Raw genomic sequence first — 57,671 nt, forward strand, 5'->3', positions numbered from 1 at the left:
TCAATGAAACGTTTCGTTGTGTCACTCGTTCAAATCAGCATATATAAATATACCGAACTTTCATCCATTCGTCAAGTATAAAAACAAAATGAATCGCAAAAAAGTTGAACTGGTCTATCTGATCAAAGTATTGCAAGATAATCAAGCTGTCTGAGACCAAATTGCAACAAAAAAAGCAATCCAAAAATTGGATTGCTTTAAGTAAAATACTAGTTATTTGTATTGTCTTCGGGACGCATAGTTGGGAACAAGATGACATCACGAATGGAAGGTGCATCTGTTAGAAGCATAACCAATCGATCCATTCCGATACCTAACCCACCTGTTGGTGGCATACCATATTCAAGAGCTTCAATGTAATCTTCATCAATTCCTTCAGCTTCTTGGTTACCTTCCTTACGTTCGGCAACTTGAGCTTCAAATCGTTGACGTTGATCAATTGGATCATTTAATTCTGAAAAGGCATTAGCAAATTCACTCTGGACAATATAGAGTTCGAAACGATCCGTAAATCTTGGATCATCGGCATTCTTTTTTGCCAATGGAGAAATTTCAACTGGATGACCATAAATGAATGTTGGGTCTACAAGCTTAGGTTGAACTAATTCTTCAAAGAAAGCGTTGATAATATGACCGGTCTTCCACCATGATTCATAGTGAATATGATGTTCGTCAGCCAATTTCTTAGCGTCGTCATCTGACATTGGTTTCCAGAAATCAATTCCAGTGTATTCCTTAATTGCATCAACCATGTGTTGGCGTTTAAATGGCTTATTCAAATCAACCTTGGTTCCTTGGTAGGTCACAATGTTGTCATCCGTAACAGCAGCAGCTGCGGCCTTAAAGATACCTTCAGTTTCATCCATGACATCATGGAAATCATAATAGGCAACATATGATTCAAGCATTGTAAATTCAGGATTATGGCGAGTATCCATTCCTTCATTTCTAAATACTCGGCCGATTTCATAAACTCGTTCCAATCCACCAACAATCAAACGCTTCAAATGTAATTCCAATGCAATTCTCAAATAAAGATCAATATCCAAAGCATTGTGATGGGTGATAAATGGACGCGCATTGGCACCACCAGCTGAATTATGCAAAACAGGGGTTTCAACTTCTTGGTAGTCGTTGGAATCCAGGTATTTACGTACAGCAGTGATAATCTTAGTCCGCTTTAAGAAGCGGTCAAAACTATCTTGGTTGGAAATCAGATCAAGATAACGTTGACGATAACGTTGCTCTTTATCCTTTAAACCATGGAACTTATCGGGAAGTGGTCGTAAAGCTTTTGATAAGAAAGTAACTGATTCTGCTCGAACAGTTAACTCACCCATGTCAGTTTTAATAATCTGACCGGAAATACCTAAATGGTCACCAATATCAGAACGTTTGAAAATATGGTAAACATCATCACCGACAATATCCTTACGAACATAAATTTGAATCTTTCCAGTTCGGTCTTTAAGATCGGCAAAGCCAACCTTACCTTTACCACGCTTAGCAATCATTCTGCCGGCAATGGTGACCTTTTTGTCCTTTTTAATCAATTCATCTTTATCTTCATCATCAAAATCTTTGTGAAGTTGTTCAGCAAGATATGTACGTACAAACCGATGTCCAAATGGATCGATTCCTTCCTTGCGTAATTCTTCCATCTTTTGACGACGGACGATCATCTGATCATTCATTTCTTTTTCTTTGGCCACTGTGAAACCTCCTAAATGAAAATTTACTATTTAATCATAACACAAAAAACACCGAATTTATTGTGCTATCCGGTGCTGACGTGCTTTTCTCTGTTCATTTTTTTCAAGGAACTCATCAAAGATATCGTCCATCGCAGCTTCACCTGATGCATTTGTCAGTGCAACCTTGGTCCGGGCAGAATGAGAAATTCCCTTTAAATAGTATGATGCTTGACCACGGAATTCATGTGAGCCGATATAATCACCCTTCAACTCAACAAGGCGATGCAAATGCTCTTTGGCAGTTGCAACTTTTTGTTCTGGGGTTGGGGTTGGTAATAATTCACCAGTCTCCAAATAATGGGTGGTCTGCTTCAAAATCCAGGGATTTCCTTCGACTGCTCGACCCATCATAACGGCATCGGCACCAACTTCGGTCAACATCTTCTTAGCATCTTGCGGTGTGCGGACATCACCATTCCCCATAAATGGAATATGGATTTCATCTGCAACCTGCTTCAAAATGTCCCAATTAGCATGGCCCTCATACATTTGCTTTCTGGTTCTGCCATGCATTGCCAAAGCAGAAGCTCCAGCTTTTTCAGCTGCCAGCGCGTTTTCCACAGCAAAAATATGATCCTTATCCCAACCAGTACGCATCTTGACGGTAACCGGCTTTTTAACGGCATCGGTCACGTAAGAAACCATTTCGTAAACTTTCTTGGGATCCAGCAGCCAGCGAGCACCGGCATCGGTTTTGACAACCTTGTTAACCGGGCAGCCCATATTGATATCGATGATATCGGCAGCCGTATTCTGGTCGACAAATTTGGCAGCTTGAACCAATGTTTCTTTAGTCCCACCAAAAATCTGGATACTCATTGGGTGTTCCTTGGGATCCACAAACATCATATCCAACGTTTTTTTGTTTTTGTACATAATGCCACGGTCTGAGATCATTTCACAAACGACAAGACCTGCACCGTACTCCTTACAGATAATTCTAAAAGCAGAGTTGGTGACACCGGCCATCGGCGCTACTACGACTTGATTTGGGATCGTAACATTACCAATATTCCATTCCATTCTTTCACCTCAAAATTCAATTACTAATTGTGAAATTCCGTAAGTTATCCTATCACATTTTCATAGAAATAAATAGCCAACTTTATTTATGACCTTTTGCCTTGGCAACTTTAATGATCTTAGTCAATTCATCCTCACCAAAATGGTACTTGTTCCCACAGAAGTTGCAAGTGACATCGATCCCCTTATCTTCTTTGAGCATTGTTTCCAATTGAGGTACCGGCATCCCTTCGAGATCTCTGCCAAATTTATATTTGGAACAATTGCAATAGAATTCAACCGGAACAGTCTGCAGAAAATGAAGCTTACCCTTGCCAAATATCAATTCCAAAATATCCTCAGGGGTTTGGTTGTCCAATAGCAACTCCGAAATCATCGGAATTTCTTTAATCCGTTCAATCACTTTATTAATCGCATCGTCAGTTGCATCAGGCAAAACTTGAATCAGGTATCCACCGGCGGCACCGATCGAATTATCATTATTTACAAACACTGAAACGCCAACCGCAGATGGAATCTGCTCTGACTGAGCCAAATAGTAAGTAAAGTCGTCACCAATCTCACCGGAAGCAAGCGGAACGGTTCCTGTATAAGGATCTTCACCTTCGGCAGCCCGGCTGACTTCAATAAAGCCATTGACTCCGACTGCTTTGCCAACATCAATTTTATGGTTGGCATTCAACGGCAAGTGAACGTGAGGATTCTGAATATACCCCTTCACGTGACCATTTGAGTCGCTGTCAGCGACAATTTGGCCAACGGGACCTTTCCCATCAATCTTGACAGTAACGGCTTCCCCGTTCTTTTCAACCGACTCTGCGAGCATCACTGTTCCAACCAGAGTCCGACCCAAAGCAGCTGATGATGCGCTCCAGGTATCATGATCTTTTTGTGCAGTGGCAACCAACTTTTTGGCGTTCACAGCATACGCTCTGAACATGCCATCACTGGTTGTGGCTTTGACTAAATAATCATCCATAAATTTACACCTCATCCTAAAAATAAAAACGAGCTTAGAGATAATTCTACCCTAAACTCATTTTTGAAATATTCAACTAAATGTTATCATCATTGTCATGATTTTGATCTTTTGGTTGATTCATTGTTGGAAACATCATCTGGTTTTTCAGAGTCATCAGATCCATTTTCAGTTGAATCAGTGGACTGATTATCAGAACCGTGATCTTTTTCCAATTCTGCCTGACGTTCAGCTTCCTTACGTTCCAATTCACGCTTTGCTTCTTCAAAAGTAGCAGCACGTTCACTTGGGAACTCACTCTTGTCGGAACTGTCTGGCATCTTGCCATCATTCCACAGAGACAGGATTTGCTTCTGGTCAAGGGTCTCGTACTTAAGCAATGCTTCCGCAATCAGCTTATGCTTATCGCGATGTTCTTCAATAATCTTCTTAGCAGTATCATGAGCTTCATTGGTTAAACGACGAACTTCTTCGTCAACCGCAGCACCAGTCTCTTGAGAATATCTTGGGCCATAAGTATCCTGGGCAGGATTCTCAAGTTGAACTGGGCCGAGTCGCTTACTCATACCATATTGAGTAACCATTGCCCGAGCAATATTGGTTGCCTGTTCAAAGTCATTGGAAGCACCTGAAGACTGTGAGTTAAACACAATTTCTTCGGCAGCACGACCACCCATTAAACCGGCAATTTGTTCCATTGCATCTTTCTTAGACATCAATTGTTGGTCTTCACGAGGCAACATAATTGCGTATCCACCGGCACGACCACGAGGCACAATTGTTACCTTGTGAACGACTCGAGCGTCATTCAAAACCAATCCAACAACCGTATGGCCGGCTTCATGGTAGGCAACAGTTTCCCGTTCCTCTTTGGAAATGACTCGGTTACGCTTGGCAGGTCCGGCAATAACCCGATCTTCAGCTTCATCCAAGTCACTGGCATCAATTTGCGTCTTGTTACGACGGGCAGCAAGTAATGCAGCTTCGTTCAACAAGTTGGCCAAATCGGCACCAACAAATCCAGGAGTTTGCTTAGCGATTTCATGAAGATCAACATCACTTGCTAATGGCTTGTTCTTTGAGTGAACTTTCAGGATTGCTTCACGACCATTGATATCAGGACGGCCAACCAAGATCTTCCGGTCAAATCGACCTGGACGAGTCAAGGCTGGATCCAAAACATCGGCACGGTTGGTAGCAGCAATGACAATGACACCTTCATTACCACTAAATCCATCCATTTCAACCAGTAATTGGTTAAGGGTTTGTTCACGTTCATCGTGACCGCCACCCATTCCAGCACCACGACGGCGACCAACGGCATCAATTTCATCAATGAAGATGATGGCAGGAGCGGCTTTCTTGGCTTGATCAAACAAGTCACGAACACGGCTGGCACCAACACCAACAAACATTTCAACGAAATCAGAACCGGAGATTGAATAGAAAGGTACACCGGCTTCACCGGCAACCGCTTTGGCAAGCAAAGTTTTACCAGTACCAGGAGGCCCCTCTAGTAAGACACCATGTGGAATGGTGGCACCTAGAGTTGTAAATTTCCTTGGATCTTTAAGAAATTCAACAACTTCTACAAGTTCCTGCTTTTCTTCTTCTTCACCAGCAACATCTGAGAATCGAACCTTATTTTGCTTACTGTCGGCTGGTTTAGCTTTGGATTTGCCAAAGCTCATCACTTTGCCATTTCCGCCGCCTTGACCGCCAGCTCGGCCCATCATCATATAGAAGAACCAAACAAACAACAATAGTGGTAATACGTAAACCAGCAGATTTACCCAAAAGCCACTTGATTCTTCAGGTTTGGCATTCATCTTAACATTGTTAGATTGAGCTGCCTTGGTGATTTCAGCAATTGAGGAGTTGTTCTCGAGGACAGTGGTGGTGAATTTGGTAACATTCTTTGACTGAGTTTGGTTACCACCAATCAGCCCAGATTGTACCTGTACCTTTTGACCCTGTCTATAAGTACCACTTACCTTATAAACACCGCCGTTTGGCTGTACTGAAAAGCTTTTTACCTTGTCATCCTTCAAATTCTTAACGAACTGACTTGATTGAATTTCCTGTGATGTGGTTTGGTTAGTATTTCCATTAAAGAAATAAATAACTCCCATTATCAGCAGAAATATGACAATGTAAAATAGACTATTTTTAAAAAGCCCATTTTTATTCGAGTTCATCAACGTCCTCCTCAAAACTATATATTTTCATGTTGATAGTCAAAATACTAACACACTTGACCTTTTTTGACCATTATTTGTTTGCATAAATTTCTGGCTTTAAGACACCAATGTATGGCAAGTTACGGTACTTTTCATCATAGTCAAGACCATAACCAACCACAAATTCATTAGGAACTTTAAAACCGGTAAAGTCCGATTTGACATCAACCTTTCGGCCAGCGGGCTTATCCAGCAACGTACAAACCTTAATTGATTTGGCGCCGCGATCAGCAAACGTATCAAGCAGGAACTTCAGTGTTCTGCCGGTATCAACGATGTCTTCAACAATTAAGACATCGCGGCCGGTAATGTTGGTATTAATATCCTGCAGCAGCTCGACAGTTCCTGATGATTCAGTCGCACCGTGGTAACTGGAAACATCAATAAAATCAATCTGCATATATGAATCAACTGCCCGGACAATATCGGTCATAAAGAAGATTGCACCCTTCAACACGCCAACTACAACGGGTGTCTTTCCCGCATACGTTTTAGAGATTTCATTACCCAAACTCTTGCAGGCGTTGTCAATCTCTTCCTTGCTGTAAAGTACCTTTAAGATGTCGTTATTCATTACCTATTCCTTTTCTTTCAAATATTATTTCCTTGGAACTTGAGTTAATAAATAGGGTTTTGCCCCTTCGCTACCAGGAAGCGTGACGGAGTTCTTAACCCCCAAAACTGATAGAACGGTATTCCTGTTTGTGACCAGGACCCGAATGTGTTTTCTTTGGTCGTTTGAAATCTTGGCATTAATCAGCACCCTGGTAACTTTCTGGTGCCTGCCCTGAGGCAGGAGCACTCTGTCGCCCGGCTCAACTGAACGGACCTGTAAAGGCAGGTCGGCATCGTCTAAATAAAACGTTGACGTCCGACTTGCGGATAATGTCTGCTGCTTGGAAAAGACACCAAATTTTTGGGAAGAATTCAGTGAATACCATCTGTCTAATATTACCATAAAATGCGCACTTTTTTCAGACTTCAATGGGAAAATTTGTGGTTCTTTGGAAATTATCAATGTTTGATATTCCCGTTGAACCCGCCAATGATTAGCCAAATTTAATTTTGCCTGTGGTTTTTGATCCTGATCGATCAGATGGATAATGGCAGCTAACTGCGCCATCGAAACATCCGGCACGTGAAGCCGATGATCCAACAACTGTTGCATCACTTGTTTACCCACACTTTTCGGGTACTGTTTTAACTGTTGAAGATCAACTTTGACTGTTTGTGGATTGTCGAAATTTGCCACCCGCGTCAATATCGGTTCAACAAGTGTCGCCAACGCCTCCATGCTATCCGATAACTGAATCGAATAATCATGGACATGTGCCAGTAGCTGCGGGTTCTCCTGCTTCAACAGCGGAACCACCTTGTGACGAATCCGATTACGTTCAAATGATAATTCTTGATTTGTCGCGTCTTCGTACCACTTAATTTGTTTGGAAGCTGCAAACTCCCGTATCTGCTGCTTGCTAAACCCAAGTAACGGTCTGATGAGCGTTTTGCCGGCAAAGCCACGCGCTTCATGGATGCCAACCAGCGATGGCAGCTGACCGCCACGGGTAAGCTTCATTAAGACCGTCTCAATCAAATCATCCCCATGATGGGCAGTTAACAGATATTGGGCATCGTCTTTATCAAGCACCTGCTGAAAAAAGTGATAGCGGAAACGACGGGCAGCTGACTCGATCCCTGACTCGGGATGTAAGTCTGTCCGCCAAACAGCTTGCTCCAGCTTGATGCTGTGAGATTGACAATAATCATTTATATAACGGGTTTCAACGTGGCTTTGGGCCCGCAGCTGATGATCCACGTAAGCCACGATAATTGTTGGTCGAATATCTACTGGCAAATGCATTAACAGAAACAAGAGCGTCATCGAGTCGACCCCGGTTGAAACGGCAACGACAACCTTGTCACCGGCGTGCCACCAATTTGCACTTCTAACATATGAATTAAATCGACTCTGCAAATTCATGAGCTGCCTCCACTAATCATCCCTGATAAAACAAAGATGGCCGGCAGCAATATTCTTGCCTCCAGCCACTAAACAATTATTTAATCATCAAATTCATTTTAACTTCGACGACCGCCTCGGCCGCCTCGCTTACCTTCAGTATTTTTACGAAGAGTTGAAAGCCGATCTTCACTTTCTTTTAAGAAGCCGGACATCATATCATCAAAACTTTCTTCATGGTTGTTTGAATGATTGTTATGTCCATAGTTACCACCGCGAGAACGAGATCCGTGACCTTCATGGTTACCATGATTGCCGTGATTCTCATGTCCTTCATGATTGTTTTCATGGAAGTTTCTGTGGGAATGATTCTCGTGTCTGGATTCCTCGTGTTCGTGATTATCCTGCGCTTTACGGATTGAAAGGCTGATCTTATTATTGCCTTCAATCTTGAGGACCTTAACGGTAACCTCGTCGCCGACTTTCAAGACGTCGTGAATATCCTTAACAAATCCGTCAGAAACTTCGCTGATATGAACCAACCCGGTTCGATGATCACCTAAGTCAATAAATGCACCAAAATTTGTGATTCCGGAAACTTTACCGTTAACTTTTTCTCCAACTTCAATTGCCATCTAAAAAAATGTTCCTCCCATGTTGTAATGTTACCAGTATATCATATTTTAAATTATGTCGGCCAGCCATTGTCAAAATAAAACCAGTGATGAAAAACATCACTGGTTTTATTTTACATCATAATCATTAACATCTTTCGGTGCTTTGTTGGGAAAACTGTAAACTGTTTCCCCGGGTTTTGTGTAATAATATCGATCGCGAATAATCTGTTCCACGTAACTCTTATCATTAAGCTGAGAAACCTGTGACTTCAGCTTTTTATTATTGGCCTTTTGGTTGGCCAAATTCTTTTGCTCACGAGCAATTTGGACGTGAACATCAGCATAGTTGACTTTTGCACGAACAATTTGAACCAAGAAGATTGAGGCAAAGAACACAAAAATGGCAATAATAATCAACGCCCGTTTTTTTCGTCGATTTGACAAAACGGCCGTAACCTTAGAATTATTCAATTCAATCTCTCGACGCCGAGTAAAATCATTGTCGAGCTTCTTTACTTTCCCATTTTGTTGCTGCATGCCAAATCCCCCGATCATTCGCACGTTCTAGATAAATTATACCAACAAATCAGCATTTGTCTAGGTGAACCAGACATATTCCGGTCATTTTGTGAAGGATTATCTATTCTTTTCGAAAATCTCGTTCGTAATCCTCTGATGTAATTTCATACATTCTTTCGGCATCATCTTTCTTGGTTGTGTCCAACAATTCCTTAACCAAGATGGTCAGGGTCTTGTTACCAAACTTAATCACAACTTCATCGTTTGGCTTGACCTCGGTTGATGATTTGGCAGTGCGGCCATTGATAAAGATCCGCCCCTTATCAGCAATTTCCTTGGCAACCGACCGACGTTTAATAATCCGCGACACTTTTAGAAACTTATCTATTCTCATGAGTTGTTACTCCTTTAATTTTTAAAAACTTACCGACCATTGGAATCGCCAGCCATTCACGAACAGTAAAGGCTTTGAGTAAAACGCAGCCGGCAAAAAACACAACGATACCTGCCGGAATGGCAATACAAGAAATCACCAAGGCTTCAATTCTTAAATTGGTCATCGGAATTCCAGCCGCCAATCCCCAAGCAATCAGCTTCACTGTACCAGCCATCGCAATTAATATGATCGCAAGTTTTCCGATCTGCTTAAAAGAAATCAGCTTGGCAAGTTCATCCCTGCTCAACACATTCATTAATCCAATCATTATCACTAAGCTTAACAGGGTTGCCAAGCTTGCACCAACAATTCCGATTTTGCCGATGAAAAATTGGTTAACGACAATCTTGGTTAAAAAGCCGGCAATGATTGACACCATCGTCTTTAAGTAACTGTTTTTACTCTGCAAAATCACATTGTACGTCATTAAAACAGCTGTAAAAATAATGCTGACGCAGTACAGACTGATAGTTAGGTTAAGTTCGGAAGACGCAAATAGCAAACGGTTAACCTGTGGCATCAAGGCCGCCAATCCAACGGTCATTGCCAACGAAACTGCCAAATTGGTTCGCAGATTGGTTGCCGCAATGTGCTGGAAAGTAATATTTTGGTGACGCTTATTGGCCAATACCAGACCTGGCAGGACTGCCGTGGCCGATGCAATACTAAAAACCTGCCCCAGCTGAACCAGTGTCTGTGATCGATCATAAATTCCCTTAATATTTTGAGCCGCCATCAGTGAATAGCCGTATTTTTGCAAACCGGCAACAACTGAAAACGAGTCTGCCAGCTGAAGCATCAGCATTACGGCAGAAACCAAACAAAGCGTTCCGCCTTCAAGGAGAATCCGTTTGACCAAGACGGGATTGTTAAGTGTGACTGAATGCCGCTTAAACCCGGCTGGGAGGTGATAACGTTTCAGCCAAATACCAATGACCAATAAGGCACAGGCACCGGCCACAGGGGCCGATAACATCGCCATTTGACCCATGTGATACGGGTTAACCGCAGATTTAACTGCCCAGTATGCAACTAACAGAATCACCGACACCCGAACAACTTGTTCAATGACTTGGGAATAGGCCGTTGGCCGCATTTCCATTTTACCTTGAAAGTATCCGCGCCAAGTCGACAAAAACGGGATGAATAAAAACATCCAACTAACGGAACGGATCACAGGTGCCAGCCGGTAATCATCCATGCTTTGAGCGATGAACCCAGCGCCAAGTTGTAAAAAGCAAAAAATCAGCAGGCAAATAACAAGCAAGATATTTTGGATTTTAAATGCCAGCGCTGCTTTTTCGTTTTCATCTTTTGTGTCAACGACCAGTTTTGATATAAAAACCGGAAGCCCGGTTAACGCAAATGTCATCCCGATTCCGTAGATTGGATAAATTTGCTGATAAACATAAAAGCCAATATTGCCAACCATGTTTTGAAAAGGAATCCGGTAAACTGCGCTTAGAATCTTCGCGATAAACGACGCAACTGTCAAAAGCAGTGTTCCTTTCAAAACCAGTTGTCTTCTCGAACTATTTTTCATTACTCTTTACCTTGCCGCCAGCTCGATGTTTATGCCGGGTATCTGACAGTTGTTTGACTAACGCAATTAATCCATCCAACCACTTTGTCATGTTTGGTTGAACGGTCAGTTGAATCTGATATTTGTCATTTTCAGTATTGATTGTTGCCCGAAACTTTGTCTGGGCGATGGCTTCAAGCAATTCCTTGCTGGAGAATTCTGCTCCGGCACGTGAAGAAAATGTGATCACAATCTTAGGCTGGTCCTGGTGGATCTTGTCGACTAATGCGTAGTCAGAATACATTTTCAGCTGAGAAATTTTCAGCAGATTTGCAACCGGCTCACTATAGTCGCCAAACCGATCAATCAAATCATCTTCGACTTCGTGAAGTTGATCTTCGTTTTCAATCTGTCGAATTCGTTTATAGAGTTCAATCTTTTGTTGATTATCCTGAATGTAGTCACTTGGAAGATAGGCTTCCAAGTCCAATTCGATTGTCGAATCGGTTCGATATTCAAAGCCCTTGCCACGCTTTTTAGCAACCGCATCGGATAACATCTGAGTATAAAGATCATACCCAACGGAATCAACAAATCCATGTTGCTGTTTTCCAAGAAGATTTCCAGCTCCTCGGATTGACAAGTCACGCATCGCAATCTTGAATCCTGAACCTAATTCAGTAAAATCACGAATGGCCTCCAAACGCTTTTCCCCAATTTCCGTCAAAACTTTGTTGGGTTTGTACATGAAATACGCGTATGCAACCCGACTGCTTCGGCCAATTCGGCCACGCAGTTGATAGAGTTGTGAAAGCCCCATTCTGTCGGCATTCTCAACGAATAACGTATTTACATTGGGAATGTCGACTCCGGTTTCAATGATCGTGGTTGTGACCAGGACATCATATTCGCCGTTAATGAAATCATATAAAATATCTTCCATTTCATTTTCGGACATCTGCCCATGAATATATCCAACCCGGGCATCAGGAACCAGTGCACTAATTTGTTCAACCGTCTTTTCAATATCAGAAACCCGGTTGTGCAGATAAAATACCTGACCGCCACGAGCCATTTCTCTTTCAATCGCTTCACGAATTGTGCCGGCATTTTGCTCAATCACATAAGTCTGAATTGGGTATCGGTTGGATGGTGGCGTCTCAATGACGGACAAATCCCGAACCCCCATCATTGACATGTTAAGTGTTCGGGGAATTGGGGTTGCAGTTAACGTCAGAACATCGACATCGGATCGCATCTCCTTGATCCGTTCCTTGTGCTTAACACCAAATCGCTGCTCCTCATCAATAATCAAAAGGCCCAGATTATTAAACTTAACGTCTTTTGATAATAATCGATGAGTTCCAACAACCACGTCGACTTTGCCGTCCTTTAATCCCTCAAGGGTTTCTCTAACCTGTTTGGTCGTTTGAAACCGTGAAAGGACTCTCACCGTAATTGGATAATCTCTAAATCGGTCAAGCATTGTTTCATAATGCTGCTGAGCCAAGATAGTTGTAGGTACCAAGAATGCGACCTGCTTGCCGACTTCAATTGCTTTAAATGCTGCTCGCAAGGCAACTTCGGTTTTACCATAACCAACGTCTCCAACCAACAGGCGATCCATTGGGTGTTCGGTTTCCATGTCCCGCTTAATTTCAGTTGCACTTCGTAACTGATCAGGCGTTTCGCTGTATGGAAAAGCGGCTTCAAACTCGGCCTGCATTGAATCGTCTTGCGGGTATGCATACCCTTTTTCTGCACTTCGTTTAGCATACAAATCAATTAATTCATCGGCGATATCCTCAATTTTTGAGGCAACCTTCGCTTTGGTCTTGGCCCATTCACTGCCGCCGAGCTTATTAATTCGGGGATGCTTATCCTCGGAAGATACGTATTTCTGAATTAAATTAAGCTGGGTAACCGGAATAAAGAGCTTGGCGTTATCTTTATAATCAATTGTTAAATAGTCCTGATGCTTGCCGTCAACCTCCATGGTTTTCATGCCTTCATACCGGCCAATTCCATGGTTAACGTGAACAACATAGTCACCGGGCTTCAAATCCGTGTAACTTTTAATTCTTTCCGCGTTATTAAACGTTGTTTGCCGTGGCCGCTTCTTTGTGGCCGTTCCAAACATTTCTTTTTCGGTGATAATAACCAAATTTGCCAGTGGCAATTCAAAACCATTATCCAGGTTACTGGAAATCAGTTGAACTTCATTTGGCAATAAATGGTCCTTATCTGTTTGGGTAGCGGTAATTTCAAAATCATTAAGGGTTTGAGCAACCTTTGCCAGGCGTTTTTCATCATGAACCATGATAATAACGGCCTGTTTCATCTTCTGCCAACGTAAAATCTCGGTTCTTAACATCGGCATTTGAGAGAAGAATTGCTGCATTGGCCGAACCGTAATATCAACAACGGCGTCAAGCTTCATTCTGCCCATCCCTTTTTGGAACAGGGAAAGGATCAACGTGGCATGCTTATTGGCTTTAAAGACCGTTTTAAAATCATTGGTGTAAGTTGTCGACTTCAATACTTCATAGTGTTTGATCTTATCAGCCAACCATTCGCCATCGTCGCTTTCAAGCTGACGGGCAGTATCGGTAATTCTGGTGTAATCGTCAAAGACAACCACCCCATCGTCGTCCAGATAGTCCAGCAAAGAATATTGTTTGTCATAAATGGCATCTGCAAATAGTAACCAACGCGGATCACTCAAACCATTCTGCAGATCCATAATTTGGGGTTCCAAATTGCCCTTTAATTTCTTGGCAGCTTTTTCATCCAGCTTGGCCGTTTCGGCAATCAGTCGTTTAGACAATTGCTTGGCAACCGCCTTTCGCTGATCGTCGTTCATCAACAAATCAGTCGCCGGCAACACAGAGATGGATTCAATATTTTTAATACTCCGTTGGTTGGAAACGTCAAACGTCCTCATCGAATCAACATCTGTATCAAAGAAGTCGATTCGAACCGGATCTTGATGGTTCAACGGGAAAATGTCCAGAATGGATCCCCGAATTGAAAAGTCACCGGGTGCGGCAACCATTTTTTGAAAAACGTAGCCCATTTGATGTAACTGAAGCTTTAGCTTTTCAAGGTCATAGGTGCCATCCATCTTAATAGTTAATTTAGCTTGTTGAAACTGTTCCTTTGCGGGGACCAGTCTTCTGATACCGGACACAGAAGTGACAATGACTGCCGGCTCTCCACTTGCGAGTTTGTCCAAAGCAAGCACCCGCTGAGCTTTATATTCCGGCGAACTGGTTGCCAATTCGGCAGCCCCCATTTCCTCAACTGGAAATTCGAATAATTGGTCATCATCCAGCAAATTTGATAAATCGTTCACCAGCTGATCAGCATGAAATAACGAGTCAACCACTACAACTGTTGGTCGGTCAGTCGAATGAATTAAATTATCAATCAATAGGCTTCGTGCTGACCCGCCAATTCCGGTAATTAATTGACGGCTGCCCTTCTTAAGAGCTGAAACCAGTTGAGAATACTGAGGGATTGTTGTGAGTAATTGATCTAACTTCAAAGTAGGTATCCTTTCGTTAGTTATACTGATTTTCCAAATCCGGAATTGACATGCCGTCGATCCAGTCATCAAGGGCATTCACTGCATGGTCGGCTGCCTGCTTAAATACTGGGGCCTGATCCTTACTGAATCGGCCCAAAACATAATTAACAACCGTATTACCATGGTCCGGGTGATCAATTCCAACTCGAATTCGATCAAAGTTTTCAGTGCCGACACTGGCAATAATACTTTTAATACCGTTGTGACCACCAGCTGATCCCTTATCTTTGATCCGGATCTTACCAATTGGAAGATCCATATCATCATGAACAATAATGATATCTTCCACTGGAATATCAAAGTAGTTCATCAATGGCCGAACAGCCAATCCTGAATCATTCATAAATGTCGTGGGTTCAACCACAAGCACTTTAGTGTTATTAACGAAGCCGGATCCATACTTGGCATTCATTTTACGAGTTTTAATTGAGATATCATGACTTTTGGCAAATTGGTCAACCACCATGAAACCAGTGTTATGTCTGGTGCCATCATATTGTGGCCCGATATTTCCTAATCCAACGATCATTTTCATTATTTGGTTCATCCTCACATTTCTTCCAACAGAAAAATGCTGAACAAAGGCTGTTCAGCTGCTGGAAAATTAATTAACATACAGATTATATCATATCTACCAAGCTTTCAAGATTTCCACAGACCATAAAATTAAAAATTGTTAATGCGTGAATACGGATTCATATCCATGCTATAATTGCTATGGTTCCAAGTGGAATACATTAATATTTTGGAGATGATTTTTTTGACTTTGAAACGCCAAAAAGTAGCTTTAATCGGTGACGGTGCCGTAGGTTCATCATATGCATATGCAATGATGCAACAAGGACTCGCCGAAGAGTTTGTGATCGTTGATGTTGTTAAAAAACGAACTGAGGGCGATGCATTAGACCTCGAAGATGCACAAGCATTCACCTCCCCAAAGCACGTATATTCAGGTGACTACAAGGATTGTGGCGACGCAGACCTTGCTATTATTACTGCCGGTGCTCCTCAAAAGCCCGGTGAAACCCGTCTTGACTTGGTTAACAAAAACCTCAAGATCATGAAATCAATCATTTCACCTTTGGTTGATTCAGGCTTTAAGGGTGTTATCGTTGTCGCTGCCAACCCAGTTGACATCTTGACTTATGCAGCTCAAAAGTTCTCAGGCTTCCCAAAGAACCGTGTATTTGGAAGCGGAACATCATTGGATACTTCACGACTTCAAGTTGCTTTGGGCAAGAAATTACAAATCAACCCACAATCAATTAGTGCTTACATTATGGGTGAACATGGTGATTCAGAATTTGCTGCATATTCAGCTGCCCAAATCGGTGGCCGTCCATTCTTGGACATTGCCAAAGAAGCTGGCTTATCCATGGATGACTTGAAGCAAATTGAAGACGAAGTTCGTCACAAGGCTTATGAAATTATCAACCGAAAAGGCGCAACATTCTATGGTGTTGCAACCTGCTTAATGAGAATTTCAAAAGCAATCTTGCATGATGAAAATACCGTATTACCCGTTGGTGCACCAATGGATGGTGAATATGGCCTTCACGATGTTTACATCGGCTCACCTGCCGTTGTCAATGCATCTGGTATTCAAAAAGTTATTGAGGTTCCACTTAACGACGAAGAAGCTGCCAGCATGAAGGCTTCTGCAGAAACTTTGCAAAAGACCACTGCTGATGGTATGGCACAACTTTAATCATTGTGTTTAATAAATGAAGCCATGGACAATCTAGTTTGTCCATGGCTTTTTGTTTGCCAATATAAGGCTATCAGCCACTTGCACATCTTTGATGAGGGATCACCCAAGCGTAATTTCTCATTTATTTAGAAAATAATGAGAATAATTCAATTCTAGATATTCTTTTATAAATTTGCCTATGTTATCATAGTCTTATACAGGTTAAGTTGGAGGAATTAAACATGCTATTAAAAACATTAGTAAAGCCCAAGGAACGATTAGTTACGATCAAAGAAGACGCAACCTTGGAAGAAGCACTACAGACTCTCGAAGATTCAGGTTATCGTTGTGTGCCAATTCTTGATGAAACCGGTAAGATCTTCCGTGGCAATATTTACAAAATGCATATTTACCGTCACAAATCACGTGGTGGAGATATGTCACTTCCCGTTACCACTCTCTTGAAAAACGCAACTAAATTCATCAACGTGAATTCAGCCTTCTTTCAAGTATTCTTCTCAATTAAAGATTTACCATACATTGCTGTCTTGGATGAAAGAAACAACTTTTATGGTATCTTAACTCATACCCGTTTATTGGATATGCTTTCTCAGTCTTGGAACGTCAATATTGGAAGTTATGTACTGACCGTTGTATCCGGCGGTGAACGTGGTGATCTTGAAGAAATTGCCAAAATTATCACTAAATACACGAGCATTGCCAGTGTCATCTCATTGGACGCCCAAGAAGGCGAACTTGTTCATCGAATCATGTTCACACTTCCTGCCGAAGTCGATCAGGATCGATTGAACAGAATTATTGCCGCCCTTGAACGAAAAGAATTCCGAGTACCTGAAGTTGAAAACCTACAAGAAGAAAAGAATTAGCCAAATCATTAAACAGTATTAAAAAAGAGGACATCCCAAATGGGATGTCCTCTTTTTTACGAAACATATTATTTTAAGTTAATTAAAGCTTTGCGTGATGTTTTTATGTATTTTGATCCGTCACTAGCCCTTAGCTAAACCCAAGCTGATCTTTATTGCTTTATCGACTTTACTCATGATAGAAGGATCAAGGTGTGTCACCTTGTCCTTCAGTCTCTGCTTATCAATCGTTCTAATTTGCTCGAGTAAAATGACCGAATCTCGTTCGATGCCATCCCTAGCTAAAATTCCCACATGTGTTGGCATCTTTGGCTTGGAAATTCTAGCGGTAATCGCTGCAACAATGACGGTCGGGCTGTAATGGTTGCCGATATCATTCTGAACAATCAAAACCGGTCGCATACCACCCTGCTCGGAACCAACAACTGGTGATAGATCAGCATAAAAAATGTCTCCACGTTTAAAAATAACGTCAGTCACCCTCATACCTCCCATCATCATAACTTACATTACTGTAAATTCCGTAATCTTTGACGATACTGAGTTAAATGGATATCAGCGTCTTGTTCACAGCAAGAAAAGTCATTGCTGATTTGACGGTTTAAACTACCCATCTCACGATACCCCTTCATTAAGCCATCAATGACTTTGGGATCATCAAAAAAATAGTTGATTGCAATTTCAACCGCTGCATTCTCGGATATTCCAACTGTTGAGCTGAACTGCTCCAAGCGATCTGCAATTCGATCATTGATCATAACTGAAAAATGCTTTGAATTAGTTGCTTTCTCCATGATATTTCCCCTATAGTTTAAGATTACTGTACTGTCTAATATACCATGAAATCAGAGAAAAATCATAAATATTTTCTTCGAATTCGTGAACTGAACCCACAAATCACTTCATAGCTGATGGTTTTCAAGTAATCTGCGACATCATCAGCCGTGATTTCCAGATCACCGGATTTACCAATAATGGTGACTTTGGTGCCATACGAATAATTCTTAGGCAGCCGGATCATAAATTGATCCATACATACCCGCCCAACAATCGGGCACTTGTGTCCGTCGACTAAAACGGAGAAGCCCTGCATTGCTCGGGGAACCCCATCCGCATAGCCAACCGGAACAGTTCCAATCCACTGATCACTGTCAGCAGTGTAAGTCGCACCATACCCGATTGAACGACCTTTTTTAACATACTTTACAAAATCAATTTCAGTCGTAAAGGACAGTGCCGGCTGCAGTTCGTATGGCAGCTTGGCAATTTCCCCGCCGGAAGGATTGAGCCCGTAAGCAGAGATTCCAAGGCGAATCATATTGCCGCCGCAAACTTTGTGCCAGAGGCTGGTAGCTGAATTAGCCACGTGAATGTACTTTGGCTTGTTTTTGACAACGGCCATAAAGTCCTGAAAATTCTGATATTGGAATTTGAAGTAGGAATCATCGGGACTATCAGCTGTTGCAAAGTGGGTGAAAATTCCTTCAAAATTCATTGTTGAAGGATGTTGCTTCAGCACCCCGAGTGCTTCTTCCAGTTCATCAGCGGTTTGAAATCCAATCCGGCCCATTCCTGTATCCAAGGCAAGATGAACGTTTAACTTGCCATCTAATTGACTGTTTTGCAGTAATTGACCGGCACGGTTAAGCCAAGCGCTTGATCCAACTGTTAACGAAATGTTTTGGTTGGCGGCAACCTGAGCCAATTCGGGATCGGTTATCCCCAAAACTAAGATGGGCTTCGTTATCCCGGCCTGTCTTAATTCCAATGCTTCATCTAAGATTGCAACACAAAAGCCGGAAGCACCGGCCCTTTCAGCAACCTTGGCAACAGCAATGGCACCATGACCGTATCCATCAGCTTTAATGACTTGGAAGAGTGCTGTGTCTGGATCAAGCCGTTCTTTGGCGTGCTTGATATTTGAATAAATTGCTTTTAAATTAATTATTAATTGAGCGTTGCGTAAATTTCCAACTGCCATCATCTATCCCCGATTCTCCAAAATTACTTGGGTAACCACAATATCATCGGTATGAGAAATCGATACAAATGCGTTCCCATCAAACGGCTGCTTGGTAAAGACCGGCTTTCCGTCAGGATTATTCAAAATACATAAATCATGAAATCTGACCTGTGAACCCAAGCCGGAGCCATAAGCCTTGGAGTATGCTTCTTTGGCCGAAAAACGACCAGAAATAAATTCATACTTGCGCTTATCGGATAACTTATCCAGCTGTTGAATTTCGTCATCCGTTAAAACCCGTTGCATAAAGTGTTCGTTACGTTCAACCGCTGCGACCACTCGTCTAATGTCAGTCACGTCAATTCCAATTCCTGCTATCATTAAAGGTCCCTCGCAAAACAAAAAGTTACAATAATTTTACCATAAAATAAAAAGGATTGTGCTGTTATCGCACAATCCTAAATGATATTTACTTATTTTTAATCGTAAAACGACGTTTCTTGTTATTGCTTCCTGAACGTTTGTCAGAATGCTTACGATCATTGCTGCTTTCGTGATGACCACGATTTCGACCAGAGTTGCTCCGGTCACCATTACGACGGTTCTTTGAACCCTTGTAATGACCACCATGACCGCCACCGCGACGATCGTTGCGATGACCACCATGACCATGTCCATGGCCATGACGTGACAATGGGCGTTCTGGCGTAATCTTAACTTTGACGTTGTCACGAGTGACTTCGTTAAGTAAGGCAGCAACCAAATCAGTTGCTTCATACTCGTCAAGCAGCTTGTCAGCCATCTTCTCAAATTTATCAGTATTCGTCTTTTTGATTAACTTGGCAATATCTTCTTCAGCAGAATTTAATTGACCAACAAAGGCTTCCTGAATTGTAGGTGGCTTCAAAGGCAGCATCCGCACCTTGGTTAACTTCTCAATTTCACGAAGATAATCCATTTCGTTTGGTGTGGCAAAGGTGATTGAAACACCATGCTTACCGGCACGGCCGGTACGACCAACACGATGGACATATCCATCAGGATCTTGAGGAATATCATAATTATAAACATGGGTAACACCGGAAATATCAATCCCACGAGCAGCTACATCGGTAGCGACCAGGATATCAATTTTAGCTGCCTTGAACTCTTGCATAATCTGAGTCCGGCGGGCTTGAGTTAAATCACCATGAAGGCCGGCAGCCTTGTAGCCACGGGCCTGTAATCCTTTGGCAACTTCGTCAACACGGCGCTTAGTCCGACAGAAGACGATGGTAACTTCAGGATCTTGAACATCAAAGAAACGAGTCATTGTATCGAACTTCTCGTATTCTTTTACTCGTACATAATACTGATCGATTAAATCAGTTGTTAATTCTTTAGCCTTGATTGTAACTTGATGAGGATCAGTCATAAACTGAACCCCTACTCGTTTAATCTGGGCTGGCATGGTTGCAGAGAAAAGCAAAGTCTGACGTTCTTTAGGAGTTTGCTTGATAATATCTTCGATATCGTCAAGGAATCCCATGTTTAACATCTCGTCGGCTTCATCTAAAACTAATGTCTTAACGTGCTCTAACTTTAAAGTATGACGTCTAATATGATCAAGAATTCGGCCTGGTGTTCCAACCACAATCTGTGGATGGCCCTTCAATGCGTTGATCTGACGGCGAATATCTGCTCCACCATAAACAACTTGAACCTTGGCTTTTTCATCTTTTCCTAATCGATAGATTTCTTCTTGTGTCTGGATAGCCAGCTCTCGAGTTGGTGAAATAATGAGGGCTTGAACATTTGGATTGTCGAAATCAATCTTCTGTAAGATTGGTAAACCAAATGCGGCAGTTTTTCCAGTACCAGTTTGAGCTTGACCGATAACATCCTCACCTTTAAGAACCATTGGGATGGTTTCGGCCTGGATTGGCGTTGCTTCTTCAAAACCACTTTTAGAAATTGCTGATAATAAGTGGTCTGATAATCCTAATTCACTAAACTTCAAATATGTTTCCTCCTAAATTGAAACAATCAAGGTTCCACAGCCAACTTGGAAAAAATCCGTTTTCCTTAACGCGTTGGCCACTTGACCTACAATCATTTATTACAAAATAACCTTTTTAGTTTACACCGTCACATAACATTAAGCAAGAGAAACAAGTCAACTGTTAGCCGGCTGCTTTACTTGGTCAGTTTTGCGACAACGTTTTCTAAGTGTAATCCGTGGCTAGCCTTCAACATTACTTCATCGTTGGAAGCCAGTTCGGCCTCAAGATCAGCGGTTAACTGGTCAATCTGGCCGGCTTGATAATAATGCAGATTTTCTGGTGCGTAGATCGGCTTTAATTTATCATAAAGGGCCGCCATATCGGTGCCGATTAAGTAAACAACGGCGATTGACGCTGGGTCAATTTCTTCTGCCAGGGAAGCGTGCATCTCTTTTGATTGGGTACCCAATTCGAGCATATCGCCCAGTACGGCTATCCGTCGACCCTGGGTATCCGTGTTTTTAAAGGCAATCAAAACTTCTTTGGCAGCTGTTGGATTGGAATTATAAACGTCACTCAAGATCCGTTCTCCCTTTGAACCAACAAGCCATTGGGTACGGTTCTTGGTGGGATCAAACTTGGCAAGCTGTTTGGCCATAATCTTTGGATGAATCTGGAAGATCCGGCCAACAGAGATAGCTGCCAAGGCATTATTAACGTTATAATCACCGATCATTGGAATCGTGAAATCAACGTCAGGCCACAAGTTAACGTGGAATTCAGTACTGTACTGACTATCTTTTGAATCTGTCGCAAAGACATCATTATCTGAATTCCGGCCAAATGTTGATTGACGGACATCGACGCTTTTGGCCCGCTGCTGTAACAACGGTTCGTCACCGTCAAAAACAAAGTAGCCATCCGACTTCAAGCCATGGGTAATCTCCATCTTGGCATCGGCAATCTTATCCCGGGTGCCAAAGAACTCAATATGCGCTTCACCAATCATGGTAATCACGGCAACATCCGGTTGAACCAGGTTGGATAAGAAGTCGAGTTGCCCCGGCCGGTCCATCCCCATTTCAGCTACCAGGAATTCGGTGTTGGATTCCATTTGCAGGATTGTGTATGGAACACCAATCTCATTGTTGAAATTGTCATGGGTTTTCGTCACATGAAAGCTGCTTGAAAGAATCGCCGCCACCATGTCCTTGGTCGTTGTTTTACCATTGCTGCCGGTAATTGCAATAACCCGGGGATTGATTTTATCAAGATAGTACTTGCTCAAGTTCTGAAACGCTTTGAGGGTATCATCAACCACCAAGGCAGGAATCTTCAACGGCAAACGGTCGGCATGATCCTTTGACCACAGTGTGGCTGCGGCACCATTTGCGATCGCACTATCAATGTAATCGTGACCGTCGTGTTCGGCAACCAGTGGGATGAACAGCTGTCCTGCAACCATTTTGCGGCTGTCAAAACAAACTCCGGTTACCGTTGTGGTTAATAAATCTTGGTTGAAATTATCTGTGTTGGCATTAATTGCCTTGGCAATTTCGCCAATCGTCATCTTCATTATTAAACGCTCCAATTTGAAAAATCTGTAAGATCTAAAATAGTTATGTTTAATTATAACAAAGAATCAAACGGCTAAACACCCGCCGTTTGATTCTGCCATTCCAAATGCCATTTTGATGTTTGTAAATTATAGGTCAGGTCGCCCGCATATAAAGTATTTTCATCAACGGTGTTGGTCCGTATAATGATTGAAACCTTATCCGGGTCCTTCAATATTCGTAGCGGAATATGATAAGTCCGTGATCGTTCACGTAAAGCGTCAAACGAAATAAACAACCCGTCGTTGGCTTTTGTGATTAAATCCAATATAATCGGTTTATCAATGTCCTTAATGGCCAGTGGTCTCAAAAAGACCCGCAGTGTATTATGGGTTTCCCGCAGCTTCCGTTTCATAGCGATTTCCAAAACATGATTAAAATCAGAAAATCGTCTATAATACGAACGAATAGTACCATTATCCTGGCTGAGATAAATGTAATGATTATTGAGTTTGGATGAAAACGGCCGCCCCATTGGCGTCCCCATGTGAGCTAAATATAACAGCTCAGCAATTTCAAACGGGGATAAATTATTGACGCTGTCTTCAGTATCAAAATCAATAAACTTTTTCTTCAGATCAGGATTTCTGAGTAGGTAAGTTCGGATTTCACCGGTGCCGGTAATTAAATTAAATTTGGAATGTGAATTATATCCGTTGGCCGCCTGTTCATCATTGTTTAGTAAAATAATGTTTTGGGGCAATTCATCCAAGCCGTTAATAAAATCAGCCGCAGTTATCCCTGACGATAAAATCATGTTGGAGATTGGATTCGTATTTATAAAAATCAAATTGCCCTTCATTGTTTTATTACCCCATATTTATATCTAACTTTATTGTACTACCCAGACGTTTATATGTCTTATAATTGAGACAGAATTCTTACAGGTTTGCCCTTTTCTTAATTCATTGGTAACATGGTTGTTAACGCAATATTAGTGTGAGGTTATTAAAATGACGAATGTATTATTTGTGTGTCTTGGTAACATCTGTCGTTCCCCAATGGCGGAAATTATGTTTCGGCATATGGTTCAAGATGCTCATCTAGAAAATAAAATTAACGTTTCTTCTGCAGCAATCAGCTCGGAAGAAAAAGGCAACCCTCCTCATCCAGGAGCAGTCGCTGAGTTGGCAAAGCATGGACTTTCGGTTGGAGACAAAAGATCACGGCCAATCACCAAGCAGGATTTCGATGACGCTGATTATATCATCGCCATGGATAATCAAAATATCTTTTATCTCAACCAAATCGCCCCAATGGCGGATCGAAAGAAAATCTACCTTTGCTACAATGTCATTCCTGGTAAAGAGGGAACCGATATTCCCGACCCTTGGTTCGACCACAAATTCGGTCGGACTTACCGTCAGTTATCAGAAACTCTGCCTAAATGGCTGGAAAAGATTAAAACTGAATCGGTTTAATTATTGACGGGTCCCAATAAGGCTCGTTTTAATTTTGGCGTCGCTTTAGTCAGTCGATAGCTCTTCTGGAATTTTCCACGAATCATCAATCGACCGGCTCCCGTAGCATCACAGGTGACTAAAGTCACGATTGGCTGTTTGGTTTGGCGAACGACATCCACTCGGGTGGCGGCAATAAAAGTCCGTTGATAGACTTTGTACTGGTAGACCCGTTTCATATTGCTGAGATAAACATGGTCATCGACCTTGGTTTTAAAATAAAGTGGCCCGAATAAGACGTTTGGGTTCACCATATGATGACCGGCAAGCGGATAATTACCCTTTCCCATCTGCTGGTCGGCACGCATCGTTCCAGCGGCCAAAGCCAACGTTGTGTTGGCAACGCCCAATCCGATTGGCAAATGAATATGCGACTTCGGCAAAAGAACTTCACCGATGACTTCAAGGCGATTGGTATTCATCCGTGCTTCAGCGGCAGTCTGGAAGTCGAGTGATTTAACCTTTTTAAAGTTATAACTGACATTTTTCTTGTGGCGGGGTGTTTGTTTCTTTGCCCGGCGTTCTGCTTGAACAACGGTTTTTCTGGTAATTGTCGGATGATAGGATTTGATAAGTTCATTTTTGATTTGGCGATTAAATATCAATCCCAACGCAACAATGATCAATAATACAAAAACAATGTTAATCAATAATTTCTTGAGAAATCCTTTTCTCATAGCAACCTCCACACACTCATTTTTTATGTAAGAACAACACTCATTTAAGGAGGAACTTAATTGGCAGCAAAACAAGTTGGCCCAAATTCCTGGAGACGCAATTTGGCTGTTCTCTGGTTTGGTACTTTCATGGCAGGAATCGGCTTCAGTGAAGTCATGCCGTTCTTGTCACTCTATGTTGATTCACTTGGACATTTCACTCACAACGAACTAAGTGTTTACAGTGGCTTGGCATTCGCGGCAAGTTATTTTGTCACCGCAATTGCTTCTCCACTCTGGGGAAAACTGGCTGACCGCACCGGTAGAAAACTCATGTTGGTACGGGCTTCCGCCGGGATGGCGATCGTGTTTATCCTGATGGGCCTGGTCACCAATGTTTGGCAGTTAATCGGCCTTCGACTCCTTCAGGGGGTCTTCTCAGGTTATATCAGTAACGCCAACGCCCTCATTGCAACCCAGGTGCCCAAGCGGCGTAGTGGTCAGGCCTTGGGTACTCTAGTGACCGGAAACGTGTCTGGCGCGCTGTTAGGCCCATTACTTGGTGGAACCCTGGCATCGTTCTTTAGTTACCGGGTCACTTTTTTCATTACAGGTGCTTTATTCATGGGGGTCTTCCTCGTAACGGCCTTCATGGTTCATGAAGATTTCAAACCGGTGGCAAAATCCAAGATGCTGGATACCAAAGGCGTGATTGGTGAATTAGGCAGCGCCAAACTGGTATTTGGAATGTTTGTAACCACCATGATTATCCAGGCAGCAAATAATTCGATCGTTCCAATTTTAGCATTATACGTCCGCCAAATCATGGATAACAGCCCGGCTACGACGTTTTACAGTGGAATTGTCGCGGCTGTCCCAGGAATTGCGACATTGGCCGCTGCCCCAATGCTTGGCCGCTTGGGTGACCGAATTGGTGCCGACCGAGTGTTAATGGTCGGATTTGTTCTGGCAATCGCCGTTTACATTCCAATGGCCTTTGTTAACAATGTCTGGGAGTTAATCGGATTGCGCTTCTTGATCGGCGTTGCCAACGCCTCAATGCTCCCGGCCGTTCAATCAATTTTAGCCAAAAACACGCCACCTCAGGTTACTGGCCGAGTGTTTAGCTGGAACCAGTCGTTTCAGGCAATGGGAAACGTTGCCGGTCCGATGATTGGATCGGTTGTTGCAACGTCGTTTGACTATGCCGGCGTCTTTATTTCCACAGCCGTTTTGGTGGTTATCAACCTGAGCCTGGTATTTAATAACACCAAAGAAATGCGCAGAGCCAGAAAACAGGCTAACCGGAACCTTTAATATATTATCATTAAATCAAAATAAACGGGAAACCAAATTTTGAAGATTTCCACATTCAAAAACAACCGATTATTCCAGCTTTGGGATAATCGGTTGTTTTGTTTGGTTGGTCCGATTGCCCTTTCCCCCTTTAATTCCGGTGGGCAAATGTGCAGGCATCACGCGTTTATGTTAATCAAAACCGGATCATCAATTAACCCATGAATCACTGTGCCAAATTTTTTGAATAAAAAAAGAGAACCCGAAGGCCCTCAATTTTAAACATCTTACTTTTTGTCTGAAAGTCCGTATTTCTTGTTGAAACGATCTACGGCACCATCTACTTGGTTGAACTTTTGCTTACCAGTGTAGAAAGGATGTGAATCTGATGAAATTTCAACACGGATCAATGGGTATGTCTTGCCATCGTCCATCTTGATAGTTTCGTCAGAGGTTTTAGTTGATCCTGAGATAAACTTGAAACCTGTAGATGAATCTTGAAATACAACTTGTTGATATGCTGGATGAATTCCTTTTTTCATTATATATCGCTCCTTTGCCCTGAATCAATTTGATGACCCAGAGATTATCGATTAGTCAACTTTGTTAGTGTACCATAAATGAAAATGGCAATCAATAATCAATTTACTCTTTCTTCAACTTCCAAGGAAACATCTCCGCCAACTCCTCGGAGTTTGTCGACAATATTCCCGTAACCACGCAAAATATTATCGGCGTGGCAGATTTCGGTAGTCCCACTGGCCATCAGACCAGCGATCACTAATGAAGCCCCGGCACGAATCTCACCTGCTTGGACCTTCGCCCCTACCAACTTCGGTGAATGGTCCACAACAATGATGCCTTCGTCGGTGTCTTCGGATTTCACTTTCCCACCAAGCTTATTGAGCTCAGTAATGTGTTTAATTCGTTGAGGATAAATCGTATCAATAATGACACTTCGACCGTTGGCTTTGAATAGTAACGGTGTCAGCGGCTGCTGGAGATCCGTCGCAAATCCAGGGTAAGGCATTACCTTAATCCGAATCGGCTTCAGATTATGAGAAGCACCAACATAGATGCTGTCTTCATAAACGGTCAGATCGCAGCCCATTTCCTCGAGCTTGGCAACAAATGCCTCAAGATGTTCGGGAATAATGTTTGTAATCAGGATACCATTTCCGGCAGCGGCTGCTAATGACAAATAAGTTCCGGCTTCGATTCGATCAGGAATAATTGTGTGCGTAGTTCGAGCCTGAAGAGTCGGCACGCCTTCAATTCGAATGACGTCGGTTCCGGCACCACGAATGTTAGCACCCATGTTGTTCAGGAAAGTCGCAATATCAATAATTTCAGGTTCCTTAGCGGCATTCCCAATAATCGTCGTACCTGGTGCTTTAACAGAAGCGAGGATTGTGTTAATAGTGGCTCCGACTGAAACGATATCCAAGAAGACTTGGGCCCCATGGAGACCATCTGGGCCGGTACTGATGGTCACGGTGCCATCGTGTTCACTCACTTCAGCACCCAGAGCCTTAAAGGCTTTAATATGTTGATCAATTGGACGCGGCCCGATGTTATCGCCACCAGGGAAACTAACGGTTGCACGCTGAAATCTTCCAAGCAGTGCGCCCATAAAGTAGTATGATGCCCGCAAGCTCTTGATAGCTTTGCTTGGCAATGGTGCTTCTACAATATTAGTTGGATCAATTTTTAGCACGTCACCGTTAAACTCAGACGAAACGTTCATCGATTTTAAAATTAACATCAAATTGTGAACATCCAAAATGTCTGGGACTGAATCAAACTTAACGGGCGTATCCGCTAATATTGCTGCCGGAATCAATGCAACGGTGCTGTTCTTGGCACCGCCGATTGATATTTCTCCGGACAGTGGTTTCCCTCCGTGTATGATTAATTTACTCATCGAAACTTTCCTCACTTTTTGTATTCGCGCATTTTTCATGTCAAGAAATATATTATCCAAAATACCTGCAAAATACAAGGTCTACACTTGAATTATACAATTTGTAATAATTAAAACAATTGTTCTGTACAAGTTGGTAGGATTAACCGCTATGGAAACGCTGTTAGGATAATCTTAAATACACCTTATTACAAAAATTGGGCAGTGGCAAATTTGACTGCCACTGCCCAATTAAAAGTTAGAATTACTTGTTCTTTTCAAGGTATAAATCATTTGCCGCTGCAACGAAACCTTTAAATAATCCTTCAGGTCGGTTGGGACGGGAAATAAATTCAGGATGATACTGTGAACCAACGAAGAATCGGTTCTTAGGAATTTCAACAACTTCAACCAAATGATTGTCTGGTGAAGTTCCAGAAATAACCATGCCATTCTTTTCCATTGCTTCACGGTAGGCATTGTTAAATTCATAACGGTGACGGTGACGTTCGGAAATCACGTCAGCATTGTCATAGGCCTTGGCAGCAACTGTGCCTGGCTTCAACTTGCAAGGATAAGCCCCAAGTCGTTGAGTACCACCCATATCATGAACATCTTCCTGATCAGCCATCAAGTCAATCACATTGTGCTCAGTTCGTGGGTTCATTTCAGTTGAGTTGGCATCAGGGTAGCCAAGAACATCTCTGGCAAATTCAACACAGGCCATTTGCATTCCCAAACATACACCAAGATAAGGAATATCCTTTTCACGAGCATATTTGATAGCCGTGATCATTCCTTCAATACCACGATCGCCAAATCCACCAGGAACAATAATTCCGTCAGCCGGTGCCAGCAATTCGTCAACATTTTCGGGAGTAATCTTTTCAGAATCAAGCATTTCAAGATCGATGTCGGCATCCACAACGTAACCGGCATGCTTCAATGCCTCGGCAACAGAAATATAAGCATCCTGCAAACCGACATATTTACCAACAAGGGTAATATGGATTGTTCGCTTCAAATGTTGAACATGGTGTTCCAACTGCTTCCATTCAGTCATATCGGCAGCTGGCTTGTCAATTCCAAAGTGATCCAAAATCTGTTGATCCATCCCCTGCTTCTGCAGGTTCAATGGAATGGTGTAAAGCGTTGGCACATCGAGTGATTCCACAACGGCCTGTGGCTTAACGTCACAGAACAATGAAATCTTTTTCCGCATTGAATCAGTAATTGGCTTTTCAGAACGAACAACCAACAGGTTTGGCTGAATTCCCAATCCTCTCAACTCTTTAACACTGTGTTGAGTTGGCTTGGTCTTCATTTCACCGGCAGCCCGCAAATATGGAATCAATGTCGTGTGAACGTAGAAGACATTTTCATCGCCAACTTCGGTTTTCATTTGACGAATGGCTTCCAAGAATGGTAGTGATTCAATATCACCAACGGTTCCACCAATTTCCGTGATCACAATTTCTGCATCGGAAACTTTGGCAGCCCGCATAATCTTTTCTTTGATCATTCCCGTAATATGAGGAATTACTTGAACAGTTGCACCAAGGTAATCACCATGACGTTCTTTTCGCAGAACTTCATCATAAATCTTACCTGTTGTAACGTTGGAATACTTATTCAGGTTATTATCGATAAACCGTTCATAATGGCCAAGATCCAGGTCCGTTTCGGTACCATCGTTGGTAACAAAAACCTCTCCATGTTGATATGGATTCATAGTTCCCGGGTCAACGTTGATATATGGGTCAAATTTTTGAATAGTAATATTTAACCCGCGATTTTTCAACAATCGGCCTAGTGATGCTGCGACAATTCCTTTACCTAAGGATGAAACAACTCCACCAGTGACAAAAATATATTTGGTCATTATATAATCCTCTCCTCTTACAAGTTAGCCGTTAGCCGGGGAATTCACAAATAAAAAAATTCCCTATCCAAAACTGAATAGGGAACAATTTAATCATCGTTCAGATGTCCTTGAAATCTCAAGGGGCCCAAAAAACATAATACATACTTTTTAATTATTAGTCAAGAATTAATGGCTATCTTTTGAATTGAAATCATCATCGTCATCATCCATTGAATCGTCATCATCATTCAATTCGTTAAGTTGACCCTCAATTCCATCGGGAAGATCATCGTTATCGGTGTCGTCATCGATGTCTTGAAGATCTTTGTTATATTTGCCAAGATCTTCTGAGTCGTCATCTGAATCATCATCGTCGTCAGAATCATCATCAAAGTCATCATCGTCTTGATCTTCCGGATCATCGTCGTCGTAATCAATGACATCGTCATCATCGGAAGCATCGGCAAGAAAGGCGTTAACCTTACGGCGCTTCTTACGCTTAGGGCGATCCTCGTCTTCTTCTGTATGAACAGTTGCTTCATCAATTGATTCATAAGGGTACCATGTTCGTAAGCCCCAAAGATTATCACCAAGTGAAATAAAGCTGCCATCAATGTTCAAATCAGTATAAAATTGCGACAAACGGTCACGAATTTCTTTGTTACTATCGCCTAAATACTCTTGCACCGCATTGGCTAAATCAGCAAATGGCATGGTGTCTCCACGTTGTGCCAAGATTGCGTGTGCGACCTCGATCATCGATAGTTCATTCTTGTTTTGGCCTTTAAAGACTTCTAATTCCAAACTGGTACACGTCCTTTCAACAGTCTAACAACAGTCTAAAAATTACTATACTCGATTAAATAGTAAATTGCAATCTAATATTATATTTACCCAACAGTGCATCCCCTGCATACAGCAGATAATCGATTCCGATACTTCCCCGAAGCGGTGCATCCAAAATCTCCATATCCAATGCCGAAGTGACTGTTTGAATATCCATCAGACCGTACGGTGTTCGATATCGGGCAGCAATCCGCTTGCCTTCACTAAACAACAGCTGCAGTCTGTTTTCCCCTGATCGGGTAAGTTTGACGTTACCGTTGTCGGTAATTTTAATTGTCACAGGAACATTTCCTTTATCGGTTTCTTCTTGATATCGGATATAAATATTTGTGCCAACTCTAACCAATTGACCGGTGACATCAAAAACAAAGTTTGATTTCTGACCTTCCTGCAAAATATTTGTTTCCAGATGAATTTGAACTGGAACGCCAGTTGCTAAATTGTCCATAATACACCTTCTTTAACATCTACTACTAACTTATTTATTATATAACCCTCCACCACTTTTTGCACTAATGTTTGCTTGAGGATTTCCAATAACTTTCCCTATTAATTTGAGTACGTCTGTTATAATTAAATAGATTGATTGCTTTATGAAATGGAGAGTTGGACAATGTCTTTTACAAACGTTCCGATTACAGTCATTAATCAAATATATTCTAAAAGTACCAAGCTTGATACGTTTGCGGATACCAATGCTTTACTGGAAATCTGCGACCGCAGGCTGACGCCTTTTATTCATTTTTGGACGACTGCCGAGCCGACTTTAATATTGGGAATTAACGACCGTCGCCTGCCTAAGCTGGCAGACGGACTGAAAAGTTTATCCGCTAACCATTACGATTACTTTTTAAGAAATTCCGGCGGGCTGGCAGTTGTCAGTGATCCGGGAATCTTGAATATTTCATTATTCATTCCCCAACCGGATACCGTTTATACCATTGACCAGGCTTACGAGATTATCAAAGGTCTCATCAGCATGTCATTTCCACAACTGGAAATCAAAAGTTATGAGATAACCAATTCGTATTGCCCCGGCAAATATGATTTGTCCGTCAACGGTCAAAAGATTGCCGGAATTGCCCAGCGGCGCACAACCAACGCGCTTGTTTTAATGCTGTATCTAAGCGTTAACGGCGATCAGGATGCCCGTAGTCAAACAGTCGCCGCATTTTACAATGCAGCTGATGCCTATTCTCAGTCACGCTGGACATTTCCCCATGTCAATAAAGCAACCATGACCACTGTTCAAAAGTTGGGATTCGAAGATATTACTCCCAGCGATGTTGAACATAAATTTTTGGCGAGTGTTAATCAGCAAAACATTTCAGTTGATTTAACCAGCGGCTCGGATCTTTTGATATCCAAAGCGTTCAATGAAGAACGCGCCAAGCAGCTGCGCAAGATTCAACTCAGAAATGAACAATTACCAATTGTCTAAGGAGGCAATTTTTTGGATTACGCACATCAACAATTAAAAAGAGAAAAGGTCTTTCGAGACCCGGTTCACAACTACGTTTACGTTAAATACCAAGTCATTTTGGACTTGATCAACACCACCGAATTTCAGCGGCTGCGTCGGGTTCACCAGTTGGGCACGACGTCGTTAATTTTCCATGGCGCCGAACATTCCCGATTTTCACATTCTGTCGGGGTTTATGAAATTGCCAGAAGAATTATCGAATCCTTCCAGAAAAACTTTATGTCCAAAGAACCCGGCGACGGTCTTTGGGATGATTCCGAAAAATTAGTGACCCTCTGTGCTGCCCTATTGCATGATGTTGGCCATGGAGCGTACTCACACACCTTTGAGCACATTTTTGGCACCAACCATGAACAGATTACCCAAGAGATCATAACATCGCCCACAACGGAAATTAACCAGGTTTTACGAAGGGTCAGTCCAGACTTTCCTGAAAAGGTCGCCAGTGTGATCAATAAAACCTATCCGAATAAACAGGTTGTCGAAATGATTTCCAGTCAACTCGATGCCGACCGGATGGATTACCTGTTACGGGATGCTTACAACACCGGTGTTAAATACGGGACGTTTGATCTTTCCAGAATCCTGGAAGTCATGCGGCCATATAAAGACGGCATCTGCTTTGAAATGAGCGGGATGCACGCGGTAGAAGACTATATCGTCAGTCGATTCCAAATGTATCAACAGGTTTACTTCCACCCGGTTTCCCGATCAATGGAAGTTGTCTTGAACCGGCTGCTGAAACGGGCAAAAGTCATTTTTAGTTCAGAGGTTCATAAAGATCCCCAGACCCCTTACCTGCTTCTGCCATTCTTCCAAGGCGACTTTAATCTAGACGATTATCTTCAACTGGATGATGGCGTGTTGAACACCTACTTTATTCACTGGAAGCGATACCCGGACGACATTTTGAGTAATTTGGCCAGCCGATTCATTGACCGAAAGCCTTTAAAGTCCGTGAAGTTTGATAAATCGACGGTTGATTTACTTCCCCGTCTGCGACAGATTATTGAACAGTCCGGTTTCAATCCGGATTACTACACCGCAACCGATAACAGTTTTGATTTGCCATATGATGCCTATCAGGCCGATAAGAAACAAATTCATTTGATGCAAGAAGATGGCACGCTGGTTTCATTATCTTCTGTCAGTCCACTGGTTAGAGCCATTTCAGATCGTCAAACCGGTGACAACCGCTTCTTCTTCCCAAGAGAAATCTTGAAGCCTGACGAAAACGTTGATTTATTCCAGCCGGAATATGACGAATTCAACAGCCATATCAGAAATGATCAATTAATTAAATAATTAAAGGAGAACTTCCATGGATATCAGACTCATTGCCATCGATATTGACGGCACCCTCTTAAACGAAAAAAACGAATTGGCCCAGCCAACCATTGACGCAATCACTGCTGCCCGTAAAAAAGGAATCAAGATTGTGCTTTGTACCGGGCGTCCTTTGAGTGGCGTCCAGCCATATTTGGACAAGCTCCAAATTAGTGGCAGCGATGAGTTTGCAATCACCTTTAACGGGGCAATGGCTCAAACTTTGGATGGAAATGTGATGGTTAACCATACAATCACCTATGACGACTTCTTGGAAACCGAAATGCTGAGTCGAAAACTGAATGTCAATTACCAAGTTGAAACGACGGACAGTATTTACACGACTAATCGTGATACCAACCCATATGGAATCGCCGAAAGCTTTTTGGTTCGACTGCCAATCAAGTTCCGATCACCAGAAGAAATCCCCCGCAACCTGGTCATGTCCAAAGCCATGTTTGTTGATTTTCCGGAAAACATCAGCAGAGCCAAAAAGTTACTTCCGGATAAATTAAAGAAAAACATGTACGTCGTTCAAACTGAACCTTTCTTCATCGAAATGATGAACAAACAGGCAAGTAAAGGAAAGACGCTTCGCGAACTGGCCGATCAGTTAAATCTAACCAAAGATAATGTGATGGCCCTCGGCGATCAGGGAAATGATTTAACGATGGTTGATTATGCCGGATTAGGGGTTGCCATGGGAAACGCGATTGATGAAGTTAAGAACGCTGCCCAATTCATTACAAAACCGAATACTGAAGACGGCGTTGCATTTGCCATTAACAAATATGTCAACAAATAAAAGTTTCGATAGACAAAAAGACCTCAACCGGTTAATTCCGGTTGAGGTCTTTTTTATGATTTATTTTTAAATACTAGTTAATACAATTCCCAGAACAATCAAGAAGCCACCGACACCCAAACAATAGCGGGCATATTTGTTAACTTTGATCGGCTGATTCTTGATTGACGCAACATCCTTTGCTTTCGGATGCTTTGGATCATTTTCAGCTTCCAGGTCAGTCTTCTTACGAATATGAAACCGCCAGCCAGTGAACAGATGGCCTGCACCCACAATGAATACCGAGCCTAAAACGATTAAAAATAATCCAACCAGGAAATCGAGATTCCCCAGTACCATTCGAGGCATTCTAAATAGAATTAAAACGACGTTGATAATCACGACTGCAATGACTGAAGACCAAACGGGAGATTTTTTAATCAAATCAACCATTAATTCTCAGCACCACGGAATCGATTGTTGAACAATGGACTAACCGGCTTATTCTCGTTGATGCGTTTGATAGCATCCCCGAGCAATGGGCCGACTGAAACTTGTTCAATCTTATCAAGGTGCTTTTCTTTTGGCAGCTGAATGGTATCAGTCACAACCAATTGTTTAATTGGCGATTTCTTGATTCGTTCGATTGCCGGACCAGAAAGCACTGGATGCGTACAGCAGGCGTAAACTTCTTTGGCACCAGCGTCCATCAATGCTTGCGCACCTAAGGTAATGGTGCCGGCAGTATCGATCATATCATCGATCATCAAGCAGCGTTTACCTTTCACATCACCAATAATGTTCATAATCTCGGCAACGTTTGCTCGAGGACGACGCTTATCAATGATTGCGATCGGGGCTTTTAAGAATTCGGCCAAAGCACGAGCTCTTGAAACACCACCATGATCGGGTGACACAACCACGTCGTCGGAGCCGAAGCCTTGCTTGATAAAGTGATCAGCCAGCAACGGTGCACCCATTAAATGGTCAACCGGGATATCAAAGAACCCTTGAATCTGGGCAGCATGCAAATCGAGTGCAACCAATCGGTCAACACCATCAGTTTGTAACATATTAGCTACTAATTTGGCAGTAATTGGTTCGCGTGAGCGTGCTTTTCGATCTTGACGGGCATAGCCATAATAAGGCATAACGACGTTAATCGTGCCCGCACTAGCTCGTCTCAATGCGTCAACCATAATCAGTAGTTCCATCAAATTGTCATTGACTGGAGCAGAGGTCGACTGAATGATGAAGATATTGTCTCCACGGATACTTTCATCGATGTTGATACGGATTTCTCCATCACTAAATCGATCAACTGAAGTTTTCCCTAAAGGAACGCCAACAGTTTCCGCAATCTTCTCAGCCAAGGGACGATTAGAATTAAGAGCGAAAATCTTTAGTTTCGAATCAAAATATTGCTGAGCCATATGATCCTCCAATGTGTTTTTTGTTAACTCAATTTCTCAATAATTTAATTATACAATGTTTTAATTAAAAATCAGAGTTAATCTTTCTGATATGGCAACTTTTTATAATAACCGGGTTTATTCGTTTGACGTGAACGGGCAATCGCCATGTCGTACTTATTAACTGTCTTATTAATTGTGGATCCGGCAGCAATAAACGAATGATCGGCAACTTCCAATGGCGCGATTAAGTTAGAATTGCTGCCAATAAAGGAATCGTCACCAACCGTGGTTTCGTGTTTGTGGGCCCCGTCATAGTTGGCAAAGATCACACCACAGCCAACATTGATATTCTTGCCAAGCTTGGCATTACCGACATAGGTCAAATGACCCACTTTAGTGCCTTCGTCAATTGAAGCTTTCTTAATTTCAACAAAGTTACCCAAATGAACATGCTTGCCGATTAAGGCGTCTGGACGTAAATGACTGTTTGGACCAATATCGGAATGGTCCATCATTTCTGATTGTTCAATCAACGATGACGTAACGGTGACGTGATCATGAATAATTGAATCACGAATTTCCGAGTTGGCACCGATATAACAGTCATCACCGATAACCGTCTTGCCCTTCAACTGAACGCCGGGTTCGATAATCGTATCCGAACCGATTTTAACGTCAGCATCAATATAAGTCCGTTCAGGATCAATCATCGAAATGCCGTCCATCATATGTTGACGGTTAATTCTCATGCGCATAATTTTGGTTGCACGAGCTAAAGCAATCCGGTCATTAACACCCATTGACTCATCAAAATCATCCATCTTGTAAGCGGCAATGGTCTCGCCTTCTGCCTTCAAGATTTCAATGACATCGGTTAAGTAATATTCGCCCTGCGCATTATTATTGGTTAACTTGTGCAATGCCTCAAACAAAGCCCGGTTATCAAATACATAAACCCCGGTGTTGATTTCATCAATCGCCTGCTCTTCGCGGGTAGCATCTTTTTGTTCAACAATTTTTTCAACAATGCCCAAATCGTTGCGCACGATCCGGCCGTAACCGGTTGGATCCGGTGCCTTGGAAGTCAAAATGGTGGCCTTGGCCTTTTTATTTTGATGATAAGTAAATAAATCTTCAAAGGTCTTGGTTGTGAATAGTGGTGTATCCCCACTGACAACCATGGTCATCCCATCCAAATTACCCAAAAGCTTTTCTGCCTGCAAAACGGCGTGACCGGTTCCAAGCTGCTTTTCTTGAACGGCATATTGGGTTCTGTCACCCAAGTTTTCACGGACAGCGTCGGCACCGAAGCCAACGATTGTCACGATGTTATCCATATTGGCCTTTTCGACTGCTGTCAGGACATGATCAACCATTGTCTTACCGCAAAGTCGATGGAGAACCTTGTAAAGTTTGGATTTCATTCGGGTCCCCTTACCCGCAGCCAATATTATTGTGTTTTTTGTTGCCATTATATTTGTCTCCCCAATGCTTAATTAAATATTTTTTCGATGTAGTTACCAGGTTGTGAAACAACGGTATTGTTTTCAGCATCGACTCTCATAAGTGACGTATAGTCACCAATCGTTCTTCCATTTGGAGCGGTACTTTCAGCAACCACCCCGACACCAATTAGATTGGCGTCAAATTCTTCGACCATTGAAATCATACCGCCAACGGTTCCACCGCCACGCATATAATCATCAACGATGAGAACATTTGAATCCGGCTTTAAACTGCGTTTGGACAACGACATCTTTTCAATTCTGGTAGATGATCCGGAAACGTAGTTAACGTTAACGGTTGAGCCTTCAGTGATTTCAGTATCATGACGGACAATCACAAACGGAACGTTCAAGAAATCGGCCACACTCTGGGCAATTGGAACCCCTTTGGTTGCGATCGTCATGACGGCATCCACGTTTTGATTGAGATACTGGGTGGCAAAAATTCTGCCAATCTGTCTTAAGGTTGCCGGGCTGCCCAATAAATCAGACATGTACACGTAGCCACCTGGAAGATAGCGGGTGTCCGAAGACATCTCCTCAATCAGTTTATTGACAACCTCTTGAGCTTCTTCTTTTAGAATGTACGGCAAAAACCTGGTCCCACCAGCGGCACCAGGAATTGTTTCAAGCAGACCGGTCCCCCGGTTTTGAAATGTTCGTTTTAAAATAGTTAAGTCTTCACTAATCGAGGACTTGGCTGAATCGTATCGCTCCGCAAAAAACGTCAACGGCACAAGTGTATGTGGCCGTTCAAGCAAATAGCGGGTCATATCGATCAGTCGATCACTTCTTCTTACTTTCAAAAATTCCACCTCGAGTTTATGTAATATCTCTTTGATTTTATCATAAATGTTCGGCTTTAGGGGGAATTTCATGAAAATTGTCGTAACGTTTTAAAATTATTTACTTTTGTTGGCAATCGCATTATAAAGCAATGCAGATCCATATATAACGGCTTCAATACTGGCAATGAAGAACGTGACCGGCCAGTTTGTGATGTACCCAAGGTAAAGTCCAAACCAAACCCCGAATATGGCAAAACCAATCGCCAACATCATCATTGAAATAACACTGTGGGCAAAATACTTGGAACTGGCTGCCGGAAGCGTCAATAGAACAAAGATCAACAACGATCCAACGATTTGGGCGGCAACACTGACACTGAATGCCAATAATACCAAAAAGACTATTGAAATAAGGGCAGCGTGAATATGGTTTGTCTTTGCACCAACCGAATCAAACGAATCGTCCTTTAAATTTCGAAAAATAAAAAATAAAACAACCAGGACAAGAACTGATAAAGTCGCCATCTGGATGACTTCCTGGTGACTGATTCCAATCACACTCCCGAATAAAATGTTGGTAGCATAACTCGAATTCTTGTTGGATAGCGACAAGAAGAGGATTCCCAGCCCGATAAACAGCCCGGAGATTGCACTAATCACCGATTCCCGCCGCGATTGAACGGCACCACTCAGTTCACCAACTAAAATTGAACTGACAGTTGTAAAAGCCAGCATTCCGTTTAACGGGGTCCAGCCGATAAAAATTCCGAAAGCCGCACCGGCAAATCCAATTTCCGACAGAGTGTGGGTCATGAAAGGCATATTTCTGGCAACCACGAAAACACCCATAATACCACTAACAATGGCAATTAAAGTTCCTGCTAAATACGCATTACGCATAAATTCAAAACTAAACATACTCGCCCTCCTTTGAATCATTATGAAGCTCGCTGATTGGACCCGTTGTATAACCATTTTTGGTTAACCACAAAAAATGATCCGGGTACTCATGGATGACTTGCATATCGTGAGAAACAAAGATAATCGTTAAGCCCAACTGCTTGTTAAGTTTAAGGACCACGTCAAGCAGTTCCCGCTTGGTATTGGGATCAAGACTGGCTGTCGATTCATCCAAAATCAACAAGTCCGGATCGTTTATCAGCGCCTGGGCAAGGTATGCCTTTTGTTTTTCCCCGCCGGAAGCAAGTCCAAGCGGGCGTTTTGAAATATGCTCAAGGTTCACCTGTTTAATAACCGTTTGGACCTTTTGCTTCTCTTTTCTCGAGAGCCATGGCAACTTGATTCCTGTGAAGTTTAAGGAAATGAAGTCCTTAATGGACAGTGGATATTCAACATCCACATTTCTAAATTGCGGAACGTAACCAATCTTAAGGCCACTTTTAATCTTAATTTTCCCAGCTGAGGGTTTCAGCTGATCCAAGATGACTCTGACCAAGGTGGTTTTACCAACCCCGTTTTCCCCAATCACACCCAGGAACTCGCCTCTTTTAATGTCAAAACTCAGATTAGAGAGAACCTGATGATTCGGAAAATTTAACGATAAATTTTGAACCGAAATTAACGTTTCACTCAAATGAAAATACCTCCACAACTTTGTAAAAAGTAATTATTACTATTTTAGTTTAGATTAAATTAAATTTTTGTCAATTGCCGACCGCAGAATAAAAGGGCTGCTTGAACAAAACTTAAGCTTTGTCAGCAACCCTGTAATGGTCATTTAAAATGCTGGATGAGTATCGCATTCCGGTTGAGTAATATAAGTCTCATGACAAAATCCGGAGAGACTATTGTAAACCCGGTGGGCCCGGGATTCAGTTCGGCAAATGCCAAATACTGTTGGCCCACTGCCGCTCATTTGGGAACCATCCGCCCCATACTCAATTAAGCGGGACTTTAAGGTATCAATTTGTGGATGGCTGGCCGATGTGATGCATTCAAGAGAATTGCCAATATTTGCAGCAATCCGATCATAGTCGGAATCTTCAATTCCTGCCAACAACTCATCGATCGGCGGATGGCTGACCGGAGTTGTCGCGACCTGTTTAAGAATTCTGGGCGTCGAAACACTGATGTTTGGTTTCGCCAACACAAACCACATTTTGGGTAATTTTTTAAGTGGCGTCACAATTTCCCCGCGTCCACTTACCAGAGCGGTTCGACTGAAGACACAGTACGGAACGTCAGAATCCACTTGGGCACCAATTTGAGCCAGTTCATCAAACGACAATCCGGTCTCAAAGATTTCGTTTAGGGTCCTCAAAACCGCAGCGGCATCAGTAGATCCCCCACCCAAACCAGCAGCAACCGGAATATTTTTCTTAATCGAAATTTCCAAGCCGGTTTGAATGTTCATTTTCGTTAAAAATAGATGTGCTGCCTGATAAGCGAGGTTTCGTTTATCGTTAGGCAAAAAACTACTATCGGAAAAAATCCGAATTTTCGAATGCCGGTTGGTCGTTTCGATTTGCAAGTGATCACTTAAACCAATTGAGGTCATGACCATCCGCCACTCGATCGAACCATCCGGATGGACAAATGGTGCATCCAAGCCCAAATTAAGTTTTGCTGGTGCGCGAACAATGCGTTTCACTTGGATCCACCCCCCTCACTGGTTATTAATAACAAAATTATACTAAATTATTAATAAAATGTCAGTGTTTAGGTAACAAATGGGCAAAACAAAAAGGCCTAATCGGCCCCAACAATGTTTTAGCACCAAGCAATTAAACTGCTTGAGCGTTATCAAAGTCAACTTCAATGTTTTTCGTTAGGATATCTGTATAACTATACGAAACCCTCTCGAAGCTGGCTTTTCCTGGATCTAATTCAACAACAAAAATGGCCGGAAATGTTTCCCTCAAAATTCCCGTACGTTTCGTTGTTTTTCTTCTCCCAATTTGAGAAGTTACTAATACGTGTTGGCCGATATGATCGTCCATCTTATGCTTGATTACAGATAAAGTCACTGGCATCCTACTCACCTCACGATAGCTCATTATACCCTAAAAGTTATAGAAAGGCAATAATTTTACCACAAAAGATGCAAACTGGCAATAATAAAACGCTAAAAATTAGATTAAATTTTTCAAAGTATGGAACGCATTGGCCAGGTCAACAAACTGTTCAACCGTGAGATTCTCAGGTCGGACGCCGGCGTCAATTTTAACTGCCGCTAAAACGTCTTTAATTTCAGCCTTGATTTCCGGTGTTTTTCCAAATACCCCCTGTAAATTATTCCACAGCGTTTTTCGTTGATGCATAAAGCATCCCCTGACAAAACTAATGAACGCCTTTTGATCAAAAGGTTCCACCGGTTTATCAGTCCGTTGAGTCAGCTTAACAATTGCTGAATCCACCTTTGGCTGGGGAATAAATGCCGTCTTTGGAACAATGAACGAAATGTCGACATTATTTAATTCCTGGACAATAACCGACAGCGACCCATATGGCTTGGTCGAAGGCTTGGCGTTGATCCGTTCGGCCACTTCTTTTTGCATCATTACAACAATGGCATCAAAGTGCGTTTGCCCAGTGATCAAATCCATCACAATTGGTGTGGTGATGTAATAAGGCAGGTTGGCAACCACCTTCAGCTTTTTATCAGAATCAAACGATTGGCTGATAATGTCAGGCAAGTTGGCCTTTAAAATATCTTGATTGATAATTTCAACGTTGTCGTAAGGGGCCAAAGTTTCGTCTAGGACCGGAAGCAGATTGGCATCAATTTCAAATCCGAGTACTTTGTTGGCAGCTTTGGCCAATTGTTCGGTCAGACCACCAATTCCGGGACCAATTTCAATCACGTTATCATCTTTAGTGATCTCAGCGGCTTCAACAATATTGTCCAACACACCCAGATCCGTTAAAAAGTTCTGCCCCAAGCTCTTCTTGGCAGATAAATGATATCGATTTAAAATCGCCTGAGTTCTAATTGGGCTGGCAATTTGTGGATTTTCAGTCATGACTTTCCTCCTTATCAATCTGCTCAACGGCATTTAAAAATTCTTCGTGACTAATTCCAAACATCCGTAAACGATGCTGGAGCTGCTTACCGTTGACATAGCCAATTCGTAAAATTTCTCCAAGTCGTTCACGGCGCTTCTTTGCGCTGGGATTCCCCATCAAGCCATATTTCATCAATTCGGCTTTGGAAATAATCTCGCTGGCTGAATCATCCTCGGTATAAACCTTACTGAGCGCTTCACGAATGGACTCAACACTGGCATGTTCAACGCCAAGTGAACCATCTGAACGGTTGGGAACCCCCTGCTTCTTGGTAATAAATGCGTGTTTGGCATTCGGAACTTCTGCAGAAATGGCTTTGCGAATCTTTTCGCCGGAAAAATCCGGGTCGGTAAAAACAATGATGCCACGGGTTTTGGCAACCTTTTTGATCAACTCCAGGGTTTCTTCCGGAATTGCCGATCCTCTGGTTTCAATGGTATCGGCATCAACGGCTCTTTGAATTCTTTTGGTGTCGTCTTTTCCTTCAACGACAATGACTTCTTTAATTTTTTTCATTATTCCTCAATTCCAAATAAACGCATGGTGTTCTCATAAGTGTGGGCAGCAATGACGTCCGGATTAACATCACAAATTCGGGCAAGTGCTTCAACAGTATACAGTGAATAAGCTGGTTCATTTTGTTTGCCGCGCAGCGGTTCTGGTGACAAATATGGTGCGTCGGTTTCAACCATCATGCTGTCAAACGGTGTGTTGCGGACCGCGTCATGAACTTCATGGGTTTTCTTGAAACTGGCAACCCCACTATATGAAACCAGCATCCCCAGATCCAAAAACTTCTTGAGCCATTCGGAATCACCGTTAAAGCTGTGCATGACACCGCGAATATCGGAAACGTTCATCTCTTTTAAAATCGCGTAAGTGTCTTCAAATGCATCCCGATTGTGAACCGAAATCGGCAGATGCAGCTGCTTTGCGATATCAATTTGACGTTTAAAGACCCGCTTTTGAACCACACGAGGGGCAGTTGTTTGGTGATAATCCAGACCGATTTCACCAAGGCCAACCACTTTGGGGCTTTGCAGCTGTTCAATCAACAACTTTTCTTGTTCTTCGTGATAATAAATCGAGTCTTCCGGATGCCAGCCAATAATCGAATACATATCGGCGTACTTGGCGGATAACTCCAATGACAGATCGTTTAATTTTTGATTCGACCCAACGTTGGCAATTTTAACAACTCCCAAGCTTTGGGCGTGTTTAAAATACTTATCTGCCTCAGGATATAAATGTTCATCGTTTAAATGCGTATGTGAATCAAATATTTTCATCGTTTACTCCCAAACCATTTAGATAAAAATAGGGATTGTGACAAAACTTACGTCTTGTTTCCAATCCCTAGTCTTTCACTATGTTTACTCTGCCACAAATCGGCAATTTATTCCAGTGTGACACCATTTTCCAAGTGTGATCCAACGGTTACCAATTCAACGTCGCCGTCCTTGTGTTCAACTGACAGCAACATGCCTTGGCTGACTTGGCCACGCATCTTTCGAGGCTTCAAGTTGGAAACAATGATCACTTTCTTGCCAATTAATTTCTTATAGTCAGGATACCATTGAGCAATTCCTGAGAGGATTTGGCGATCACCATCATCACCTGCATCCAAACGGAATTGGAGTAATTTATCAGCACCCTCAACTTTATTAACATCTTTAATTTCGGCAACTTTAAGCTCAATCTTTTCAAAAGCGTCAAAGCGAACCTGCTTTTTGGTCAGATTCAAATTGGTTTCTTCCGGATCAAACTCGGCTTCAGCGGCTTCTTTCATCGCTGCTCGGCCCTTTGCTTTATCCGTCTTGGTCATTTGCTGCTTGATGTAATCAACTTCTTCATCCACATCAACCCGAGGGAAAATTGGTGTTCCCTTGGCAACAGCTTTGACGCCGGCAGGAACGTCGGCAAATTTCAGATTTTCAAGGTTAATATCTTCTTTAATTCCCAACTGGGCAAAAATTTCCTTAGGAGCATGCGTCATAACCGGACTGATTAATTCGGCAATAACTCGTAATCCGGCGGCCAAATGCGCCATAACGGCATCCAGTTTGGCTTTGTCGTCGGGATTCTTGGCCAGGTTCCATGGTTCGGTCTGGTCAATATATTTGTTGGTTTGGGCAACCAGCTTCCATGCTTCAGCTAACGCATCTGAGAAATGAAGATCATTCATCAATTGCTTGTAGTTGGCAATAACTGATTCTGCCGTATCTTCCAACTCTTTGTCGGCGTCATTAACCCCAGCTTTGTAGGCTGGCAAGACACCATCATCATACTTGTTAATCATGGAAACGGTCCGGTTCAACAGGTTTCCGAGATCATTGGCCAAATCAAAGTTCAAACGGTCAACAAAGTCTTCCGGTGTAAACAAGCCGTCATTGGCATATGGCATTGCGCGAAGCAGGTAGTAACGAAGCGCATCCAAACCATATCGGTCAACCAAAGTTTCAGGATAGATAACATTTCCCTTTGACTTCGACATTTTACCATCTTTCATGAGCAGCCAGCCGTGACCATAAACGGTCTTAGGTAATGGCAAACCAAGCGCATGCAAAATGATTGGCCAATAAATCGTATGGAATCGAACAATTTCCTTACCAACCATTTGAACATTTGCAGGCCAGTACTTCTTGAAATTGCTGTCGTCCTTACTATCGTAGCCTAAAGCGGTGATATAGTTGGTCAGCGCATCGATCCAAACGTAAACCACGTGCTTTGGATCTGACTTCACTGGAACACCCCAAGTAAAGGTTGTTCGAGAAACAGCCAAATCTTCCAAACCTGGTTCAATAAAGTTCTTGATCATTTCTTTCATTCGAGTGGATGGCTGAATGAAATCTGGATGATCTTTGTAATACTGAAGCAACCAGTCGGCATACTTGCTCATCTTAAAGAAGTATGACTGTTCGTGAACCAACTGAACTTCGTGGCCACTAGGTGCTTTCCCACCGGTAACCTTGCCGTTCTCGTCACGGTAAACTTCAGCTAATTGGCTTTCAGTAAAGTATTCCTCATCAGAGACTGAGTACCATCCGGTGTATTCACCCAGATAAATGTCGCCTTTGTCGAGTAACTTCTGAAAAATATCAGCAACCGCTTTTTCGTGATAATCATCGGTTGTCCGAATAAATTTAGTGTTGGAAATTTCCAACTTTTTCCATAACTGCTTGATTGAAGCTGCCATCTTATCAACGTAATCTTTAGGTGACATCCCCAATTGTTCAGCTTTTTGTTCAATCTTTAATCCGTGTTCATCCGTTCCGGTAAGGAAGAAGACATCGTAACCCATTGCCCGCTTAAAACGTGCTTCTGCGTCACAGGCAATTGTCGTGTATGAATTCCCAATATGTAACTTTCCAGACGGGTAATAAATTGGTGTTGTGATATAAAATGTTGGCTTACTTTCTGCCATGAAAGTACCTCTTTTCATGCTTTATTATTCTATAGGATATTACAATCCAGTATAGCAAATATTTTTTGGAATGGCGATTGGATTTGAACTTGATGTGACAATGGTTTGGAAAATCATTTTTCAACGATTGTTAACATACCAATAATCTTGTTGGCCAGTTAAAAACCTCATCATTTTCAGAATAAATCCATCTGTACCGGGGACAAACCGCCAAAGTCGATCCCCATTATTTTTTTGAGCTGCAGGGCATTATCCGCCGCGTCCCCACCGCTATTGTTATTAAAGATAATACATACTTCGTTGGCCTGTTGATCCAAATCGGAAACAACTTTGGCAAATTCTTGAAGCTCATCTTGCGAATATCGATACAATGTTCGTTTGGAACGCCAGTCAGCAGAGTGCTCAGTCCATCCCTTTACGTTTCTGCCGTGAAGCCTTAATAATGCCAAATTTTCGTTGGTAACAATCGGTTCAAACGGCACGCCGGCATTGGTTGTATGAGGTTCATCCACCGCAACCATTGTCATCCCCAATTCCTTAAGATATCCGGCAACGTCTTCAGTAATTTCTTCGCCATACCAGGTGGAATTCCGAAATTCGACTGCAACCGGGTATCCGGACATGAGATTGCTGATTCGCAGTAAGTATTGGATGGTCGCCACTCTTCTGGCAAAATACGGTGGAAATTGAAACAAAATGGCTTTGAGCTGGCCGGTTTCCATCAGCGGGGCAACCGCGCGTTTATAATTGTTAAACTCAACAAACCGCTGCTCATTATCAACGGGATCCGCACTGCCCTGGTCATGCATTGTCATAACCCGGTTGGCTTTTAAAATGAATTGAAAGTTATCCGGCACCTGCCGCTGCCAATTTTTGACGACTTCAACTTTTGGAATCGCGTAAAACGGCGTATCCAGTTCAACCACCGGAAAATAACCGCTGTATTCGGACAAACGAACTTTTCGTTTGGCCCCGTCAATCAGCGAAGGATGATCGGAAAACGTCGTTAATCCAATTGTAATCAATCATCCCACCTCCCAAGTGGTTAGGCATTCACCTTTAAATCTTTGAAGAAATCAACCGCGTTTTCTTTGACCATCGTGAATGGGAAGCTGAACTGCAGCTGTTCTTCGTTAACAGCCAGAACATCGGCATTCTGAGAACGATAGTCGATCAACCCTGCAAACGGATAAACCCGCATTGAGGTACCGACAATGACAATCAAATCAGCTTTTGATACAGCGTCAACACTCTTTGAAATGGCGACCGGATCAAGTCCTTCACCATATAAAACAATGTCTGGGCGTAAAATGCCACCGCAGTTTTCATGATACATACTCTTTAGGTAGTCTTTATAGTCAACGGTCTTATGACACTTCTGACAATAGACGTGATACAAGTTGCCGTGAAATTCAATCAGGTTTTTAGTGCCCGCTTTTCGATACAAGCTGTCAATGTTTTGGGTCACGACAGTGGCATCCCGTTGCTGGGTGAACTGAGCCTGACGTTCATGAATCACATTTGGCTTGGCATCCGGATAATACATATTCGATTTTTCGTATTCCCAGAATACTTTTGGCTCACTCCGAAGGCAATCAGAACTTAAATAGTATTCAGCGGGTTTATCAGACTTGTCGTTTGTATACAACCCGTTTTTTGAACGATAATCAGGAATCCCCGATGCGGTAGAAACCCCGGCACCAGTCAGAAAGACAATCCTTCTTGCATCATCAAATTCAGCTTGAATTTTAGAATCAATCATCGTATTTCTCCTTTAAATGTTCATTATTTCCGAATAATATAAGGCATTTTGAGGCCGTCAAACAATTCCTTTACAGATTTATTATAGACGCCTTTGAAGAACTCGGGGTCATCACCGGTTCCTTTAGGGTTGGCCAAGACAAATGAGTTTTGATCATCAACTCGGTTAAATCCAACGTAACCCTTGGTGTTGCTCTTCACTTCAATCAAATCAGAATGATAAATTTCAAACAGCTGCTTCACTTTCAGGCCAAGCTGACGTTCTGATAACACGCTGGTGACCGTCGTAAATTCAGTGTTGTGAAGTGCCGGTAACTCCCAGTCCTTCAACTGCTCATCAAATGCTTTGAACAATTTAACAACGTTTCGGCGAAGGCCAAATGGTGAATCCGTCGGCTTTTCAGTAATGACCTGATAAAGCTTTTGAGCAGCCGCAAATGAAATTGGGAAATCCTTTTTGAATTTATCGGCAACTTTATCAATCCCGTCACCGTAGAAGACCATTGCATCCAATAAAGTCGTCAACCGCAGCATCATCTGGTCGTCCAATGGATCCGGTTCAGGCTTAATCGTGGCGTAAACACCTTTGAGGTACATCTCCTCAATGTCGTCATTAATAAGATTGTGTTTTCGCTGTTCTGAAACAACCACAAAATGTGAAACGATGTCGTACAGTTCCGTTCCCATCATCTTCAACTGCTCATCCAACGTATCGTCACCGGTGGTCAGTGAATAAAACACCTGTGGGAAGCCCCGAAGGACCATCAAAAGATGGAGGAGTTCATGAGAAGCGGTGTAATTTGGCGCACTTAAATCGGCAATTTGGACAATGATGTTCTTGCCGTCTTGAACCGTCTGGGCCTGATCGTGGCGAACATAACCGGACTGCAGCTTACCAATAAAGGTAACCGTAACGGTCCCCGGGAAAAAGCTGTTAACGGCATCAATGAGTCCGTGGACGTCTTTGTTTAATTCGATATCAATATTATTATCCATGTTGATCTCCTATCTACGCATTGTTTTTAGTATTTCTTTAACTGATTGGGAATCTGGATTGGCCATTTTTTGCAATTGCTCAACAACGGCCGGAAGCTCCTCCGTAGTGGCACCATTTGAAAGTGCCAGGGATTTTAATTGGAGGTTCATGTGCCCTTTTTGAATGCCATCGGTCACGAGTGCCTTTAACGCGGCTAAATTTTGTGCCAGGCCAACGGCTCCGATAACCTGCATTTCTTCTTTTGAATTGTGAATCTGAGCAATTTGTTTGTTAATGACGGCCATCGGCAGAACCTTACTGGCACCGCCGACAAAGCCAATTGGCACCGGCAGAACCATTTTACCAATTAACTGATCGCCGGTCACCTGCCACGTGCTCAAGCCCTTATATCTGCCATCATGAGCAGCAAACGAATGCGCAGCACTCTCAACGGCCCGCCAATCGTTGCCAAAGGCCATGACCGCAGCATCAACGCCGTTCATAATCCCTTTGTTGTGAGTGGCAGCCCGATTGATGTCGAGCTGAGCAACATCACTAGCGTCAGCAATCCGCTGGGCAACTACCTGTCCTGAAAGTGACTGGCTTGCTAACCGTGAAACGTTTACCCTGCCAGTTACCTGAACCACTGCCGAATCGGCAAAGTTCGACAAAATTGCCATGGTTGTTTCGACCTTTAATTGATCGGATATGAAATGGGCAATGGCTTCAAGCATGGTATTCATAATGTTTGCCCCCATCGCTTCGCCGGTATCGGCAACAAGGTCAATTGAGGCGAAGTGATCGGATAATTTTCGAAGCCGAATGTCTCGTGCTCCGCCACCATATTTTAAAATGCTGGGGTGGCTTTGATCAGCCAAGCTTATCAATTGAGAGCGATTGGATTCAATAAAAGCCGAGAGGGTTGCAAATTTAGCGTTTTTGACAATCACCTGACCGTTAACCAGTTTATGCGGAACAACGCACTGAATCCCGGATCCGGCTGACAGCAGTTTGGCACCGTTGCTTGCCGCTGCGATAACCGAAGGCTCTTCGGTCACCATTGGCACCAAATGAGATGTGCCATTAACCACCAGACCGGTGACAACTCCCTCCGGCAACGCGTAATCGGTCAAACTATTTTCAATCAGTTCACCAGAGACCACATCATGGTTTTGCGTAATGGTCGCTATTTGCTCATCGGTCAATCCAACAGATTGCGCAATCAGCTTTAATCTTTCAGAATAACTTTTTTTATAAAAATGATCCCACTTATTTTCCATCATATCACCACAAATCTGTAAGAAGCACAAAAAGCTGGTGAAATAACCAGCTCTACTTTGTACCATATTCTTTTTGGATATATTCGGTAATGATTCCCTCACGAACACCGCTTTCGGAAAACAGGACCTTTTTAGCGTCAATCTTATCCATCAATACAATCAACGGCAACAGGCCGCCAACGATGATGTCCGCCCGGTCGTGCTCCAGTCCCTGGATTTTGCGCCGGCGGTTGACATTGCCTTTTAATAAATTCAAATATGTTCGGTTCACTTGTTCAGAGGTCAAATGGTAGCCATGAATTGCGTCAATTCGAACCATATTCTGACGTTTACGATTGATTCGGGCCAGCGTCCGATTAGCGCCGCCCAAGAGAACCAGCGGCTGATGGGTCGCACGGTTCAACCAATCAATTTTTGAATAAATTTTACGGATGTTAAACTGCGCATTAAATAAATTGGCACCGGTAATATTATCATTCAAATGATATCGCTCGGTAATATTAACCGCTCCAACGGGAATACTGGTAAGGTTGGAGCTCTCCCCGTTGTTGACGCGGATCAACTCACAACTAGCACCACCAATGTCCAAGATCAGGCAGTTCTTAATCCCCAAACGATTGATCACCCCAAGATAGTCATAATAAGCTTCCTGGTTTCCAGACAAAACTTTGAGTGAAATACCAATCTGCTCTTTGACAGCTCTGAGGAATTTAGCTTGATTCTTTGCTTGACGAACGGCCGCCGTCGCAATTCCAATGACTTTTTTAGCCTCGTATTGAGAATAAATCGTTTTGAAATCTGCCAACGACTTGATTGTTCGTTCCATGGCAGCCGGCTGTAAAATTTTCCCCCGGCCCATGCCTTCGGACAATCGGCTATCGCTTTTAATACGTTTGATCTCACGGTAACTACCGTCATCAGAAATTTGGTTAATCGCCATTCTGACAGAATTTGAACCAATATCCAAAATTACAAGGTTTTCCATCCCTGCCACCCTTTCTGGACATATTAGTCAAAATAGTTAATACCGATTGCATCACGAACTTCTTTAAGTGTTTGGTTGGCAACAACGTTTGCGTGTTCACTGCCTTTTTTAAGAATGTCGTAAACACCCTGCTCGTCTTTTGCGTATTGTTCACGGCGTTCACGGATCGGCTTGAGTTCAGCTTGAAGAACATCGTTCAGGTAACGTTTAATCTTAACATCACCAAGACCACCATGACTGTATTGATCCTTGAGTTCTTGAACCTTCTTCTTATCAGGATCAAAGATGTCGAGGTAGGTAAAGACAGTATTGCCTTCAACCTGACCGGGATCTTCAACGTGAACATGGTTGGGGTCGGTGTACATTGACATAATTTTCTTTTGGATGGTATCTTCATCGTCTGACAAATAAATGGCATTGCCCAATGATTTGCTCATCTTGGCATTACCGTCCAAGCCTGGGATTCGACCCATTCCCTTTGGTGGGAAGTAGCCTTCTGGTTCAACCAAAATGTCATCGTTATAAACGGAATTAAATGTCCGGACAATTTCACGGGTTTGCTCCAACATTGGTTCCTGGTCGTCACCGACTGGAACAGTTGTGGCTTTAAATGCGGTAATGTCAGCTGCCTGGCTGATTGGGTACATTGCAAAACCAACTGGAACACTTTGGCCAAACTTCTTTTGACGAATTTCTGTTTTAACAGTTGGGTTTCGGTTTAATCGAGAAACTGTGACTAAATTAGAATAGTGCTGGGTCAATTCAGGTAATGCGGGAATTTGTGACTGAACCAGAATTGTCGACTTCTTAGGATCAATTCCAACGGCCAGGTAATCCAAGGCAACTTGAATCAAGCTGTGACGAATCTTTTCTGGATCCCGGGCATTATCGGTTAACGCCTGCATGTCGGCAATCATAATAAATGTTTCGTAATCACCGGAATTTTGTAATTCAACCCGGTTCTTCAATGAACCAACGTAATGGCCAATGTGAAGCTTACCAGTGGGTCTGTCACCTGTTAAAATAATTTTTTTTGTCATCGTAAACCATCCTTTCAAAAAACGCCCTATTGATTTAACAATAGGACGCTTATACGTGGTACCACCTAAATTGTAACTACTATCAAGTTACCGCTCAAGACGATACGGGTGTCACCCTTTTATAATCCAATTCGTTTCGTCATGGCCGTTTTCAGCAAATCGACCTCTCTGTCGTTGACGATTCTACTCACTTTTTAATAACACTCTAATTTTACTTATAAAACGGCTAAATGTAAACCCTGATTCATGGGATTTATAATGAAAATTTGTTTCCTAATAGCCGGCTGATAAATCGACTTTGTTGATTGCTGCGTCACCAGTTTGAATCAGGCTGGCAAGGTTCTTATACAAAATGTCAAAGGATTCCTCACCGTATTCCTTAAAGCCACCGGAAATATGGGGAGTCAAAATGACATTGTCCATCCCCCATAATGGTGAATCAGCTTCCAGTGGTTCGGACTCGAACACGTCCAGGCCGGCACCGGCCAACTTGGAGGTGTTCAATGCGTTGATTAATGCCTGCGTATCTACTGAGGGGCCGCGGCCAACGTTGATGAAGACCGGCTGGTTGACCATTTGATCAAAGAATGTTTGATTGAAAAAGTGCTTGGTTTCTGAGGTTAACGGCATAATGTTAATCACAAAGTCGGCTTTGGCGGCCCGCTTGGTTCCCTCAGTGTCTGTAACGACTTCATCAAAGTGGTCAACGGGTTTTCCGTGACGGCTGACACCAATTGTTTTGGTACCAAATGCCTGCAGCTTTTCAGCAATTGCCTTGCCAATATGACCGGTTCCAAAAATGACTGCCGTCCGATTGGGCAACGTGTAATTATTCATTCGAATTTTGTCACCAACCCATTGTTTATCGCGACGGGCAGCCTGGCTGGTCACAACGCCCCGGGCAAATGACAGAACATAGGCCAAAACCATCTCACTGATCGGTTCGGCGTGAATCCCGCTGACATTGGTCAATGTGACCTTTTTCTTAGCCAGTTGACTCAATGGCATGTAGTCAACCCCGGCAGAGTTGGATTGGACCAACTTCAGCTTTGGTGATTTGGAAAGAACCTCCATTGCCGGCTTTCCCCAACCATAAATCACGTCAATATCACTGATATTTTCAGAATTTAAATCAGTTGAGTCAAGAACTTGAACGTTCCCCAATTTATTGAGTTTGGAGATCTGTTCAGCCGTCAAACCAAATAAATTTAACAGTTTCATATTCCCATCCCTTCCGTTTTCTTCACACCTAAAATTATACGCTTCAAATTAATTCAAAAACAGAAAAGCCGTTCACCAAAATTCAATGGTCGACTACATTGACATCCCCTGAAATACCAACTAAAATTGTCGAAGCATTCTTAATTAACCGACGTCACGAATCCGAATGGAGGAACCCTTTTGGAAAATAATGAACAAAAAAATGAACAAGTGCGTGTGGACAAAGTCGTTTCAAAAATCGAAAAGAAAATCATCAGTACCGACGATGAATTGAATCGGGCCCACGCAGAAACCAAAAAGGTTCAACAGACCTATTCCGACAACACTTCAGTTAACTATTTTGAAGTTGATGACCGAATTGAAACCAGTGCCGAACTCCAGCAACAACGGGGCTTGGTTTCTCGGTTAACTGAAAACGAGAGCATTTTAAAAAATCAGCTTTCGACTTTAAAGGATTTAAAGAAGTCACCATACTTTGGCCGAATTGATATTCAAGATGACGACGAAGAGGAAACCGAAAGATTGTATATCGGCATCGCCTCATTTGAAAATGAAGACGGTGAGTTCCTCGTTTATGACTGGCGGGCACCAATCTCGAGTGTTTACTATAATGGAACTTTAGGCGAGGTCAGTTATGAAACGCCGATGGGTGAACAGAAAACGACTCTCAAGCGAAAACGTCAGTTCCAAATTGTTGACGGCCAAATCCGCAACATGTTTGACACCAACGAAACCGTTGGTGATGAAATGCTGCAAAGTGCCTTGGGTGAGCAAAATGACGAGTATATGCAAAACATTGTTGCCACCATTCAGCATGAGCAAAACGATATTATTCGAGATACCAAGAGTAATCTGTTAGTTGTTCAAGGAGTTGCCGGCTCGGGAAAAACCTCCGCAATCTTGCAGAGAATTGCTTTTCTGCTGTACCACAGTCGAGACACTTTGGAAGCAGATCAGATTATCCTGTTTTCACCCAACAAATTGTTCAGCCACTATATTTCAGAAGTCCTGCCAAGTTTGGGTGAACGCAACATGCGGCAGGTCACTTTTGATGAATTTATTGATAATCGTTTAAAGGGCTTAAACGTTCAAAGTTTATTTGAACGTTATGAAACCGATGGCGACTTGTCCGAACAGCAACGATTGGTTCGAGCATTCAAGGAATCTGCCAAGTTTATGGATGAAGTTCAGGAATACTGTGATAATTTACAGCCATCACAAATCTTTTTCAGCGACATCATTTTTAACGAATCAACCTTTTTCAGTAAAAAAGAAATTCAAGACATTTTCGACAGTTTTCCAAAGGCTGCCAAGATTTATGACCGCTTCTTGCAGACCAAGAATGAATTGATCAAACGCCTCAAGCACAGAATTGATGATGAAACCAAAGAAGATTGGGTCAACGATGAAATCGACCAGTTGAGTAACGAAAAATATCACGATTTGTTGGGTGGAAAAGAGCTTGGCGAATTTCAAAACGAAGATGCCGAACGCTTTTACATCGCCCGCAAGATTGTCAGTGACCGGCTGCGAGTCGTCTATGATGCGATTTTCAATGACAACTTTTTTGATGCCTACCTGCAATATGCAGACTTCTTAAAGAAAGTGGACCTGCCCCAAAACATTCAAACACCACAGTGGCAACAATCTGTTGATGAATTTAACCACTCAATCGAATTTCACTCAATTAAGTTGGATGATTGTGCCCCACTTCTTTATATGCGCGACTATATGTGTAACAGTGGCCAAAACAATACCATGAAATATTTGTTTGTCGATGAGATGCAGGACTATTCGGTTGCCCAACTGAAATACCTTCGTTACGCCTTTCCAAAGACCAAATGGACTTTATTGGGTGACAGCGAGCAGGCATTATTCAAAGACGTTGAACAGCCTGAAGAAATCCTCAATAAATTAAATGCCGCCTTCCACGTGCGTCGGTCACGGTTGATCAGCCTGATGCGTTCGTATCGATCCACCCTGCCGATTACCAACTTTGCCACATCAATTTTGCCAAACGGCGATGATATTGAAGCGTTCAACCGCCCCGGCAGCATCCCCGAGTTGATTTTGGCTGGTGGCTTTGCTGACGGCATCAAACAACTCCGCAAGGTTGTGGCAGACCAACGAAAGCAATATGCCACCGTCGCCGTTTTAACCAAAAACATGGCGGAAGCTGAACAGGTTTACAAAAAGCTGCATGCATTGGGCGACGTGACACTGCTGCAGGATGCCGACCGAACATTGCCAAAAGGTCTTCTGGTTCTGCCGATCTACTTGGCAAAGGGCTTGGAATTTGATTCCGTCATCGCCTGGGACACTTCCGAAAAGAACTATCCAAATGAAAGCCTTCTGGGAACCCTGTATACAATCATTACCCGGGCCATGCACCAGTTGACGCTGATCAGTTTGGGCGATGTTACCCCACTGATTTCAGATGACAGTGTTACTGATAGAAAAATCAAAATTGAAAAGCAGATTAAAAAGTAAAATAGACAGTATTCAAAAACCGGGTCATAAGTAAAAATACTTATGACCCGGTTTTTGTATTTATCTTTCTTCCAACACGTGTCCCAACCAAGTTGACTATATCAGGTACTGAACATCGCTGGCAAAGGTTGGATAAGCTAAGATCTCTTTATTGAAATCACTAATTTTCATTTGCTGATCAATCATCAAGGTAAAGATATTGATCAGATAGTCGGCATGATTACTCAAAACTGTGGCTCCAACTACCGTTTCCGTATCCCGATCAATAACCACTTTGGCTTTGGCAAGCGGTTCGTTTAATCGGTGGTAACTGTACCAGGCAGACATATCATTGGTAATCAGCATATATCGGCTTTCATCGGTAGCAATACTGGAAGGCAGTCCGACTTGTGCCAGTGCCGGCTGGCCAAAGACAATGGTCGGAATTGATTTGAACTGAATCTTATCAGTCGACCCGTTAAAGTATTTAGCCAAATAACCGGCTTCAAAACCGGCAACGGGTGTCAGCTTTGGCCGCTTGGTGCTGACGACATCCCCCATTGCAAATATATTGGGATTGGATGTCTGCAGATAGTCATTCACAACGACCCCATGTTTATCAGTTTTGACATTCACGTTTTCCAGGCCAATCGTGTCAACGTTTGGTGTCCGGCCTGCGGTACAAAAGACCATATCTGTTGGCAGTCGGAAATCATCTCCGGAAAGAACCAATTGGTCTCCCACCTGAGTAACTTCCTTCACGTCAGTATCCATGTGAAAATCAATGCCTAATTTTTTAAGGTGATCAACTGCTTGGCTGACAAGTTGTTGGTCAAATTGTTTCAGTGGATGATCATTATGGTGGATCAAGTGAACTTTGGCGCCAGCCGCATGCGCGATTCCAGCCAATTCAAACCCAATGTAGCCGCCACCAATAAATGTCACGTCAGATGGCATTTGATCAAGGTTCAAAAAGTCGGTACTGGTTTTAAACAGTTCTTTTCCCGGAATATCCAAGATTGATGGCCGTTGGCCGGTGGCAATGACATATTTATCTCCGGAAAGAAGATCACTACCAGCTTCAATCAGACCATCTTGATTAAAATGAGCATGTTCATGGTAGGTATCAATTCCATCAGAAATTAACCCATTTTGGGTGGCGTTTGAAATTGGATTCGTATATTGACGCTTGTGGCGCATCAGATCAGGCCAGTTGACGCTAACCTTACCTGAAATCCCATTTCCCTGCATATCGTCAACCAACTGGGTCACTTCAAGCCCAGCTAACAAAATTTTCTTGGGATCACACCCGCGGTTGGGGCAAGTCCCTCCAAATAGGTTGTCCTCAACGACGGCAACCGTCTTTTTTTGTCTTCTCAATGAGTGCGCCAAAGAACCACCGGCAACACCACCACCGAGAATGACAACATCATATTGTTTTGTCATCAAATACCCCTCCGTCATAATGAAAATACGATTCATTAATTATTAGTATTAAGTGCTTGTGCTGGATAAATCTCAAATCCATTGTAGAACACTTCAAGCATAATTCCACGTATCCTTAATTGACAAGTCCCTGCGGAATTTGTATCTTAGATGATGTAGTTAAAATTTTATTCAATTGAGGTATACCATGGTTCATGCACTCTGGCGTCAATTTCCACGCATTAATTTAAAATTAACGGCTTTGGAACCCTATCTGCTAAAGGCAGTTAACCTTTCCAATCAGCCGATTCACCACAAAATCACCCAGTTGTTAAAGTCCGGCGGAAAGTTTTTGCGCCCCGGCTTCTTTTACATCTATTCTGAGTTTGGTGAAAAAATCGACCCGGCAAAGGTCAAAGCTGGTGCGGCAGCGGTCGAACTGCTGCATGTGGCGACCCTCATTCATGATGATGTCATCGATGAGTCACCACTTCGAAGGGGCGTTGAGACAATTCAGGTCAAATATGGCCAAAAACACGCCATTTACGCCGGTGATTACCTCTTTACGTGTTACTTTACCCAAGTGTTAAAGTCCACCCAAGAACCGGCTGATATGAAGCGACACGTGGACGCCATGCAAATCATCCTGGCTGGTGAACTCGACCAAATGCAATACAATTTCAATCAAAAAATGACTGAAGCCGACTATTTCCAAGAGATTACCGGAAAAACAGCCGAACTGTTTAAACTTTGTTTCCAACAAAGTGCGATCATCACCCATGCATCTGACGAAATCGTTGAACTCGGTGGTGAGATTGGACTCACAATCGGTCAAGCCTACCAGATTCTAGATGATATTTTGGATTACAGTGGGAGTTCCAAGCAAACCAAAAAACCGGTCTTGGAAGACTTGAAGTCTGGGGTATACACACTTCCGTTAATATTTGCCAACCAACTGGAT

Annotated in this window: 54 protein-coding genes (1 of these 54 running past the window's edge); 9 read left to right on the forward strand and 45 right to left on the reverse strand. The window is 42.7% G+C overall.

Annotation, left to right across the window (positions count from 1 at the left end):
* Positions 1-209: 209 nt before the first annotated feature.
* The 12 genes from lysS to pth all read right to left on the reverse strand — a co-directional run bounded on the left by lysS (position 210) and on the right by pth (position 15,174).
* The gene (lysS, locus tag LKE01_RS05815; protein WP_056982723.1) at positions 210-1,712 is read right to left on the reverse strand and encodes a lysine--tRNA ligase; all 1,503 of its coding nucleotides are present in this window, start codon (positions 1,710-1,712) and stop codon (positions 210-212) included.
* 57 nt (positions 1,713-1,769) lie between these two features.
* On the reverse strand, positions 1,770-2,777 hold the full coding sequence (gene dusB / locus LKE01_RS05820; RefSeq protein WP_056982721.1) for a tRNA dihydrouridine synthase DusB: 1,008 nt from the start codon (positions 2,775-2,777) through the stop codon (positions 1,770-1,772).
* Positions 2,778-2,859: 82 nt separating this feature from the next.
* On the reverse strand, positions 2,860-3,756 hold the full coding sequence (hslO, locus tag LKE01_RS05825; RefSeq protein ID WP_056982719.1) for an Hsp33 family molecular chaperone HslO: 897 nt from the start codon (positions 3,754-3,756) through the stop codon (positions 2,860-2,862).
* 95 nt (positions 3,757-3,851) lie between these two features.
* Positions 3,852-5,954 (reverse strand): ATP-dependent zinc metalloprotease FtsH, encoded by a 2,103-nt coding sequence (ftsH, locus tag LKE01_RS05830; RefSeq protein ID WP_056982718.1) that lies wholly within the window; start codon positions 5,952-5,954, stop codon positions 3,852-3,854.
* Between the two features lie 73 nt (positions 5,955-6,027).
* On the reverse strand, positions 6,028-6,570 hold the full coding sequence (gene hpt / locus LKE01_RS05835; RefSeq protein WP_056982716.1) for a hypoxanthine phosphoribosyltransferase: 543 nt from the start codon (positions 6,568-6,570) through the stop codon (positions 6,028-6,030).
* 24 nt (positions 6,571-6,594) lie between these two features.
* On the reverse strand, positions 6,595-7,977 hold the full coding sequence (gene tilS / locus LKE01_RS05840) for a tRNA lysidine(34) synthetase TilS (RefSeq protein WP_056982714.1): 1,383 nt from the start codon (positions 7,975-7,977) through the stop codon (positions 6,595-6,597).
* A gap of 98 nt (positions 7,978-8,075) precedes the next feature.
* The gene (locus LKE01_RS05845) at positions 8,076-8,591 is read right to left on the reverse strand and encodes a S1 domain-containing RNA-binding protein (protein WP_056982712.1); all 516 of its coding nucleotides are present in this window, start codon (positions 8,589-8,591) and stop codon (positions 8,076-8,078) included.
* A 108-nt stretch (positions 8,592-8,699) separates the two neighbouring features.
* Positions 8,700-9,110: an FtsB family cell division protein gene (locus tag LKE01_RS05850; protein WP_056982710.1), complete on the reverse strand. Its 411-nt coding sequence runs from the start codon at positions 9,108-9,110 to the stop codon at positions 8,700-8,702.
* Between the two features lie 103 nt (positions 9,111-9,213).
* Positions 9,214-9,486 (reverse strand): RNA-binding S4 domain-containing protein, encoded by a 273-nt coding sequence (locus tag LKE01_RS05855; protein ID WP_056982707.1) that lies wholly within the window; start codon positions 9,484-9,486, stop codon positions 9,214-9,216.
* Positions 9,473-11,071 carry a putative polysaccharide biosynthesis protein gene (locus LKE01_RS05860; protein WP_056982706.1) on the reverse strand — a complete coding sequence of 533 codons (1,599 nt, stop codon included), beginning with the start codon at positions 11,069-11,071 and terminating at the stop codon, positions 9,473-9,475. The genes LKE01_RS05855 and LKE01_RS05860 overlap by 14 nt, the downstream gene beginning before the upstream one ends.
* Positions 11,061-14,597 (reverse strand): transcription-repair coupling factor, encoded by a 3,537-nt coding sequence (mfd, locus tag LKE01_RS05865; RefSeq protein WP_225364728.1) that lies wholly within the window; start codon positions 14,595-14,597, stop codon positions 11,061-11,063. Before mfd ends, LKE01_RS05860 begins: the two co-directional genes overlap by 11 nt.
* A gap of 16 nt (positions 14,598-14,613) precedes the next feature.
* Positions 14,614-15,174 carry an aminoacyl-tRNA hydrolase gene (gene pth / locus LKE01_RS05870; protein WP_054769111.1) on the reverse strand — a complete coding sequence of 187 codons (561 nt, stop codon included), beginning with the start codon at positions 15,172-15,174 and terminating at the stop codon, positions 14,614-14,616.
* A 216-nt stretch (positions 15,175-15,390) separates the two neighbouring features.
* Here pth and LKE01_RS05875 point away from each other — a divergent pair, with 216 nt between their 5' ends.
* Together LKE01_RS05875 and cbpA are read left to right on the forward strand one after the other, a co-directional pair.
* Complete coding sequence (locus tag LKE01_RS05875; protein WP_056982729.1) at positions 15,391-16,347, forward strand: L-lactate dehydrogenase; 957 nt, start codon at positions 15,391-15,393, stop codon at positions 16,345-16,347.
* Between the two features lie 224 nt (positions 16,348-16,571).
* Positions 16,572-17,216: a cyclic di-AMP binding protein CbpA gene (gene cbpA, locus LKE01_RS05880; RefSeq protein ID WP_054769108.1), complete on the forward strand. Its 645-nt coding sequence runs from the start codon at positions 16,572-16,574 to the stop codon at positions 17,214-17,216.
* Positions 17,217-17,339: 123 nt separating this feature from the next.
* Here cbpA and LKE01_RS05885 read toward each other — a convergent pair whose 3' ends face one another.
* The 7 genes from LKE01_RS05885 to LKE01_RS05915 form a co-directional block, all read right to left on the reverse strand.
* A complete protein-coding gene (locus LKE01_RS05885; RefSeq protein ID WP_056982704.1) occupies positions 17,340-17,714 on the reverse strand; it encodes a type II toxin-antitoxin system PemK/MazF family toxin in 375 nt (124 codons plus the stop codon).
* Between the two features lie 11 nt (positions 17,715-17,725).
* The gene (locus tag LKE01_RS05890; RefSeq protein WP_054769107.1) at positions 17,726-18,010 is read right to left on the reverse strand and encodes a hypothetical protein; all 285 of its coding nucleotides are present in this window, start codon (positions 18,008-18,010) and stop codon (positions 17,726-17,728) included.
* Positions 18,011-18,072: 62 nt separating this feature from the next.
* On the reverse strand, positions 18,073-19,200 hold the full coding sequence (gene alr, locus LKE01_RS05895) for an alanine racemase (protein WP_179286799.1): 1,128 nt from the start codon (positions 19,198-19,200) through the stop codon (positions 18,073-18,075).
* Positions 19,201-19,560: a holo-ACP synthase gene (gene acpS, locus LKE01_RS05900; protein ID WP_054769106.1), complete on the reverse strand. Its 360-nt coding sequence runs from the start codon at positions 19,558-19,560 to the stop codon at positions 19,201-19,203. It lies immediately after the preceding gene.
* Positions 19,561-19,648: 88 nt separating this feature from the next.
* Positions 19,649-21,178: a degradosome RNA helicase CshA gene (gene cshA / locus LKE01_RS05905; RefSeq protein ID WP_056982702.1), complete on the reverse strand. Its 1,530-nt coding sequence runs from the start codon at positions 21,176-21,178 to the stop codon at positions 19,649-19,651.
* A 176-nt stretch (positions 21,179-21,354) separates the two neighbouring features.
* Positions 21,355-22,737, reverse strand: a complete 1,383-nt coding sequence (locus tag LKE01_RS05910) for a UDP-N-acetylmuramoyl-tripeptide--D-alanyl-D-alanine ligase (RefSeq protein WP_056982701.1) — start codon at positions 22,735-22,737, stop codon at positions 21,355-21,357.
* 74 nt (positions 22,738-22,811) lie between these two features.
* On the reverse strand, positions 22,812-23,579 hold the full coding sequence (locus LKE01_RS05915; protein WP_056982699.1) for a hypothetical protein: 768 nt from the start codon (positions 23,577-23,579) through the stop codon (positions 22,812-22,814).
* Positions 23,580-23,730: 151 nt separating this feature from the next.
* Between LKE01_RS05915 and LKE01_RS05920 the strand changes: the two genes are divergently transcribed.
* The gene (locus tag LKE01_RS05920; protein WP_054769105.1) at positions 23,731-24,198 is read left to right on the forward strand and encodes a low molecular weight protein-tyrosine-phosphatase; all 468 of its coding nucleotides are present in this window, start codon (positions 23,731-23,733) and stop codon (positions 24,196-24,198) included.
* Here LKE01_RS05920 and LKE01_RS05925 read toward each other — a convergent pair.
* A complete protein-coding gene (locus LKE01_RS05925) occupies positions 24,195-24,914 on the reverse strand; it encodes a class A sortase (protein WP_056982698.1) in 720 nt (239 codons plus the stop codon). The two genes, LKE01_RS05920 and LKE01_RS05925, sit on opposite strands and share 4 nt — an antisense overlap.
* Before the next feature lie 60 nt (positions 24,915-24,974).
* Here LKE01_RS05925 and LKE01_RS05930 point away from each other — a divergent pair, with 60 nt between their 5' ends.
* Complete coding sequence (locus tag LKE01_RS05930) at positions 24,975-26,210, forward strand: multidrug efflux MFS transporter (protein ID WP_056982696.1); 1,236 nt, start codon at positions 24,975-24,977, stop codon at positions 26,208-26,210.
* Positions 26,211-26,476: 266 nt separating this feature from the next.
* Here the strand turns inward: LKE01_RS05930 and LKE01_RS05935 are convergent, their stop codons facing one another.
* The 5 genes from LKE01_RS05935 to LKE01_RS05955 form a co-directional block, all read right to left on the reverse strand.
* A complete protein-coding gene (locus LKE01_RS05935) occupies positions 26,477-26,731 on the reverse strand; it encodes a type B 50S ribosomal protein L31 (RefSeq protein ID WP_054769104.1) in 255 nt (84 codons plus the stop codon).
* A 98-nt stretch (positions 26,732-26,829) separates the two neighbouring features.
* Positions 26,830-28,113: a UDP-N-acetylglucosamine 1-carboxyvinyltransferase gene (gene murA, locus LKE01_RS05940; protein WP_054769103.1), complete on the reverse strand. Its 1,284-nt coding sequence runs from the start codon at positions 28,111-28,113 to the stop codon at positions 26,830-26,832.
* Between the two features lie 244 nt (positions 28,114-28,357).
* Positions 28,358-29,974, reverse strand: a complete 1,617-nt coding sequence (gene pyrG / locus LKE01_RS05945; RefSeq protein WP_056982694.1) for a CTP synthase — start codon at positions 29,972-29,974, stop codon at positions 28,358-28,360.
* A 168-nt stretch (positions 29,975-30,142) separates the two neighbouring features.
* Positions 30,143-30,760: a DNA-directed RNA polymerase subunit delta gene (gene rpoE, locus LKE01_RS05950; protein ID WP_054769102.1), complete on the reverse strand. Its 618-nt coding sequence runs from the start codon at positions 30,758-30,760 to the stop codon at positions 30,143-30,145.
* 55 nt (positions 30,761-30,815) lie between these two features.
* Positions 30,816-31,250, reverse strand: a complete 435-nt coding sequence (locus tag LKE01_RS05955; RefSeq protein ID WP_054769101.1) for a YwiB family protein — start codon at positions 31,248-31,250, stop codon at positions 30,816-30,818.
* Between the two features lie 165 nt (positions 31,251-31,415).
* Between LKE01_RS05955 and LKE01_RS05960 the strand changes: the two genes are divergently transcribed.
* From LKE01_RS05960 to yidA, 3 genes are read left to right on the forward strand one after another with little or no spacing between them, the layout of a single operon-like run.
* A complete protein-coding gene (locus LKE01_RS05960) occupies positions 31,416-32,243 on the forward strand; it encodes a lipoate--protein ligase family protein (RefSeq protein WP_056982692.1) in 828 nt (275 codons plus the stop codon).
* A 12-nt stretch (positions 32,244-32,255) separates the two neighbouring features.
* The gene (locus LKE01_RS05965) at positions 32,256-33,590 is read left to right on the forward strand and encodes an HD domain-containing protein (RefSeq protein ID WP_056982690.1); all 1,335 of its coding nucleotides are present in this window, start codon (positions 32,256-32,258) and stop codon (positions 33,588-33,590) included.
* 16 nt (positions 33,591-33,606) lie between these two features.
* A complete protein-coding gene (gene yidA, locus LKE01_RS05970) occupies positions 33,607-34,416 on the forward strand; it encodes a sugar-phosphatase (protein ID WP_056982687.1) in 810 nt (269 codons plus the stop codon).
* A 66-nt stretch (positions 34,417-34,482) separates the two neighbouring features.
* On the opposite strand, the gene LKE01_RS05975 is transcribed toward yidA, so the two are convergent.
* The 19 genes from LKE01_RS05975 to LKE01_RS06065 form a co-directional block, all read right to left on the reverse strand.
* On the reverse strand, positions 34,483-34,848 hold the full coding sequence (locus tag LKE01_RS05975) for a DUF3899 domain-containing protein (protein ID WP_056982685.1): 366 nt from the start codon (positions 34,846-34,848) through the stop codon (positions 34,483-34,485).
* Positions 34,848-35,828 (reverse strand): ribose-phosphate diphosphokinase, encoded by a 981-nt coding sequence (locus LKE01_RS05980; protein ID WP_056982684.1) that lies wholly within the window; start codon positions 35,826-35,828, stop codon positions 34,848-34,850. The genes LKE01_RS05975 and LKE01_RS05980 overlap by 1 nt, the downstream gene beginning before the upstream one ends.
* A 77-nt stretch (positions 35,829-35,905) precedes the next feature.
* Positions 35,906-37,282: a bifunctional UDP-N-acetylglucosamine diphosphorylase/glucosamine-1-phosphate N-acetyltransferase GlmU gene (gene glmU, locus LKE01_RS05985; protein WP_056982682.1), complete on the reverse strand. Its 1,377-nt coding sequence runs from the start codon at positions 37,280-37,282 to the stop codon at positions 35,906-35,908.
* Positions 37,283-37,302: 20 nt separating this feature from the next.
* Positions 37,303-38,121 carry a pur operon repressor gene (gene purR, locus LKE01_RS05990; RefSeq protein WP_082619758.1) on the reverse strand — a complete coding sequence of 273 codons (819 nt, stop codon included), beginning with the start codon at positions 38,119-38,121 and terminating at the stop codon, positions 37,303-37,305.
* 96 nt (positions 38,122-38,217) lie between these two features.
* A complete protein-coding gene (locus LKE01_RS05995; protein WP_056982679.1) occupies positions 38,218-39,021 on the reverse strand; it encodes a metal ABC transporter permease in 804 nt (267 codons plus the stop codon).
* Positions 39,014-39,697, reverse strand: a complete 684-nt coding sequence (locus LKE01_RS06000; RefSeq protein WP_056982677.1) for a metal ABC transporter ATP-binding protein — start codon at positions 39,695-39,697, stop codon at positions 39,014-39,016. Before LKE01_RS06000 ends, LKE01_RS05995 begins: the two co-directional genes overlap by 8 nt.
* A 144-nt stretch (positions 39,698-39,841) precedes the next feature.
* Entirely contained in the window at positions 39,842-40,714 is an 873-nt protein-coding gene (ispE, locus tag LKE01_RS06005; RefSeq protein WP_056982676.1) for a 4-(cytidine 5'-diphospho)-2-C-methyl-D-erythritol kinase, read from the reverse strand.
* Positions 40,715-40,847: 133 nt separating this feature from the next.
* Positions 40,848-41,096 (reverse strand): Veg family protein, encoded by a 249-nt coding sequence (locus LKE01_RS06010; RefSeq protein WP_056982674.1) that lies wholly within the window; start codon positions 41,094-41,096, stop codon positions 40,848-40,850.
* Positions 41,097-41,195: 99 nt separating this feature from the next.
* Positions 41,196-42,086, reverse strand: coding sequence for a 16S rRNA (adenine(1518)-N(6)/adenine(1519)-N(6))-dimethyltransferase RsmA (rsmA, locus tag LKE01_RS06015; RefSeq protein ID WP_054769100.1), 891 nt, complete (start codon positions 42,084-42,086; stop codon positions 41,196-41,198).
* A complete protein-coding gene (gene rnmV, locus LKE01_RS06020; protein ID WP_056982672.1) occupies positions 42,079-42,645 on the reverse strand; it encodes a ribonuclease M5 in 567 nt (188 codons plus the stop codon). Before rnmV ends, rsmA begins: the two co-directional genes overlap by 8 nt.
* Positions 42,645-43,418, reverse strand: a complete 774-nt coding sequence (locus LKE01_RS06025) for a TatD family hydrolase (RefSeq protein WP_056982670.1) — start codon at positions 43,416-43,418, stop codon at positions 42,645-42,647. Before LKE01_RS06025 ends, rnmV begins: the two co-directional genes overlap by 1 nt.
* A 107-nt stretch (positions 43,419-43,525) precedes the next feature.
* Positions 43,526-45,553, reverse strand: a complete 2,028-nt coding sequence (gene metG / locus LKE01_RS06030; RefSeq protein ID WP_056982668.1) for a methionine--tRNA ligase — start codon at positions 45,551-45,553, stop codon at positions 43,526-43,528.
* A gap of 176 nt (positions 45,554-45,729) precedes the next feature.
* Positions 45,730-46,578, reverse strand: a complete 849-nt coding sequence (locus LKE01_RS06035; protein WP_056982665.1) for a DUF72 domain-containing protein — start codon at positions 46,576-46,578, stop codon at positions 45,730-45,732.
* A 20-nt stretch (positions 46,579-46,598) separates the two neighbouring features.
* Complete coding sequence (locus LKE01_RS06040; protein WP_056982663.1) at positions 46,599-47,315, reverse strand: NAD-dependent protein deacylase; 717 nt, start codon at positions 47,313-47,315, stop codon at positions 46,599-46,601.
* A 23-nt stretch (positions 47,316-47,338) separates the two neighbouring features.
* On the reverse strand, positions 47,339-48,310 hold the full coding sequence (locus tag LKE01_RS06045; RefSeq protein ID WP_054769098.1) for a hypothetical protein: 972 nt from the start codon (positions 48,308-48,310) through the stop codon (positions 47,339-47,341).
* A gap of 9 nt (positions 48,311-48,319) precedes the next feature.
* On the reverse strand, positions 48,320-49,570 hold the full coding sequence (locus LKE01_RS06050) for a hydroxymethylglutaryl-CoA reductase, degradative (RefSeq protein WP_056982661.1): 1,251 nt from the start codon (positions 49,568-49,570) through the stop codon (positions 48,320-48,322).
* 52 nt (positions 49,571-49,622) lie between these two features.
* Complete coding sequence (locus tag LKE01_RS06055; RefSeq protein WP_054769097.1) at positions 49,623-50,555, reverse strand: Ppx/GppA family phosphatase; 933 nt, start codon at positions 50,553-50,555, stop codon at positions 49,623-49,625.
* Between the two features lie 23 nt (positions 50,556-50,578).
* Complete coding sequence (gene trpS, locus LKE01_RS06060; protein WP_056982658.1) at positions 50,579-51,595, reverse strand: tryptophan--tRNA ligase; 1,017 nt, start codon at positions 51,593-51,595, stop codon at positions 50,579-50,581.
* 273 nt (positions 51,596-51,868) lie between these two features.
* Positions 51,869-52,816: a phosphoglycerate dehydrogenase gene (locus LKE01_RS06065; protein ID WP_056982656.1), complete on the reverse strand. Its 948-nt coding sequence runs from the start codon at positions 52,814-52,816 to the stop codon at positions 51,869-51,871.
* Positions 52,817-52,996: 180 nt separating this feature from the next.
* On the opposite strand from LKE01_RS06065, the gene helD reads away from it, so the two are divergent.
* Positions 52,997-55,306 (forward strand): RNA polymerase recycling motor HelD, encoded by a 2,310-nt coding sequence (helD, locus tag LKE01_RS06070; protein WP_056982654.1) that lies wholly within the window; start codon positions 52,997-52,999, stop codon positions 55,304-55,306.
* 96 nt (positions 55,307-55,402) lie between these two features.
* On the opposite strand, the gene LKE01_RS06075 is transcribed toward helD, so the two are convergent.
* Positions 55,403-56,731, reverse strand: a complete 1,329-nt coding sequence (locus LKE01_RS06075; protein WP_056982653.1) for a dihydrolipoyl dehydrogenase family protein — start codon at positions 56,729-56,731, stop codon at positions 55,403-55,405.
* Between the two features lie 187 nt (positions 56,732-56,918).
* On the opposite strand from LKE01_RS06075, the gene LKE01_RS06080 reads away from it, so the two are divergent.
* Positions 56,919-57,671: the 5' portion of a polyprenyl synthetase family protein gene (locus tag LKE01_RS06080; protein ID WP_056982651.1), read on the forward strand. Its footprint extends 225 nt past the window's final position; the window shows 753 of its 978 coding nt (coding positions 1-753); it begins with the start codon at positions 56,919-56,921; the stop codon falls past the right edge of the window.

This window comes from Lentilactobacillus kefiri (genome assembly GCF_007989105.1).
In the GTDB taxonomy this organism is placed as follows: domain Bacteria; phylum Bacillota; class Bacilli; order Lactobacillales; family Lactobacillaceae; genus Lentilactobacillus; species Lentilactobacillus kefiri.

Bases quoted from the DNA above. Each gene is read 5' to 3' on its own strand.
- rsmA (WP_054769100.1), bottom strand. From the start codon at position 42,086: ATGACTGAAAATCCACAAATTGCCAGCCCAATTAGAACTCAGGCGATT.
- glmU (WP_056982682.1), bottom strand. From the start codon at position 37,282: ATGGCAACAAAAAACACAATAATATTGGCTGCGGGTAAGGGGACCCGA.
- LKE01_RS05845 (WP_056982712.1), bottom strand. From the start codon at position 8,591: ATGGCAATTGAAGTTGGAGAAAAAGTTAACGGTAAAGTTTCCGGAATC.
- LKE01_RS05980 (WP_056982684.1), bottom strand. From the start codon at position 35,828: ATGGCTCAGCAATATTTTGATTCGAAACTAAAGATTTTCGCTCTTAAT.
- hpt (WP_056982716.1), bottom strand. From the start codon at position 6,570: ATGAATAACGACATCTTAAAGGTACTTTACAGCAAGGAAGAGATTGAC.
- LKE01_RS06025 (WP_056982670.1), bottom strand. From the start codon at position 43,418: ATGAAAATATTTGATTCACATACGCATTTAAACGATGAACATTTATAT.
- LKE01_RS05855 (WP_056982707.1), bottom strand. From the start codon at position 9,486: ATGAGAATAGATAAGTTTCTAAAAGTGTCGCGGATTATTAAACGTCGG.
- LKE01_RS05920 (WP_054769105.1), top strand. From the start codon at position 23,731: ATGACGAATGTATTATTTGTGTGTCTTGGTAACATCTGTCGTTCCCCA.
- LKE01_RS06045 (WP_054769098.1), bottom strand. From the start codon at position 48,310: ATGGATAATAATATTGATATCGAATTAAACAAAGACGTCCACGGACTC.
- LKE01_RS06065 (WP_056982656.1), bottom strand. From the start codon at position 52,816: ATGAAACTGTTAAATTTATTTGGTTTGACGGCTGAACAGATCTCCAAA.
- LKE01_RS06055 (WP_054769097.1), bottom strand. From the start codon at position 50,555: ATGGAAAACCTTGTAATTTTGGATATTGGTTCAAATTCTGTCAGAATG.
- LKE01_RS05860 (WP_056982706.1), bottom strand. From the start codon at position 11,071: ATGAAAAATAGTTCGAGAAGACAACTGGTTTTGAAAGGAACACTGCTT.
- pyrG (WP_056982694.1), bottom strand. From the start codon at position 29,974: ATGACCAAATATATTTTTGTCACTGGTGGAGTTGTTTCATCCTTAGGT.
- LKE01_RS05995 (WP_056982679.1), bottom strand. From the start codon at position 39,021: ATGTTTAGTTTTGAATTTATGCGTAATGCGTATTTAGCAGGAACTTTA.
- yidA (WP_056982687.1), top strand. From the start codon at position 33,607: ATGGATATCAGACTCATTGCCATCGATATTGACGGCACCCTCTTAAAC.
- pth (WP_054769111.1), bottom strand. From the start codon at position 15,174: ATGAAAATGATCGTTGGATTAGGAAATATCGGGCCACAATATGATGGC.
- murA (WP_054769103.1), bottom strand. From the start codon at position 28,113: ATGAGTAAATTAATCATACACGGAGGGAAACCACTGTCCGGAGAAATA.
- dusB (WP_056982721.1), bottom strand. From the start codon at position 2,777: ATGGAATGGAATATTGGTAATGTTACGATCCCAAATCAAGTCGTAGTA.
- ftsH (WP_056982718.1), bottom strand. From the start codon at position 5,954: ATGAACTCGAATAAAAATGGGCTTTTTAAAAATAGTCTATTTTACATT.
- acpS (WP_054769106.1), bottom strand. From the start codon at position 19,560: ATGATAGCAGGAATTGGAATTGACGTGACTGACATTAGACGAGTGGTC.
- LKE01_RS06050 (WP_056982661.1), bottom strand. From the start codon at position 49,570: ATGGAAAATAAGTGGGATCATTTTTATAAAAAAAGTTATTCTGAAAGA.
- alr (WP_179286799.1), bottom strand. From the start codon at position 19,200: ATGATGGCAGTTGGAAATTTACGCAACGCTCAATTAATAATTAATTTA.
- LKE01_RS06075 (WP_056982653.1), bottom strand. From the start codon at position 56,731: ATGACAAAACAATATGATGTTGTCATTCTCGGTGGTGGTGTTGCCGGT.
- LKE01_RS05890 (WP_054769107.1), bottom strand. From the start codon at position 18,010: ATGGAGAAAGCAACTAATTCAAAGCATTTTTCAGTTATGATCAATGAT.
- hslO (WP_056982719.1), bottom strand. From the start codon at position 3,756: ATGGATGATTATTTAGTCAAAGCCACAACCAGTGATGGCATGTTCAGA.
- LKE01_RS06040 (WP_056982663.1), bottom strand. From the start codon at position 47,315: ATGATTGATTCTAAAATTCAAGCTGAATTTGATGATGCAAGAAGGATT.
- LKE01_RS05925 (WP_056982698.1), bottom strand. From the start codon at position 24,914: ATGAGAAAAGGATTTCTCAAGAAATTATTGATTAACATTGTTTTTGTA.
- tilS (WP_056982714.1), bottom strand. From the start codon at position 7,977: ATGAATTTGCAGAGTCGATTTAATTCATATGTTAGAAGTGCAAATTGG.
- LKE01_RS06010 (WP_056982674.1), bottom strand. From the start codon at position 41,096: ATGCCAGTGACTTTATCTGTAATCAAGCATAAGATGGACGATCATATC.
- trpS (WP_056982658.1), bottom strand. From the start codon at position 51,595: ATGACAAAAAAAATTATTTTAACAGGTGACAGACCCACTGGTAAGCTT.
- LKE01_RS05915 (WP_056982699.1), bottom strand. From the start codon at position 23,579: ATGAAGGGCAATTTGATTTTTATAAATACGAATCCAATCTCCAACATG.
- LKE01_RS05885 (WP_056982704.1), bottom strand. From the start codon at position 17,714: ATGATGGGAGGTATGAGGGTGACTGACGTTATTTTTAAACGTGGAGAC.
- LKE01_RS05875 (WP_056982729.1), top strand. From the start codon at position 15,391: ATGATTTTTTTGACTTTGAAACGCCAAAAAGTAGCTTTAATCGGTGAC.
- rnmV (WP_056982672.1), bottom strand. From the start codon at position 42,645: ATGAAAAAAATTAAAGAAGTCATTGTCGTTGAAGGAAAAGACGACACC.
- LKE01_RS05960 (WP_056982692.1), top strand. From the start codon at position 31,416: ATGTCTTTTACAAACGTTCCGATTACAGTCATTAATCAAATATATTCT.
- LKE01_RS05935 (WP_054769104.1), bottom strand. From the start codon at position 26,731: ATGAAAAAAGGAATTCATCCAGCATATCAACAAGTTGTATTTCAAGAT.
- LKE01_RS05850 (WP_056982710.1), bottom strand. From the start codon at position 9,110: ATGCAGCAACAAAATGGGAAAGTAAAGAAGCTCGACAATGATTTTACT.
- metG (WP_056982668.1), bottom strand. From the start codon at position 45,553: ATGGCAGAAAGTAAGCCAACATTTTATATCACAACACCAATTTATTAC.
- cbpA (WP_054769108.1), top strand. From the start codon at position 16,572: ATGCTATTAAAAACATTAGTAAAGCCCAAGGAACGATTAGTTACGATC.
- LKE01_RS05955 (WP_054769101.1), bottom strand. From the start codon at position 31,250: ATGGACAATTTAGCAACTGGCGTTCCAGTTCAAATTCATCTGGAAACA.
- LKE01_RS05910 (WP_056982701.1), bottom strand. From the start codon at position 22,737: ATGAAGATGACGATTGGCGAAATTGCCAAGGCAATTAATGCCAACACA.
- LKE01_RS05975 (WP_056982685.1), bottom strand. From the start codon at position 34,848: ATGGTTGATTTGATTAAAAAATCTCCCGTTTGGTCTTCAGTCATTGCA.